A 52,597-nucleotide genomic window follows, 5' to 3' on the forward strand; every position below is an offset into this window, starting at 1 on the left:
CGCACCTCCACAAGAAATAGCAAAATAACTCGGAGACCAAAGATGATCTGAATGGGGAACTAAGTTGAACTCCTTTCTAAGAAGACGGCTAGAAACACCTTTCAGATGATTAACCAACTTGGAAATTGAATACGTTGGAGGGTATTCAATTAACAAGTGAATATGATCTTCTTCTCCATCAATTTCAAGAACAGCAAAATCCATCTTCTTCCCTAACTCTTTCAAGATCTCAGTTATTCGCAGCCTAATCTGTGTTGCAAGAACTTTTCGTCGATATTTTACGACAAAGACCAAGTAAACATGAAGAAGCGTAACGCTATGTCTACCGCGTCTATAGGATTTTTGATTCATGCAGACCCAATATGCTACACTCAATACTGTAGCATAAAAAATCCCTAATGAAAGCTCGATATCGCTACCGAATCTATCCAACTTCTGGACAACAAATCTCATGGTCGAGATTATTGGGTTGCGTCCGAGTGGTCTGGAATGATGCCTTGGGATTTTGTGTCGATCAATATCGCTCTGGAAATCAGAAGCCAAGCAATAGTCAATTACAGAAAAAGTTTATTACTCAAGCCAAAAAAGAGTCTAACCGCCAATGGCTATCCCAAGTTTCTAATATCCCTTTGCAACAATCTTTGAGAGATCTGAATACAGCTTATCAGAATTTCTTCAAGTCGAGCAAAGGTGAGCGGAAAGGAAAACCAGTGCGACCGCCTAGATTCAAGAGAAAAAGGGCTAGACAATCAGCAAGATTCGCTCGACATGGTTTCTCAATCAAAAGGGATAAAGTCTATTTGGCAAAAATCGGACTCCTTAAAGTGGTCTGGTCGCGCCCATTGCCAGCCCAGCCTTCATCAGTCACAGTGATTAAGGATGCGGCGGGTCGCTATTTCCTCAGTTTTGTAGTAGAAATCTTACCAGAGAGCCTGACTGCTAATCAACATTCAGTGGGTATTGATTTAGGGATTTCCACTTTTGCTACGTTATCGACGGGTGAAAAAATTGATGCCCCTAAGCCGCTAAAGAAACGGCTGAAAAGATTGCGGAGAGTGAATAAAAACTTATCTAGAAAACAGAAGGGATGTAAGCGGTATGAAAAAGCTAAAAAGCGCCGAGGCAAGCTGTATGCCAAGATAAAAAACATTCGCCGTGATTTCTTGCACAAACTATCAACAAGGATGATACGTGAAAACCAAACGATTGTCCTGGAAGATCTCAATGTGTCGGGGATGGTGAAAAATCGTCGCCTCTCTAGAGCAATTAGCGATTTAGGTTGGCGGCAATTTCGGACTTTATTGGAAGCAAAAGCCAATAAAGTCCGAAATTTTCGGGTCATCAATCGCTGGGAACCTACGTCTCAAGTCTGTTCAAGCTGTGGGTTTAAGGGAGGTAAACTCGATCTGTCAATCCGAAAGTGGACTTGCTTAAACTGTGGTGCAACCCACGATCGCGATGTTAATGCCGCCATCAATATTTTAGTCGCCGGAGGGCATTCGGAGACAATAAACGGACGTAGAGGAGAGTGTAAGACTTCCGTCAAGGGAGCAGCAACCGTTGAAGCGTCAACTCATCTGGAATTTAAGCAGTTATCGTTATTTGATACTGCTTGAATAGACAGGGAATCCCCGTCCAGAGCGAAGCGGCGGGCGGGGAGGATGTCAATGGGCAATGAAAAACCGCCTCCCCCTAAGGGCAGGCGGCTAGTTCTAGGATGAAGTTATCATACAGCAGGTTGGATGGGTATGTGGTAGATGGCGATCCCCCCCAACCCCTATTCTCGCCTCTGAAATGAATGAACACGGGGATGCACAAAGGGGGTATCCTGACCGCGCCAAGTGCTGTAACCCTAATCTGTAATATCTAACTGGGCAATGGATTCAACCGCAGGGGTGGAAGCTTGCAACAGGGGAGTATTGATCACCGCATCATTCGCTAGAGTAAATAATGGATTGGAGAAAATACCACCTAGGGAAGTGACTAATAGGGAAACAATTAAACCGACTTGCAATGGACGTAATCCGGGAATATTCCATTGAATTTCGGGATAATTTTCTACAGATTCCGACATTTCATGGGGTTCTTTAACCACCATCATTTTGACAACGCGGATATAGTAGTAAATGGAAACAACACTGGTGATTAATCCGAGTAAGACAAGGGTATACAAACCGGCTTGCCAACCTGCCCAGAAGAGGTAAATTTTGCCAAAGAAACCAACTAGAGGTGGAATACCACCGAGGGATAATAGGCACAGGCTTAATCCGAGGGTGAGTAAGGGATCTTTTTGGTATAAACCGGCATATTCACTAATTTGATCGGTTCCGGTGCGCAGAGAGAAGAGAATCACGCAGGTAAAGCCGCCCAGGTTCATGAAGAGGTAAACCAGGAGATAGAAAATCATGCTGGCATATCCGGCTTCAGTTCCGGCAAGGAAACCAATCATCACAAAGCCCGCTTGAGCGATCGAGGAGTAGGCTAACAGCCGTTTCATGCTGGTTTGGGCAAGGGCGACAACGTTTCCTAAGACGAGGCTGAAGATGGCAAGGGCGGTAAAGACAAAGTGCCATTGCTCGGAGACGGAGGGGAAAGCGGTGACGAGCAGGCGAATGGCGAGGGCAAAACCTGCGGCTTTGGAGCCAACGGAGAGAAAGGCAACGACGGGAGTGGGAGAGCCTTCATAAACATCGGGTGTCCATTGGTGGAAGGGGACAGCAGAGATTTTGAAGGCGATACCGGCGATAATGAAGACAAGTGCAATGACTAGACCGATCGCCGGACTGTTGGGATTTTGCGTAAAGCTTTTGGCAATTTCCCCCAGTTGGGTTTCTCCACCGGATAAGCCATAGAGTAAGGAACTGCCATAAAGAAATACCGCCGAACTTGAGGCTCCAATTAACAGATATTTTAAGGCCGCTTCATTGGAGCGGGGGTCACGTTTCATATATCCCGTCAGTAAATAGGAAGCAATACTGAGGGTTTCTAGGGAGACGAAGATCATGACTAATTCATCTGCTCCAGAGAGGAACATCCCCCCGATGGTAGCGGTGAGCAGAATCATCAAGAATTCGCCTAAAGCGGTTCCCGTTTCTTGGACGTAGGTGATGGACATGAGGATGGTGAGCGCCGCAGAGAGGGAGATCGTGCCTCGAAAGACCATACTTAAGGCATCACTGTTAAATCCGCCGAAGAAGGCGACTGGGTTGGTTATGTCCCATTGGAGGAAGAGAGCGCCAACGGAAGCTAATAATCCGGCGATCGCGATATAGGGAGTCCAGTTTGAGGCGTTGCGTCCGCCGATTAGGTCTGTAATCAGCACGACCAGTAAGGTTAGAATAACAATTCCCTCTGGTAATATGGCTCCAGCATTAAGCTGGGCAGCAAGGTTGGTAAAATCCATAGGTTGTTTTGAGTTGAGCTATGCATCTGGCGACGTAACATTTCCGCATTATACAGCGCTTCGTGCTAGGGAAAAGGCAAAGGGAAAGCCTTAGAAATCAATTGTTCTGGATATATCAGTGTGGGTTTGGCTGCCTATTGCTGGCAATAGGGACGGGAAAATTGCCCGTCGTTTTGCCATTGCTCCAGATTGGGCAATCGAAATTTTCGGTCTAGAACTCGGACAAACGGCGATCGCTCTACATCGGTGAAAACGCTTGAAGCCTTGAAGAAAAAAAAGTCCTAAGGATCGTTACCCCCAGGACTCTCAAACCTTTATTCTGAGATCTAGTATAACAGGTCTGTCAATCAATTGGACTTTGACTTGACCCATGTTACTCCTTACTCTTTAATCGATTTCCTCTCGCCAATAAGCCAAGACTTCAGTGGGATTAAATCCACGATATTGTAAATAGCGGTAGACCTTGGTTTGGGTTTGAGGATCGAGGTTAGCCCAATCGGTAATTTTATATTTGCGTTCTACCTTAGCTTGTAAATCTTGGGTTTCGGCTAAGTTGTCTGGGGGTTCAGGTTGTTCCTGCCAAGCTTGTTCAAAGGTTTCTGAGGAAATCCCTTTGCTTAAGCATTTGCGACGAAGGGCAGCTTTACCATATTTTCCTTTGCCGCTTTCAATCAGCGTACTGGCTAATCGACGATCGGATTGATACCCTAAACTCTGTAAGTGGGCGATTGTCTCCGCAATTTCCTCAAGAGAAAAGCCCTTTTCTTGAGCCTTCTTTTCCAGTTCTTTAACGCTATAATCGCGGCGCGAAAGGAGAAGATTGAAATAAGTCTGACAAGTCATAGTGGCACAAAAGTAGAGAAAGAAAGAGTTAAACATTAATCGATCCAGGGTATAAGGCTCAGTTCTTGACGAATCCGACCGATTATTGCTCTAATAACAAGTACGATCCTCGGTAAAAGCTTATGACTTCTTTACCTTATACGCCTCCTCCCCGAAAGCCGGCAAAGCCTTCTGAACCCACGCAGAGCCAAACCGCCAACCCAACGGCTTCTCAGAAGTATTCGCCATCTGTACCGATTTCAGTGTATCGGGATTTAGCCAGTGAGGTGAAAGAAAAGCAAGTCATGCTGGAGAGTCTAAAACAACAGAATCAACAACTGATTCAACAAAATCAACAGTTACGGGGAGAAATTGAGCAGTTGGTGCGATCGGTGGTACGTCTGCAACAGATTGCCCATGCCTATGAGCCAAGTATACCGGTTGCGCCCCCCCTTCCAGATCCTCAAGAAGCCTTTACCCCGGAACCGAAGTTTACGCCAGAGCCGAACGTTGATTTAACTCCTCCACCCCCACCAGAACCCGAAGATCGCGATTCTCCTGTTGATTTACCTCCGCCTCCAGAGGATGTACCGTTGTTTAGTGAGGAGCAGCAACGCCCCTATCCCCATCCTAGCGCTCCAGAACGTTCATCGGATCTCAATGGTGTGGGTTTGGCGATCGCCATCTTTATTATTGCGGCTATGGCAGGAACAGCCAGCTTTCTGATTGTGCGCCCCTTGATTCACCAAGGCAATCCGAAGTAAATTTCGTAAAACAGGTAACAAAATTCTATTGCCAACGGGTGATAGTAAAATGCAGTCCTAGTCCAGTCTATTTGATTAACGAACCCTTAAGGAGTTAAAACGTTGAAAAAAATTCAAGCAATTATCCGTCCATTCAAACTGGATGAAGTTAAAATTGCCTTAGTCAATGCTGGTATCGTGGGGATGACGGTTTCTGAAGTTCGGGGTTTCGGACGGCAGAAGGGTCAAACTGAGCGATATCGGGGTTCTGAATACACGGTTGAGTTTCTGCAAAAACTCTCGTTGGAAGTCGTGGTTGAGGATGCTCAAGTCGATCTTGTCGTTGATCAGATCATCAGCGCTGCTCGTACAGGTGAAATCGGAGACGGAAAAATCTTTATTTCTCCTGTGGAAAGGGTGGTTCGGATCAGAACGGGAGAGTCTAATTTAGAGGCAATCTAAGCTCTAATCTCAGAGAGTAACCGCAGTTGGCTAGTTGGTGAGGATTTTCATGGATCTAGTTACATAATAGGTGATACTAGCCTTATCCTCACCTAGAGGTCTACCACTCAATGGCTTCTAGATAATGTCTCACGAAACTTCTCACCACTAACTCTCAGAAATAGCGCTCAGGGAAAATTGCTCTGGGCGCTTAGCGTTTCGTTTTAGGATTAATGGTTTACTGCCATAGCTGTTGAAATTGGGGTAAAAAGATTTTAAAGGCTTCCCCTCGATGGGAAAGGTGATGTTTCATCTCTGGGGTAAATTCGGCAAAGGTACGTTGATGTTGGGGGAGATAGAAAATCGGATCGTAGCCAAAGCCAGCATTTCCTCTGGGAGCATGGAGAATTGCGCCGGCACAAATGCCTTCGCTACTGAGAATAATGTTTCCAGAGGGTTCAGCAAGGGCGATCGCACAAACAAAGTGAGCGCGGCGATTCTCTTCATTGGCTAATTCCTTCAGAACTCGTTCAATCCGTTCGGTATCCGTATTGCCATAACGAGCGGAATAAATGCCCGGAGCGCCGTTCAGAGCCTCAATGGCGAGTCCAGAGTCATCGGCGATCGCCCATTCTCCGGTTGCTTTAGCCACTTCTGAAGCCTTTAAGCAAGCATTTTCTACAAAGGTATCCCCCGTTTCTTCAACGTCTAATTCTGGGGGTTTGGGCAGAAAGTGGATATCTAACCCTACAAAATAGGCTTTGATTTCTTCTAATTTACCGGGGTTGCCTGTGGCGACGACCAAAGATTTCATGGAACAGTTATAGATAGGGAACCAGAAACACTTGCAAGTGTGGTACTGGCGAGTGTTTCTACTCCATTATTCTAATTCATCGGGATCGATGCCCAGTTCCCGTAAGCGATCGGCTAATTTTTCTGCCCGTTGGCGCTCGCTCAGAGCTTCTTGCTCTAGAGTTTTCAGTTTCTCTTGCTCGGCTTTAATCAAGCCTTCTACTAGGGGAGGATTGAGCAGTTCTTGCACGGATAAAACGAGGTCTTGAAACTGAGGAGATACCACTGTGTCCGTTTCTTTAAAGTCGGTATACTCATATCCTTCTTCATTGGTTGGATTGGTAAACACGCGCACCTGTTTCTTTTTGGGGTCAATAATCCAATATTCCGCAATTTCTGCTAGTTCGTATTCATTGCGTTTAACCACATAATCATCCCGACGATTGGTGCTAACCACTTCCACCACCAAGATTGGTTTTTCCGCAAAGTCTAATACTCCTGCCCCTCCTCGATCTCCCACTTGTTCCCAAAGAGCTTGCTCGCAGACGACAGCATCGGGAATACGAGACGTTTTTTCCTCAGTCCTCACACCGACGATAGTTTTGGCAACGAAAGATAAATTCTGGTTAGCAAAGTAGTGCTGGAGTTGATAGACCAAAAACTCGCAGATTTGACAATGCTTGAGGGTGGGTGTATTCATGGGGATCAGTTTTCCTCGGTATAATTCCTGGAGAATATCCGGTTCTCCTTCATACTCTAGATACTCCTCAAAGGTGAATAGATGCTCTTGAGTTTCTTGGGGCTGGGGAGCGATCGCTTGGGTTTCTGGAATCGTTGCTTGAGTCATCAGGTGAGACCTCGATCGTGCGTTATCAGTAAATTCTAGCCAAAATGCAGTTAACGCTTGACTCAGATAAGGAGCTGAGAGCAACTTGTCTGAGTCAAGCGTTATCAAGATGGGGAATTTAAGTGAAGGTATTCGCCCAATCTTTAATCCAATTTAAGGTGTCATGGACGTTTTCTAGGGTGGCGGCTTCACAATAAAGACGTAAAACAGGTTCGGTTCCGCTAAAGCGAACGAGGAGCCAACTGCCATCGGCTAATCGGAATTTGTAACCATCAATGGTATTGCAGTCGGTAACAGCTTTACCCGCAATTTTGGTGAGGGGATGGGTTTCTAATTCTTGTACAAGACGCGATCGCACTTCCATGCTGGCTAAGGGGAGATCGATACGATCGTACATGGAGGAAAATCCGGTTTTTTCTTGCAGTTGACTATACAGATAGCCAAGATTTTGCCCCGATTGCACCACGGCTTCGAGAACATAGAGGGCGGAAAGCAGGGCATCCCGTTCGGGAATATGGGTGTTATAGCCAACACCACCGGATTCTTCCCCGCCAATGAGAACGGAATTCTCTAACATGCGATCGGCAATATATTTATACCCGATCGCCGTTTCATGGACGGATAAGTTATACAGTTGTGCCACTTTGGGCATTAAATCTGAGCCACTGATGGTTTTAACCACTTCCCCAGTAAATCCGCGTCGGGTAGCTAAATGTTCGATCAGAACAGGAATCAGAATTTGGGTACTCATGTATGTGCCATCTTTATCTATGGCAGCGATGCGATCGCTATCGCCATCAAAGACTAAACCGGTGACTAAGTCTGAACTCTTTCCAGAGGTGGAAAAGTTCTTCATATCTTCTAATAATTGAGGTAAATATTTGGGTAGAGGTTCAGGCGCACCGCCACCAAATAGGGGGTCGCGATCGCTATTTAACTCTCGAATATCGACCCCTAAAATTTGCGCCAATCCTCCTCCGGCTGCTCCATGCATGACATCGGCAAACACGGTTAATTTACCTTGGATAATGGCGGATTGAATGGCTCCAATATCCACTTTAGAACGTAAAATCTCACAATAGGAAGGCCAAGGATCAAACGACTCTAGGGTTCCCGGTTTTGGGGCAGGGGGGAGGGTTTGGCCGAGTTTCGCTTCTATTTTTTGGGTGACTTCTGGGGAGACAGAACCGCCAAAGGCTCCTTTCACTTTTAAGCCAAGATATTTACCGGGGTTATGGGAAGCCGTCATGACAATTGCACCGAGGGCATCTTTTTCTTTAGCTGCCCAACTGAAGGCGGGAGTGGGGGCGTAAGTATTCGTGAGCAGCACATTAAAACCCGCATTTTGAATGGCTTCAGCAGCAACTTGGGCAAATTCTTCTGCTAAAAACCGGCGATCGTGGCCCACAATTACGGTACGGTTAGTTTGATCGCCATAAACTTCTTCTAAAATCTGGGCGGCGATCGGGGCAACTTCAGCCACCCGTTCCATCGTGAAATCTGCCGCAATAACCCCGCGCCAGCCATCTGTACCGAATTTAATGGGGTTTTTAAAAGATGTTACTGCCATAAACGCTGCCTCTTTCCATAAATACTCACTTCTTGAGTTTACCCCCAATTTTCGGCTGGTCTACTGTCTGTAAAAATATCAATATTTGTTACAAATTCTCTCAAAAACAGAATATAGCGCTCTTTCAAAGAACACCAAAGGTATCTTTTCATATTAACTCTAATATCAAGTCATTCAATGATCAAGGATTAATTTTGATTTCTAACGGGTTGTATTCGATTTTTACTCTAGAGCCATATCTGATTTCCGGAATCAACGGTGCAAGGATTTCCAGAAGGGATGGATTGTGAAAGTGGCGGATCTTGGTTTCAGGATGGGGATAATAGATTAAACTGTCATATTTTTGCTCTTGAAATGATACACGACAGCGTGAAAAGGAAAAATCTTCAGGTAGAGTATGCTCTGTCCAATTTACAGATCTAAATGTAAATTCAGGTTCGACTAACTCGAACGTTTTGGGGCTAATGGCAATATTCAATGTTCCTGGGAAGAAGGGAGTTAAATCCAGACCTAATGCTTTGAAGAAAGGAGTCTGCATTTCTATTGTACCCCTAGGATAGGGACTATCTAATGCATTGCCAGAAGCCACCTGATGTCCGGGTTGTATCATTCCATCTACCTTTTGCCAAGAGCGATCGATCATCTGAATTATGTTATTATCACTGATTTTATTATAGAGCAGAGAAAGGGAGAATTAGAACATTTTCTATTACCTATTCCCGGCTCCCCAACCTGAAGCATTTCATCAGAGCCAATTAACCGAACTTGATATCATCTGTATTTAATCCGGTTTTAATCAAATGGCGAATTTCTTTTACTTGAAAATTATCGGCGAACTGTTGGAGTTTCAGCGCAAATGGGACATAGACAGCATTATGATCTTGCAGGGCGATCGCCGCTTTCTCCAGACTATTAAGATTCCCTCTTAGGGCTAAATCGAGTAATTTCTCTAATATCTCCTGTTCTGGAAAAACCATCTGTTCTTCATGTCGATTATTCTCTGAGGAATGAGAGGCTATCTTCTGTTCTTTAACTCCAGAATCAACCAATCCTTGATTTTCATAAATCCACTCTAAATGCAAGTATTTTTGTAAGTAAACCAGCAACAAATCCACTTGTACAGGTTTCGGTAAAAAGGCATTTCCACCGACCCTTAAACTTTCTTCTTGATCGGTAGAAAACACTTTAGCTGAAGACACAATAATCGGGATCTCTTTCCATTCATCAGACTGGCGAACTCTTTTAATTAAATCCAACCCATTCATGATTGGCATCATGATATTAGTAATAATTAAATCTGGTTTATAGTTCTGCACTTGATCCAATCCTTCTTCACCCTGGTTTGCTTGAAGACAAATAAACCCGATTGATTCTAACAAGCTGACGACAATTGCTCGGTTTTCCCACTTATCATCAACAATCAGAATGGTTTTCACTGACCCTTGAAATCCTATAATTTTCTGAGCTTTTTGATCGTAAGATTGATGCGGACATTCAGCCGGGACTTGCAAGGATAAATCGACCCAAAACCGACTGCCTTCACCTAAGCTACTTTCCACCTGAATCTGACTACCCATCAGCGCGACAATTCTTTGACTAATGGTTAAACCCAAGCCAGTTCCTTCTGATTTTTTTTGAGTTTCTCCAACTTGCTCAAAAGGCTTGAAAATTTGTGTCATTTGGTTAGCATTCATGCCAATACCGGTATCTTCTATTTCAAAGTGAATGCTGACGTTTTGATTTTTAAAGATTTGATTAGGACGATCTCCCTCTCCTAAAGACATATTTTTGACCTTGAAAATCACTTGTCCTCGATCGGTGAATTTTATGGCATTTCCCAGCAAGTTAATGAGGACTTGTCGAAGACGTTTTTCATCAGCATAAATACCAACGGGAAGCCAAGGATCGGATTGATATAGAAATTCAATATTTTTTTGTTTTGCTCGTAGGCGAAACATTTCGACAATCCCCATCAGAAATGAGGGTAAATGAAAATAGCTGTTTTCTAGTTCGAGCTTTCTCGCTTCAATTTTCGATAAATCCAAAATGTCATTAATCAACGTCAGTAAGTGTGATCCACATTGATGAATAATATCGATCCCATCAAACTGAGACTTGAGGAGGTTATCTGATCTTTGAAGAATTTGCGTATACCCTAAAATGCCATTCAGGGGAGTGCGGAGTTCATGGCTCATATTGGCTAAAAATTCGCTTTTGGCTTGATTGGCGCTATCGGCTGCAATTTTAGCTTGTTCCAATTCTTGAGTGCGATCGCGGACTTTTTCCTCTAAAGTCTGGGAATAGTCTTGTAATTGCACATTAGCCTGTTGTAATTGTCTTTGATAGCGGCTATTTGTGCCTAGAATGGCGGCAACTGTCAAAGCAGAGAGGGGAGCAATCACCGGAATCCACCATCCGATTAAAAACGCACCATAGCCAAATAAAACTATCCCCCCTCCACTAGCACTGACCGCTATAATCGTGAGACCGGGAAAACTGTGGGTCGCTGAAAGCTTAATTTGAGGCAGGGTATAACTCAACAGGACTCCGATCGCAGACCAAAACAATACCCACAGACCTTTCAAGGGTAAAGATAATACTGAGGTTAAGGGCCGGCCATCTAGAGCAGCACTTAACATCAGGCTGGCAATATTGGCATGAATAAAGACCCCAGGCATCGGCTCAGAGGTCTCTTGATTACGATTGCTGTAGGGAGTATGAAAAAAATCATTCGTGCTGTGAGCCACCGAGCCAATGAGAATGAGGCGATCGCGGATTAATTCGGGATCAAAGTCCCCTTGCAGTAATTTCATCATACTCAGGGACTCAAATTGATCTGGAGTGCCCCGATAATTGAGCACAATTTGATAGCCCCCTAAATCCGCTTGACGATAACTGCCATTTTTGGAGGTTAAGGGACGAAATTCTGCTTGTCCTAACCCGTAAAACCGACGGTCTGAATCAATAGTTTTTAATTCAATTTCTTCCCCATGCAAATAATCTAAACTGGTTCTTACTCCTAAAGTTGGCAATAATTGTCCCTCTTCATCCAAAGATACAATCAGCGCTCGTCGGACTTTAGAGTCAGCATCTACTACTAAATCTGCTAGGGCAACTTGCTGGTTTTCTTCTAGGGCAGAAGGGGGGGCAACTCCTTCTCCTACTGCTTTTTTAATCCCGATTAAATGGGGCGTTTGAGCGATGACTTCCATCCATTTTTCGGTTCCTGGAGCAACCGGTAGATCGCGATATAAATCTAAACCAATCACCCTCGGATGATGTTGATTGAGGATAGAAATGATTTGCGCTAATGTGCCATCACTGAGTGGCCAAGTTCCCAGTTCCTGAATATCGCGATCGTCAATGGTGATGGTGGTAATCCGTTGTTCTGGTTGTTCTAGGGGGCGATGGCGAAAAAACTGGTCTAGAGTGGCCCATTCAAGCAGTTGAAATCCTCCAGCCATTCCGGCAATCATCACCGTAGCGGTGACACTTGGAGCAATGGTAAGCAAGGGGTGCCATTGCTGAACATAGTGCTTGAGACGATGCCACATCAGGAATTGCCAGATATCAGTATGCACAGCTTAAGGTTGGGATTTGAGGATCGGTTGATTGGCGATCGCCTCTAGTCCTACGGATGATAATAGCTCTGTCCAATTTTCGATCAAGGATGGATTATCGGGTTCCTGTTTTTTTAATTGCACCAAAGAAAAAATGGTGTCATACCAAAGTTTGGCTTGGGCGAGATCTTGGACTTTTTTTAAAGAGAGTTCGGAGGAAATAGAATACTCTTCTCGAGGCAAACGACGAACCCACCCAACATATTCTGGACTGTCCGGTTCTAACGCTTCCCCACAAATGAAGGCCATCCTCCATCGATAATTGACGTTTTCTTTTAAGGGAGGTGCATCTTCTGGCAGTTGCACGCCAATAATTCCAGGGGTTTCTGGTAACTTCATTTGGTGCTGAAAATGCTGTTCTCCGGTCTCGGTTTGTAGACTAAAAAATATCTGTTGAGCTGAAATTTGGGGAACATAGATATAAATCGTTGGCCTTTCAGCAACCGTAAAACCGATCTGGGTTTTTGGAAGTAGGGGAGTGATGGGTGATAAACCCTCTTGGACTGAAACGCACTGTTGGGGATTGCGCGCTCCTCCCCCTAATGTGGAGTCGGGAGCTTGATCTTCTGGGGGTTCAAAGATTACAGCTTCCGCTGAAGTTGCCATTAAACTTAGAGTAACTGCTGCAATTAAACCCGGCAGTCTGGATCGAGAAACTGGAAAGGGTTTACTCATAGCGATAGGGTTGATGAGGGTTGACAGGGGTCTTGATTCTATTGTGCTTGCTTTTCCGGCAAAATCCAACCCGTTTAAAAAAATGACAACGGTAGTTAACCGGGTCTCCGTTTCCCCCTATCACCCCATCGGGGGGAAGATTTGCCAGGTTTTAGCCGTCACTTGAAGATTGACTTTTGTGCCGATGGGTAGGGGGTTAATGGTGTTGCTTCTGGCTTTGAGTTCTAGTCCGGAAGGGGTGTGCAAAGTATAACGATGTTCGCGACCGAGAAATTGGCGATCGCCGATTTTGGCGATCGCGTTTTCATCCGGTTTGAGCTGAATATCTTCTTCGCGAATCATTAAATCGCCTTGCTCTAAGTCTTCTGAGTCAGGGACGAAAAATGAGCCGATTTCCGTATCCCATTGGGAACCGTTGCGACGAGCAGGGATAAAATTGGCTTGAGTGACAAATTCCGCAACAAACCGAGTTTGAGGATGACGGTAAATAATTTCTGGCGGCCCAATTTGTTCGAGTTGTCCGTTGTGCATCACGCCTACCCAATCACAGATAGAGAGCGCTTCTTCTTGATCGTGTGTAACAAAAATAGCGGATATGCCACTCGCTTTGAGAATGCGGCGAATCTCGGATCTCAGGCGCACTCGCACTTGAATATCTAGGTTGCTCAGGGGTTCATCTAAAAGGACGATGGTGGGTTCTGGTGCTAGAGCGCGAGCCAGGGCAACTCGTTGTTGTTGTCCTCCAGAGAGTTGGTGAGGATAGCGGTTTTGGAGTCCTTCCAAGCTCACCAGGGAAAGGGCTTCTAAGAGCCGTTTTTCAACCGTTCCTGTGCCCGAGCCTCGACGATGCTTCAAGCCAAAGATAATATTTTCTGCCACGGTTAGATGGGGGAATAAGGCATAATCCTGAAACACAATGCCCACATCTCGCTTTTCAGGAGGCACAGAAAAACGAGCTGTTCCCACCTCTTGCCGCCGTAATTCAATCTTGCCCCCAACCGGTTGCTCAAATCCAGCAATTAACCGGAGTAATGTCGTTTTTCCACATCCTGAAGGCCCTACCAAGCCTAAAATATCGCCTTGCTTTAAGGTGAAACTGACCTGATTGACCACAAATCCTCTCTTTGGGTCAAATTGTTTGCTCACCTCTTCTAGGTTCAACACCACCGTCTCTGACATGCTTTGCCCTGTAACCGTTCAATCGATTAAAACTGCTATTACAGTAGCATAGTTTTTAGGCATCTTTTGAGAAGAGTTCTTAGTCTATTGGGGGACAACTCTGGGCCATCTCCATTCAAAAGAACAGATGACAGAGAAGAAGACCCGTTCCTCTTCTCTGTCGAATCTTTACTCGGAGAACACCAAGAGTTACTATAACTTTGTTGAAAATAATTGTCAATACATTAGAATAAAAAAAGTCGGGAAAGACCTTTCCCGACTGCTTTAGGATCGAATGAGTGATGACGGAGTAAAAGACGCGGAGGCAGTTAACTGAGAGATTCAAGATAATCCCGAACTCGATTACGGCGCTTAGGTTGGCGGAGCTTTTGTAAGGCTTTGGCCTCAATTTGCCGGACGCGCTCGCGAGAGAGTTCTAGGGCGCGGCCAATTTCGGCTAAGGAATAGGGATGACCATCACCGAGGCCAAAACGCATTTGAATGACATCTCGTTCCCGACTGGTTAAGTCCGCCATCAGGTGACGCAGGTCTTGTTGTAAGGATTCGCGCATTAAGGATTCTTCAGGGGAAATGCTATCCGTTTCTAGAAGTTCTCCCAGTTCTGTATCTTTATCTTTACCCACCTTGGTTTCCAGGGATACTGAGCGAGGAACCCGCAACAGCACTTCTCGAATTTGGCCTGGGGTCATGTCTAGTTCTGCCCCTAAATCTTCGATGGTAGGGGTGCGCCCTTTGTCTTGGGCAAGTTTACGTTGGGCTTTTTTGATCTTATTGAGTTTCTCAGTAATGTGGACCGGTAGGCGGATTGTGCGGCTTTGGGTGGCGATCGCCCGGGTAATCCCTTGGCGAATCCACCAGTAGGCATAGGTGCTAAAGCGATACCCTTTAGTGGGGTCAAATTTTTCTACTGCTCGTTCTAGTCCCAAGGTTCCTTCTTGAACCAAATCTAGCAACTCTAAACCCCGATTTTGGTATTTTTTGGCCACTGAGACCACCAGACGCAAGTTAGCCTTAATCATGTGGTCTTTCGATTTCAGGCCAGCCGATTGAATTTCGTCTAACTCAGGCACTGTTAATCCAGCTAACTGTGCCCAATGGCGTTTACCTTCGACCAAAGCTACTTTGAGGTCTGCCACATGGGTTCGACCAACTTCTGCCCAGCGCTCCCAACTCGGCCGATGTCCAAGCTGGGACGTGAGGCGATCGCGAATTTCCATTAATCGCACATACTCTTGAATCGGCCCAGTTTCCGATTGTCCAGCTTGATTGCGTAATTCGATCAGTTGAATATAGCGCTGGACTTGTTGAGCTTCTGCCACTTCCTCATCGCGACCGAGCAAGTGGACTCTGCCAATTTCTTGGAGATACAACCGGACTAAATCCGTTGTGCGACGGTTGATTGAGGTTGGCCGGTTACGGGATTCCGTAGACTCCATTTCCAGTTCAGCCATTGTCTCTGAGGAGGTCAAGTCTTCTTGGGAAGTGAAATCCTCCGACGCTTCTAACTCATAGCTAGAGGTAGAGGATTCATTGTATTCAGGGTTCGGGCCAAAAGCAGTTACTGGCGTAGTCATCGTCTCAGTTGCTCCAAGTCATGAAAGGGAAGCATTTATAGGGTTCCTATCCGATTAGGGAACCCTAATCGGGGGATGAATGACAGAATTTTTAGATTTTTTTAATAAATCTATTCGTCTGTGACTTCATCAACTCGATCGGGTTTTCCAAGTTTTGAGAGAGTGAACTTGAGTCTCAATTGCCTAAGCCAGAATGGGCTCGACCAGAGAGACTCAGTTTCTCTAAGAACTCAGGAGTAAGCTTATCAACTTTTACTTACTGTTGTTTACGGTTAAGCCGGTTTTATGGCGTTTTAGCCTTAAGTTAACCAGTTCTCATATTTTTTTATTAGGAGAATCAATTCAGATGGACTATGAAATCCTGCACCCTGATTGATTGAGCGTTCGACTGGGTATCCTATGTTTTTTTGCAAGTCCACTCTACTATAGATAGAGGTTACCTTAAGGGAAGTGACTTGGGTCAAAGGTTGAATTAATCTTTATCACTAAGTTCCCTCAGATCCAAAGATATTCACAAGTGTGAAACCCATACCCAGATTGGGGTAGCCTGGATTGGACTCCCCTTGTCTTTTTTCTTATTCACACTCTAAAATCAGGATTCAGGCTTAATATCTCTTAACATCAGGGCATGAACCGCCTGATGAGGGCTGATTTTCCCTTGCAGCAGTAAATCAACTTGAGTACAGATAGGCATCGGAATCTGATGACTTTGGGCCAGTTGGACTAAAACTTCTGTCGTATTAATGCCTTCTGCGGTTCCCTCCAGATGGTCGAGAATTTCCCATAGGGGTTTTTCTTTTGCGAGTTGATAGCCGACCTGATAGTTGCGGCTGAGGGGACTATTACAGGTGGCTAATAGGTCGCCTAAACCGGAGAGTCCGTAGAAGGTTTCGGGTTTGGCTCCCCAATGAGTGCCGATGCGGATCATTTCAGTTAGGCCCCGTGTGAGCAAGGCGGCTTTGGCGTTGGTTCCCAGGTGTAGACCATCACAGACTCCAGCGGCGATCGCCAAAACGTTTTTTAAGGTTCCTCCCAGCTCTACCCCTAGGGGGTCGTCATTGGTATAGACGCGAAACCGTGTGGAGGAAAAGACCTGTTGCACCCATTTTGCTGCTTGGGGGTCTCGACTGGCAACGGTGGTGGCAGCAGGAAGGCCTTGATTAATCTCTTTGGAGAGATTTGGCCCAGCTAAAACGACAACGCTATTCTCAGGAAAAGCGGTTTGCCAGAGTTGGGAGGGAGTAATGCGATCGCTCGGATCGAGACCTTTGGTAACTGTGACGATCGCAGCAGAAGGCTCAAGTCCACAGGCTTGCACTTGTTCCACAACTGGTTTTACCCCTTTCATGGAAACAGCGCTGAGAACGAGGGAAGCGCCAGCGAGAGCATCGCAGAGGGGCAGATCGCCGCGACGAGACCAAATTTTGACGTGATGGTGGCGATCGCGGGCCAGTTGAGCGAGGGTTTGCCCCCAAACCCCACCCCCGATCGCGGCGATGGAGAGTGCTGGATCTGAAGAGAAGGATGATGATAGGTCAGAAGTCATGGGTGTCTTAAACTAGGGTTTTCTATTGATTCTGATCTATTACCCTTGCAGCTCTGGTGACCCATGGAAAGGGAGAAGATAGACTAAATGCTATCGGGGTCGATGTTGAGTTCGCGCAGTTTTGCAGCTAGGCGATCGGCCCGTTGAGTTTCGCGATCGGCAATTTCTTCCGGTGTCAAAACCAACTCACCCTCAGCAGTGAAGAAGCGTAATTGGCGATCGCGCCTTCCCAAATATAATCCCAATTCCTCGCTCCACAAGTATCCTGACTCATTGGCAGCGATCTCTGCATAGTCGCCCCCCTTGAATATAAATCCCTGTAACTCTAGCGTTTCTAGGTCAAACCAGAAATATTGTGGCGCTCTAAAAATCTTTTGGTAAAGCTCTTTTTTCAATTGGCGATCGGCTGATGTATTTTTCTGCGAGAAGATTTCCACAATCACATGGGGATATTTACCATCTTCCTTCCAAACCACCCAACTTTTGCGCGGTTTTCTCTCCGTTTTCAGGGCAACAAAGAAATCCGGGCTGCGCCAGTTCCCTGATTCGATTTGTTGGCGACTATAGTAGACCGAGAGATTACCCGCAACGTAGAAATCCTGGCGAGATCTCCAATGTCTTTCTAAAGATTGAATTAAGAGGATAACTTGTCTTAGATGCAGGTCGCTGTCCATGGGAGGTTCATTACTGTAAAGATCGCTAGGGGGGAAGATAATCTCTTCTTCCGATTTGGTATTGGATACTAAGGTTGAGGAATCAGTCATGGCAAAAAATAGAGGAATTATAGCGTATCCGGATCGATGTTCAGTTCTCTAAGTTTAGCCGCTAGGCGAGCTGCTCGTTGAGCTTCTGTTTCAGCTCGTTGAGCTTCCGCATCGGCTCGTTGAGCTTCTGTTTCAGCTCGTTGAGCTTCTCGGTCGGCGATTTCATTGGGTGTCAAAACCAACTCACCATGGGCTGTGAAAAAGCGTAATTGGCGATCGCTCCTTCCTAAATACAATCCGAGTTCTTGACTCCATAAGTATCCCGACGGGTTGGCCGCGATCGCCTGATATTGACCCCCAAGCATAACGAATCCTTCAAACTCTAAAGTATCGGGGTCAAACCAGAAATATTCCGGAGTACTAAAAATATTTTCATAAATCTGTTTTTTTAATCCCCGATCTACCGATGCCGTTTTTTTGGATAAAATTTCCACAATCACATTGGGATACTGACCATTTTCCTGCCAAACCGTCCAACTTTTGCGGGGTTTGCGCTCCGTTCCCAGGACGACAAAGAAATCGGGGCCGCGAAAGTCTTCTGATTTGAGTTGTCGGGGACTATAGTAGATGGTGAGGTTCCCTGCTGCGTAGAAATCTTGGCGAGATCTCCAGAGTCTTTCTAAACATTGAATTAATAGGATAATTTGTCTTAGATGCAGTTCACTTTCCACGGGAAGTTCATCACTGTAAAGGTCACCAGGAGGGAAGAGAATCTCTTCTTCTGTGGGTTGGGTATGGGATAAGGTAAGGGAAGAGGCAGTCATGGCGGTACAAAATAGAGGAATTAGGGCGCGATCGCCATCAGCAGGAGTTTTGCTTCAACTGGATATATTTTAGCTGATGCCAAAAATGACAGATTTTGTAGGGGCGAAAAATCTTTCGCCCCTACCTGCTTGTCGCTATTACCCATTATCAGCGCGTTGGCCGATATAAAAAACGTAACCATAATATTGACTGTAATGGCGATAGAGATCGATTTCTTGTTGTTCGCTCTCTAAAACTTGCAAGGTTTCTGGGTCATTTTGATACTGTATTTTAAGCTGATTGATTTTGTTCTCTACTGGCGTATAGTAATCCGTCCACCAGGCAATTTCTGGCAACACAAACGTATCAACGATCGCGTAACCGGCCGTTTCCATGGCGGCCCGATTCTCCTCTAAGGTTCTCATGGAGGGATAACCTTCTTGCCAAAACTGCTTGACGGGTTCGGGAGGATTGGGTTTTAACCAGGTGATTTCGGTGACGGCGATGTATCCTCCGGGTTTGAGGAGCGATCGCCACTTACTCAAGCCGCGATCGAAACCCATAATATAAATCGCACCTTCCGACCAAATCAGATCGAAAGACTGTGCTGCAAAGGGCAAATCTGCCATATCTGCACGGATAACTTGCAGGCGATTTCCCCATTCCTGAGTCTCAAATCGTTGTTTCAGCTCATCCAGATAGGTTGGATAGAAATCAACCGCAGTAATGGTTCCATTACTTAGGGTCGCTAAATCAACCGTTTGTTGTCCTGGCCCACACCCAACATCTAGAATTTGGGGACAGTCGGGTAAGGATTTCAGGCAAGAAAACGCCTTTTGAGTCGATGCAAAATTGCCAGGGCCTTCCCTGGGAAGGTTGCTGTGAATTTGCCAAAATATGGCATGAAAATCAGACATGGGTCAGTCCTAAAGAGTCTTCTAAGCGTTCAACGACTAAATCCGTAACCATTTGTTCGTAATTATTGACATGCCATGGTTTGCGAGGAGCGAAAGGTTCCATTTTCCCAATATTTGTTACTGACAGAACCGCCACCACAAATGCCATAGTATTGACAAGTTTGTTGGCAAAGCTCAACGCCAGCGGTGATATCGCCATAGATGCGTTGGAACTTTTCGCTATAGCACACGGATTCTAAGCTATCGGTGAGGATATTACCGAGGATAAAATCACCGTATTCTGCGGTTTTAATCGCTAACAATTCCGGATCGAACGTGGAAAAATTGCCCTGATGATCGACGTTGAGAATGACGAAGGGGGTAGTTAAGCCACTGCGAGGGATACGATCGCCACTATAAATCAAACTACAAATCCGCTCAAATTCCCGCAGTTTGAATTCTCCACCGCTTTGAGCCGTCAAATCCCAAAATCGGCGAATAAACGCCTTGTAGCGCCTTCTAGCGTCCGTATTGGCGAGCGATGAGGACTGGTGTACCCCCTCTAATTCCTCGATATTAAAGCCCACATCCGTCATGCCATTATCCATGAAAAAGGCAAACAGTTCATCGGCGCGATCGAGGGAATCTTCGGTAATCACGGTGATAATGTTAAACGGTACATCCTGTTCTTGTAGGTGGCGAATCCCGCGCATGGTGCTGTGATGGGTTCCCAGTCCGGTGCGGGTTTTCCGATGGGCATCATGGATAAAATCAGGGCCGTCAAGACTCACGCCTACTTGCACATTATAGCGCTTAAATAGATCGCACCACTCCGGTGTAATTAAGGTAGCGTTGGTTTGTACCGATTGTGCAATTTCGCACCCGGTTTTATTTAAGGTTTTATCCAGTTCTGCAACCTGAGCGAGGGCAGTTTCATAGAACGAAATCGGCACAGCAAGCGGTTCCCCCGCGTGCCAACAGATGGTAAAGCGATCGCCCACAAACGGACTCTCGAAGATCGCGCGAAACACCGGTTCAATCAGATCCAGGGAAAACTGCTGCTTCAGATGGCGATCGGGTAAATAACAATAGTCACAATCGAGATTACAAAAGGATGTCGTTTGCAGAATCACTAAATCTAAGGGGCCAAAGTTAGAGAAATCCAACATACGAGTTATTCATAAGGGTTTATTGTGACTCCATTCTACAGAATCATCCTATTCCCTATCATTCCCGATTCTGTTGCATAAGCGGTGATCCTCATCACTCAAAGGAGCATGAGGATTAGATAAATAAGGGCGAAGTTTCTGGCAAGTTCTCTGCATTAAAGAGTCAAAGTCCACATCCCACACCTTATTAAGCAATTAAGCGCAACTTCATAGAGAAATGGTATTAGGGAGATACTGATAAGAACCCACCCAAATAATCAGCGCATGACCTGTGGCAAAGAGCATCATCCCAACCTCCCCTTTAAGTATTTGCTTAAGTCTCTTGCTCTATAGTGCCAGACACCGAACGAAATCTAATGTATCAAATTAGATGAAACAGTCCACTACTAGCTACTAGCTGAAACCCGATTTGTAGGGGCGAAAAATTTTTCGTCCCTACAGGTGAGGATTCAATCAATTTTCAAACGTCGTGGCTAAAGGTTTCGGAGACAATTGAGCAACTAAAGAGGCGATCGCCTGGGTATAATGGCGATCGGAAGACGTTGCACGTAAACGGGCATTTCGTACTAAGCGCCGTTGCTCTTGTTGACTCAACTCTATCGTCACATCTGGCGTAATCCCCGTTTTACTGATATCGGTTCCCTTCGGCGTGTAATAATGGGCAACGGTCACCGCTAATCCAGAGCCATCAGAGAGGGAATGAACTGCCTGCACTAAAGCTTTACCAAAAGTTTTCATCCCCACAATTTGAGCGCGATGATTATCTTGCAGAGCGCCAGTGAGAATTTCACTAGAACTAGCCGATTTTTGATCGACTAAAACCGCTAAAGGTCTTTTCGTTAAGGCAGTACGGTTTGCTCGTACAGACTCCCAATTACCATCGCGGTCAATGGTACTAACAATTGCTCCATTGTCAAGCCACATGCGGGCAATTTCAATGCTTGATTCTAATAATCCCCCTGGGTTACCGCGCAAATCCAACACAAACCCATCAACGTTTTGATGTTCTAAATCCTTAATCGAGCGCTCCATTTGTTCTGCGGCATGGGAGCTAAATTCATCTAAGCGAATATAGCCGACTCTCAGGGAACCCTCTTGTTTCACTTCATAATTAACCGCAGGTACTTCCACCGTAGCTCGGACTAATTCTAATTCAAAAGGCCCCCATCCGGGTCGGGTTAGTTTCAGTTTAACCTGACTACCCACATCCCCCCGAATCAGTTGGCTAACGGTTTGTATAGACATGCCTTCCGTAGACTGACCATCAATGGCTAAAATGATATCTCCAGCCAGAATCCCCGCTTTTAAGGCAGGAGAGTTTTCATAGGGTTTAACCACGGTTAATCGGCGGGTTTGGGGATGGATTTCTAAAGAAATACCCACCCCTGATAATTCCCCAGAGGTTTGCTCAGTCAGTCGTTGAAACTGCTTAGGGTCAAGAAAACGGGTATAGGGATCATTGAGCTCTTTGAGAGCGGCTCGAATGGCTCTATAGGCTTGATCCGGACTGGTATATTGGCGATCCAGGAGATCCTGTCGCACATTTAACCAATCGACTTGATTAAAATTGGGGTCAACATACTCGCGGTTCACAATTTGCCAGGTTTCATCCACAATGGATTTGGGACTATCCTGTAGGGCTGCACTTACGGATTGACACCAGGCTGTACCCAGTAAACCTAAGCTTGCTGTGGTAGTTAATGTGCCACTGAGCAAGGCAATCTGAAGCGGTTTTAAGCAGTTTTTATACCAATTCATTGGGATTATTCGCGATGGAGGTTAGAGAGTGAGCCGTCCTATTCGGTCTTCATCTTCATTTTATCGATTAATTGAGTCGATGAGCCGCAATACTGAATTAATCGAAGAAGGTAAAAGGCTCAAGGAAGCCCTTTGAGGCTACTTCAAGGGGAAAATCTCACTTTCCCTATTGTGGGCCACTTTTCCCAGGGTTCGACCAGTGAACATAACATAACTTTACATCGACTCAGCAAAATGGCGATCGCCTATACTCAGAATCGCATGGATGGTCGGTTCGTTGGGAGGTGATGATGAAGATTTGGGCGCGACTCGGCTCTTGGGTGCTGCCTCGTTGGTTGCTGTTTGGCACTTTGGTAGGACTTAGTTTGATTATAGTGATTGGCAGTGGTTGGGCGATCGCCACTTCACAAAAACTTTCTGCTGCTTCCCAATCTCCCCTTGATGCCTATCTAATGCTAGGGGGTAGTATTCGCCGAGAAGTCCATATGACGCAAGTCGCTAAAAATCATCCCAACATTCCTATTTTAATCTCCCAAGGAGCCGATGATCCGTGCATTATTCGCCTATTTGAAGTTAATACTGCTCCCCAAAATCAAGTGTGGTTAGAACGTTGCGCCCATTCCACCTTTGAAAACTTTTACTATACGTTACCCATTCTGAAACAATGGGGAGTTCACCATGTGCAAACGATCACCTCTGCTCGGCATCTCCCTCGTGCCCAATGGTTAGGACAAATTATCCTCGGTAGTCATGGCATTTGGATGGAAACGTATACGGTCGAAGAACAAGGCATTCCTGGCAATACGGAATCGAGTTTAAAAACGGGATTAGATGTGATTCGTAGTCTCATTTGGGCAGGACTTAGCCAATTTTATCAACCCAGTTGCGGGCAGTTTTATCGCCTCGTAGACTCTAATTTACAAGAGTGGATAGCCAAAAAATATCGCTGTGAAAATCAATGGGATTTACGCCATATTTTCAAGGATATGCCTGGAATAGGGAATGGGGAATAGGGCGTTATCTCCGCTCCCTTCGACTCCGCTCCCTTCGACTCCGCTCAGGGAGCGTCTGCGTCCTCCCCATTCCCCATGTTTCCCTAAGAGGCAGAACCAGCAACTTTCAATTCTCCTGCCATGATTCGCTTAAAGACTTGATGGTTGCGAACTGATTCTAAGTCGGCATCATTTTGAGCCACTTCCCGATACATGGGATTAATTTTAATGGCCCGATGGAGACTAATGAGGGAAGATTTTTGATCGCCCATTAAGGCATAACAATAGGCTTTATTGTAATGGGCATTGGCATGATCGGGTTTACATTTTAGGGCTTCATCAAGACTCGATAGAGCTTCTTTATAGCGTTTCAGTTTACTGAGGGTGTATCCCCGGTTATCCCATGCTTCATATTTATCGGGTTGTATGCGAAGGGCTTGTTCGTAGGAGGCAATTGCCTCATCAAAGCGATCTAATTTTTCTAAAGTATTGCCCCGATTATTCCAATAATCGGCTTTATTCTCTTCTAACTCGATCGCCCGATCGTAGGCTTCGAGGGCTTCTTCATACCGGTTTAATTCATACAGAACATAGCCTTTTGCATACCAAACTTCGGGATTATTGGCTTGCAAACTCAGAACCTGGTTATAGGAATCTAAAGCGGGTTCATAGCGCCGGATTTGGGCTAAAGAATTACCGCGTTGTTGCCAAAGTAAGGGATCGTCAGCACGATATTGAATGGCTTTATCATAGGCAGAAACGGCTTCTTCATAGCGCTGAAGTTTCACCAAGACATTGGCTAAATTCATCCAAATTAGGGGGTCAGATTGTTTATACGCAACGGCTTTATTATAGGACTCTAAAGATTCTTCATAGTGTTGTAATTTAGCCAAGGTTCCACCGCGATTATTCCAGGCTTCAGGAAAATTCTCCCGTAATTTTAACGCCCGATCGTAGGATGCGATCGCTTCTGAATGGCGGCCGAGTTTGGCTAATGCACCGCCGCGATTATTCCAGGCTTCAGGAAAATGGGTTTGATGGGCGATCGCCTGATCGTAAAGGGTAATCGCTTCATGATACCGACCTTGCAAAAATTGGGTATCTCCTTGCCTCAGATACTCATTGGCTGCTTTAGAATAGGATGGAGGGGGAGGGGGTTGGGCAGGATTTGCCCCATTTGTACCATTTGCCCCATTTGTGCCATTGATTCCATTGCTTGCTCCATGGCCATTTTGCATAGCATTGGCTGCTTCCGTTAACCGAGGTAAAACTTCTGCTAATTTTTGATAAATTTCATCTTTTGCTTTTTCGGTCTCAGCCGCAATTTCCCTAAGTTCCGATACGGCTTCTGACTTAGCGTGACTGATTTGTTGTTCAGCTAATAATTCTTTTTCAGCGATCGCCTCTAACACGGTTTCGGCAGAACCAATGGTCTGTTTAATCGAGGATACCGCATCCTGTTGAAAGCTAGCCAACTCTTGTTTATGAAACTCCGTTTGCTGCTTTAACCGTTGCAGTTGGAGCCAAAAGCCAATGGTCACCAGGGCAAAAAACAGCGCCAAAAACGCCACAAACAAGGCATTCATGGAGATCATCGTACTAAAAAACGTCGCCTCTACTTCATCGGCGATCGCATCCCGCACGTCAGAATCTAATCTTCCCCCCTGTGCAATAAGCTGTTCTTCCTGTAACTCTTGAGCGGCTGAAGGTTCAACCACTGCCAAATTTGCCAGTCCTCCCGTAGACCATATGAGGGTCGAGAGGATGAATGCCATCTGATTGTTCATTTGAGTGCCCGGTAAAACCTGCCAGATTTCTCCAAATTATCCCATTTTTCGTTAAATTGACGAGTGTATTCTAATTCACTGCTAGACGACACGGTAAATAAAGCTTAATGAACACCAAGCCTTAACCGAAAACGCATAACTATCAGGTTTGATCCATTCTGGAGCAAGTTCGGCCCGACTGGCTTGGTGTAAATCTTCTAAAATCGCTTTAGCTGTAGCTCCAGGGTTTTTGACCGTACCCGATACGCCCTTTGATCCAGTTGAAGATTCAGCTAACTTCAAGACTTTAGCCGTTTGCGTAAAAGGAGCCACACTAAAGAGGATTTGGGTGTGGGCTAATCCTTCCCCACAGCATACCGTCCATTCAACTGGGGCGATCGCCTCTGGCAAAAAAATACTGGCTCCTGGAGGAATGACTAACTGTTGATTTTCTACGGTAACATTCAGCTCTGTCTGGCTTCCAGAAGTTGGGCTGGCGCTTTTGGGGGATAAGGAGACTTTAGAGGGTTGAAATAGCTCTAATGCTCCAGAACGATCCAAGCCGAACAACATCACGTATAAGGGGCGATCTTCCTGGTTATGGAGACGGTAACCGATGCGAGAGCCGATCTCTAGATTAAGCAAGGAGGGGATTTTTGCGGCTGAAGTCCGGGGAAGGGGCGATCTCACGGGTTCCTGCCTAGCGATAATTTCTCGTTCGGGAGTAAGCTTCTCCAAAGTAGCTCGCACCGCCAAACGAGACGATCCAGGATTAACCGTTAACTGTAACAGTTTCATCGCCCACAGGCCATCCAGGGTGGGCATTAACCGCCGAATTGCTGTTTTAACGGCTTCATCGGTTTCTCCCATGGTATGGGGAATTAAGTCTAATCCAGGAGAAAATAAGCCATAGCTGTTGTGGGAATTAATACCCTGGGAGAGATTGGAATTAATTCCCTTACTAAACACACAATTAACCGCTTGGGTTAATTCTCCTAAAACCACGGTAGACACATTGGGAATACCTGAAAAGGCACTGGTGGCATCAACCCGTTCTATACGTTCTAAGTCTTGGCAAATCCCCACGACTAAGTTTAGGGAACGGGAGAGATAACGCACCGATTCTTGAATCAGGTGTCCTTCCTCTATGTCTAGGTCAACGTTATTGCCAGGAACCATTACGGCTTTTGCCTTTAAGCCTTCAATCGAGCGCAGTTGAATCAGGGGGGTTGACGCTGGGGGGGACTCTGGCGTTGGGGTGAGAGTAAATAGGGAAGAGGGCTGATAGTTATTGAGGACTTCTGGAGGCAGTCCACCGAGCCACAGAGTCAAACTTTTACCATCTTCACCAATATCTGCAACCCTCCCTTCGGCTCCTTGGAGATCGAGTGCTTTCCACTGGGTAAGGGTTTGAGTCGCGTCCTGACTTTTGGTACCACTTAAATGGGGTTGTTCGCGATCGCCCGCCAATTTTTGTACCTGATTCGAGACAGTCGCTAAACTCACCGATAAGCGAGTTTCAGGGACAGCTAACCACAGATGTTGCGTCAACTCATAGGTCAACAACCCTGCACTAAAACCATTCCACTGACTCTCAAATGCGTTTTCCCCCAATCCTTGACTGGGGGATTGTTCGATGGGTCGCTGAATCGGCATCGCCGCAGAAATCACGACACCCGGCAGTTGTCCAAACCGACGTTGTATCCGCAATTGTTCGGCATCGGCTTTGAGATTGTCGCGCAGTTGGTCTTGCAGTGCTTGTACTTCTGGAGTCAGCTCCATACTGCGAGTTTTCCAACTCTCTTTTAAATGGGGATAAGAGCGTCCCCGTAGCACTCCCATCTGTTGCCGCTCTAGAGTTCCATAACTGGTATCGAGAATGGTCACCACTTGAGTGGTTTTTAGGGATTTGAGCAACAGTTGTAGAGTCGATTCTAGAAGATCGTTGATTTGCCCCCCAGAGGCTTGTGGGAGAGTGCCATCAATGGGGACTAAGCTGCTTTGTAGTTCGGCTGGAGTCTCTCCGGTTTGAACAGAGCGACCATAGCCACTAAAGTGGAAGACTACCACATCATCGGGTCGCACTTGGGAAATCAGATGATTGATAAAAGCCGATTCAATCTGTTCACGGGTGGCTTGCTCATTGGTGAGGGTTAAGATATCGCGGGAACTGAATCCTAAGCGATCAACCAACAGTTCCCGTTGCAGTTCCACATCGGTTAGGCATCCTTGGAGTTTGAGGCTCTCTTTCAGAGGATATTGATTAATCCCCACCAAAAGGGCTAACTTCCGAGAGGTGGGTTTGGCGATCGCCGCTAAAGCGCGATCGCTCAACTGCCATAAACTCGCTTCACTTATGCCTAACGTCGCTAAGGCTAAACCTGCCTGCTGTAGAAATTCCCGCCGCTTCATAATTTGCCATCAGCTATCCGCTCTCCGCTATCAGCCTATCAGCTTTTTAGCCCTTTGCGTTGGGAATGGGAAGTCGGGAGTGAGCAGTCGGGAGTAAGGTGGGTATGGCCCACCTTACCACCACTGACTTCTGAAACCCGTCTATTGCTGAATCTGCATCGCTTTGGCCAATTCAGCCGCTACTTCTGGGCGAGAAAATTCTGGGGGCGGAAGTTGACCAGACCGTAACATTTCCCTAACTTTAGTGCCTGACAAATGAATCCGATCTTCTTTTTTGCTGGGACTGGTTTTTGCCGTAGCCATACCTCCCGTTAATTTGCAGTAAAATGCATGTTCAAATTTCATCGGCACAATGCCCAATTCTGACGGTTCAAACTCATCAAAAATATATTGAGCATCATAGGTTCCATAATAGTCACCAACCCCGGCATGATCTCGACCGACAATAAAGTGAGTACAGCCATAATTTTTCCGCAGAATGGCATGAAAAATCGCTTCTCTGGGGCCAGCGTAGCGCATAGCAGCAGGATTAATAGCCAACATCACCCGGTCTTGGGGATAATATTTTTCGATAATAATTTCATAGCAGCGCATCCGCACATCTGCCGGAATATCGTCACTCTTGGTGGCTCCCACCAGGGGATGTAGCAAGAGACCATCCACCGTTTCCATGGCACATTTTTGAATATATTCATGGGCGCGATGAACTGGGTTGCGAGTCTGAAACCCGACAATGGTTTTCCAGCCTTTTTCTTTAAATGCAGCCCGTGTATCTGCGGGGTCAATTTGATAGTTAGGGAAGAGGGGATGGGGGTCGCGTTGTAAGAGCCAAATGGGGCCCGCTAAATTCACTTCTCCTTGTTCATAAACGACTTTTACGCCGGGATGTTTTTCGTCGTCTGTACGATAAACATTTTTCACTTCATGGGTTTTGTTATATTGATATTTCTGGGTTAACTCCAAAATGCCCACAAAGCGCCCTTGAGGATCGTCTAAACGTACCCAAGATCCTTCATTTAAAGGCTCTGCTACTTCTGGGGTTACCGATAAGGTGATGGGAATGGCCCAGGGGAGTCCATTTTGGAGATGCATATCCGTGACTACGGTTTCATAGTCTTTTTGCTCCATAAAACCGGTTAACGGGCTAAATCCGCCAATGGCAATTAATACGAGGTCGGAAAAGGCGCGATCGTCGAGTTGAACCCGAGGAAGGGTGTCGGCTTTTTGTAAATATTCTTGCTTTTCTTCTGGGGTAACCACTCGGTTGATCAGTTGACCACCATGGGGAGGAATGCCATCAGGATGAATCGTCATAAGATAGTGCGCTTCGCGCGATAATTGGGTAATTTGTAATGGGTCAGGCGAAGGTATGGCCTGGTCTGCTCACCGGTGCTAGGAAGCGTCTCTGATAACAGCGAAAATTGCTGTAAGGCTGTCCGTGGGGACATAAAACCAGGTTGTGCCGCCTTCATCGTACCAAGTTTTGTTCCCCCATCAGGAAACCCGTTTCAATTCAAAATTAAAAAGTAGAAATTAAAAAAATTCTGGGTATGGGTCGGTTGGGCTGATGATCGCAGATCGATCTGGTACATTAGTTAAGCTAACTACTCATAATTGGGTAAAATGCACCCTTAATCTGATTCACATCAGGTTTGTAAGTATGGCAGGGGAATAAGACATATGGCCTTAATCGTACAAAAATATGGTGGCACTTCCGTGGGTACGGTCGATCGCATTCAAGCTGTTGCCGATCGCGTACAACGAACGGTAAACGCTGGTAATTCTGTGGTAGTGGTCGTTTCAGCCATGGGAAAAACCACGGATGGCTTGGTAAAACTCGCTTCAGAAATTTCCGCCAACCCCTGCCGCCGAGAAATGGATATGTTGCTCTCAACTGGGGAGCAGGTATCTATCGCTCTCCTGAGTATGGCCCTGAAAGAAATCGGACAACCCGCAATCTCCTTGACTGGCGCTCAAGTCGGCATTGTTACGGAAAATAATCAGCACACCCGCGCCCGTATTCTGAGCATTAATCCCCAACGCATTGAGCGCCATTTGGGGGAAGGGCAAGTTGTGATTGTGGCTGGTTTTCAAGGGATTGCCCTTTCTGAGGATGTCGATAGTAAAATTCCAGAGGTAGAAATTACCACATTGGGAAGGGGCGGCTCAGATACCTCAGCCGTGGCTTTAGGCGCGGCACTCAAAGCTGATATTTGTGAAATTTATACGGATGTTCCCGGTATTTTGACGGCTGATCCCCGTTTGATTCCCGATGCCCAATTGATGAGCGAAATTACCAGTGATGAGATGCTGGAATTAGCCAGTTTAGGAGCCAAGGTCTTGCATCCTAGAGCAGTAGAAATTGCCCGCAATTACGGTATTCCTTTAGTGGTTAAGTCCAGTTGGACGGACGATCCGGGGACGAAGGTAACCTCTGCCAAACCTTTCCCCCGTCCCTTGGAAGGACTGGAACTGGTGCGTCCAGTGGATGCAGTGGAATTTGACACCGATCAGGCAAAAGTCTCTCTATTGCGGGTTCCCGATCGCCCAGGGGTAGCGGCTCAGTTGTTTGGTGAAATTGGCGACCAGAATCTGGATGTAGATCTGATTATCCAATCGATTCATGAAGGGCAAACCAATGATATTGCCTTTACGGTGACAACAGATTCCCTCAAACGCGCAGAAGCCGTTTCAACTGCCATCTTACCCGTTCTTGCCCAAGGGTCTAGCCTCGATAATGCTGAGGTGATCGTCAAAGAAAACATCGCCAAAATTAGTATCTCTGGTGCGGGCATGATTGGCCGACCGGGGGTCGCGGCACAAATGTTTACAGCCTTATCTGAAGGGGGGGTCAATATTCAGATGATCTCAACTTCTGAGGTGAAAGTCAGTTGTGTCGTCGAAGCCACAGAGTGCGATCGCGCCGTGGAAATTCTGACCTCAACCTTTGACGTACAAGTTCAGGCGGCTAAAGCGATCGACTCCGGTACTCAACCCCCCGTTCGAGGTGTCGCCTTAGATCTTAAACAAGCTCGGTTAGCCCTGCTCCGTGTGCCCGATCGCCCCGGAACTGCCGCCGAGTTGTTCAAACTGTTAGCCGAACATAACATTAGCGTGGATATGATTATCCAATCCCAACGCTGTCGGGTGATTAATGACCTCTATACCCGCGATATCGCCTTTACCGTCGCGCAAGCTGATGCCCAAGCCGCTCGCACGCTCTTAGAGGAACTGGCTTCAGGATGGGGATCGTCAGAAGTGGTTGTGGATGAAGCGATTTCCAAAGTCAGCGCCGTAGGCACAGGAATGATTAATCATCCCGGTGTAGCGGCAATGATGTTTGCTGCCCTATCTAAGGAAGGGATTAACATTCAGATGATCGCTACCTCTGAAATTAAAATTAGTTGCGTCGTCGATCAAGACTCTGGAGTAAAAGCATTGCAAGCTATCCATGCCGCCTTTGGCCTCGCTGGCAGCCAAAAAATCACTGTCCCCGCGTGATGGGGGAATGGGGGACGCGGGGACATGGAGAGAGCTATGAAGAAACCAAGTTTCTATATCCCTATTCCCTATTCCCTATTCCCTAGCACGAAGCGCTATAGTTCTAAACACCGATCGCATACCGATTCCGCCCTTTATGTTTCGCTTCATACAATGCTCGATCCGCCAAATCTAGGAGTCTGATTAAGTGAGAATATGGAGTGGGTGTTACACAAGCAATCCCTAAGCTAATCGTCACAATAGGTTCCGGTAACTCGGTTGTCATATGGGGAATGTTTAGGTTACCGATCGCCTGTTGCATTTGTTCTGCTACAGTAATGGCTCCTTTGAGAGGAGTATTGGGTAAAATCGCAGCAAACTCTTCCCCGCCATAACGGGCAATTAAATCAGCCGGGCGTTTGAGGGTAGAAGAGAGGGCTTGGGCGACTTGTTCCAGACAGCAATCACCGATGATATGACCATAGGTATCATTGTATTGCTTGAAATAATCAATATCACAAAGAATGAGAGACAACGGCAGGGCTTCCCGTTGCAGTCGTCGCCATTCGTGTTCTAAATGCTGATCGAAATAACGACGATTGGCGACTTGGGTTAAGGCATCCACATTCACCAAACGCCCTAATTCTTGATTGGCTTGTTGCAGTGCATCATACAATTGGGACTGTTTAATGGCGATCGCAATTTGTTCAACAATCCGGACTAAAATCTGGTATTCAGGAGAATGCCAGGCTTTAGAGATGTCATCGCAATCGACAATTAATATACCCCAGAGGTCATTCTGTTGATAGATGGGGACACTCAGGTGCGTTTTCACTTGGTTACGATCTAGACCGACTGGAGCATAGATCTCAAACTGGCGATCCTTCGATTCTGGATTGACAAAGGATTGGATCTTGACGGTTTCACCGATGGATAGCGTCTTTGCCTTGGGAGAATCGGCGATCGCCACAATTTGATATTCTTCCTCAAATACACAACGACAAATCATCACCCGACTCGCACAAAACAACGCCTGGATACTGAAAACTGTGGTCGTTAAAATTTCTTCTAAATTCAGAGAATAATGAATTCCCTGAATAATTTTGAGTACAATCAGCTCTTTTTCGGCTTGGCGCTGACTTCGTTCCCGTAAATGCTTTAACTCTAAATGAGTTTTCACCCGTGCCAAGAGTTCTGGAGGATGAAATGGTTTCGTTAAATAATCAATTGCTCCTTTCTCAAAAGCTTGGAGCAGATGATCCATCTCTTGACTTGCTGTTAAAAAAATTAGGGGAATATCTTTAAAATTGGAGTCCGCTTTCAGCCACTCGCAAACCTGAAAACCATCCATATCTGGCATCATTAAATCCAGTAAAATCAAATCAGGTTTTGCCTTTTTTACTCGGTCTATGGCTTGTCGTCCTCCCATGGCAAATGTCAGCTTGTAACCAATGGGAGATAACACCCCCCGTAAAACCTTCAAATTGTCTGGATTATCATCTACAACCAGCAATAAACAATCTTCTGGTTTCATCAATTGGGCTTCAGAGTTGAGGAATTTGGTCAAGAGCGGCCCACCTCCTCTGCAACGTTCTCTAAAAGAGTTTTGAATTTCAGTACGGTTTGGGGTATCATATCCCAATCAAAGTTATCCAATTGTTTCTCTAAATTTTGAATATAATTGACTAAAGGTAAATAGTGATATTTTATCGTAAGAGTCTGTAAATCTTCAACAAACTGCTCAACTTCTTCAATTTCTAACGTTTCAGATAAGCCAACCCAAGAGTTTTCTTCAAGAATTGTTAGTTTTTCTAATAGTTCAGCTAAATGAACGGGAGTGAGTGACGACTCAAAAGAATTGACTTCTGGATTAACTGGGGCAATATCGTTCGGGCTGGAGGAAGAGTCCAACTCTTGAGAGGGAGGGAGTAGGGACTGAAGGACCCGAATCAAATCACTTATCTTGACCGGTTTGAGCACAAATCCTTGACAGATGGATTTAAGTTGTTGTTCATCTTTAAATTCAGAAGAAGCAGTAACAATGACAATGGGAATATGGTTAGTTTTTTCATTTTCTTTGAGAAAATTGGCGACTTCCCGGCCATTCATCCGTGGCATACGCAAATCTAATAAAATCAGATCTGGGACATACTTAAACGTTACTCGAATAGCTTCTTCTCCATCTTCTGCAAACAATAAGGTATGAGCTGTATCTCTAAAATATCCTCGAATCAGTTCTCGATTAGATACAATATCATCAACGACTAAAATGGTAGAAGGCTGAAACTGATTCAAGTCAGAAATTGGATATTCTTGAACACTTTCCAGGACTCGAGAGTGACTAATAGTAACATCAAGAAAGCGAAAAATAAAGAGACTACCCTGAGCCAATTTGCTCTGTAATTCAATCGTTCCTCCCATCATATCAACTAAACGGCGTGTAATGGCTAGTCCTAACCCTGTACCGCCAAACTTACGGTTACTTTGACCTTGACTTTGAGTAAAGGCATCAAAGATATATGCTTGATCGCTTTCGCTAATTCCAATTCCGGTATCTCTAATCCTAATTTCTAGATTGATTCTATCTTCGTTATTAGAATCCTCTTTGGATTCTAAGCTAATCTGAACCATTCCTGAAGCTGTGAATTTAATGGCATTTCCAACCACATTAAATAAAATTTGACGCAAACGAACTTCATCAAATATGACTAAATCTGGTAAATGGTCATCCAGGTTCATCTGGAGACTCAGACCTTTATCTTGAGCTTTATGTAGAAAAATATTATAGATATCGTTAAAGATATTTTTTAAATAGCTGGGTTCAGGGTCAAGTTCAAGCCGACCGGCTTCGATTTTGGACAGATCGAGGATATCGTTAATTAAAGATAATAAAGTTTTACTACTGGCGGCAATCGCTTGTAAGTATTCTTGGGATAAGGGTTTTTGCAGTAAGGGTTTGAGGAGTTCGGTAAATCCCAAGACGGCATTCATCGGTGTACGAATCTCATGGCTCATATTGGCTAAAAATTCACTTTTGGCTCGATTCGCACTATCGGCCATTGCCTTTGCCTGTTCTAATTCTTGATTTTTTTGGATTAATTCTTCTCGTTGGCTAATTTCTTTTTCCAGTAATGAAGCTTGGGCGATGGCAATACCCAGTTGTCCCGCTAACGTTTCGATCAGTTCAATATCCTCTTTTGTCCAATGACGATAATCATCACATTGGTGTAGACCAATTACTCCATTAATTTGTCCTTGGTAAAATGTCCCTACTGACAGCATGGATTTGAGGTGGATTCGCTCACAGGTGGGTTGCATATTGGCCAGCAATGGATGGGTATGGACATTATCACAGGCGATCGCCTCTTCCTGACTCATGAGTTGTTCTACATGGGGATTCCCTTCTAGAGGAACGGCAAAATCTTGCAATGAAGCATAATTACCCCTCAAATATTCTGCTACAACGGGGATAGAGAGTGTCCATTCCGGGTTATATAAATGAATCAGGCAACGGTTTACCTGGAAGGTTTGGCCAATTTTTTCAGCAGCTACCTGAAAAATAGTGTCAATTTCTAGGCTTTGACGAATGGCGGTGGTTATTTCTTGCAGTAGTAGGGCTTTGTTGAGTTGATAAACTAGAGCAGCTTCTTGCTGTTTGCGGTGGGTAATATCTCGAATAACAGCTAATACACTCTCGTTATCAAAGGGAATCAAACGACATTCTTCACAGTAAACCGTTCCTTGAAGGGGAATTTCATATTCATAGCTCTGAATCGTTTGGGTATTGAGGGTCGTTTGGATATATCCGATTCGTTCTGGAGTCACCAGTTGAGGGAGAGCTTTCATCAGATGCATTCCCGGAAATTGTTTTTCTGGTTCTGGAGCATTAAGGTCGGCAGGATGGACGTTCATTACATCGAGAAATTGACCGGTTCTACTCAATCGAATCATTAAGTCAGGGATGGCATCCATTAAAGCGCGATTGGTCGTTTCGGTTTTCTTGCGTTTCGTAATGTCCATGACTGTACCGAAATAACCGGTGATATCGCCATTATCATTACGAACGGCGATCGCACTTCCCCAAACCCAAACGACTTGACCATCTGGTTTCTGAAAACGGTATTCTAGGTCAAATGGACGGCCTTGTTGGCTCGATACAGTCCATTCCTCAAAAATAACTTCTCGATCCTCTGGATGTAAGGCTTGCTGCCAAGCATCTCCTAAATAGCTTTCGGGTTGATAGCATCCTGTCATCTCAGCCCATTTGGGATTAACATAGAGGCATTGACCTTGGAGATCGGTCTGAAAAATACCCACTGGAGAGTGGGAGACTAGAACTCGAAAGCGTTGTTCACTGTTTTGCAGAGCAACTTGGGCGAGTTGGCGATCGCTAATATCTTGTACTAAATAGGAAAATCGAGGACGCTCTGGATGGACAAATCCGATAAAGCTCACGGTTGCCCACAAGAAATATGACCTGTTTTCTACATAGTATTCATACTCAAATTCAACTGGCTCTTGGGTTTCCATTGCTTCTCGGTAATGGCTAATCCATCTCTGAACATGTTCAGGGGGAGCGCCCATGAGACTCGCTCGCTGATTGGCCATTGCGTCTGGGGTTGTGCCAAAAAAACGAGCGGATGCTTGATTATCAGACAGATGTACAACATCATTTTCGAGCAGTTCTACAATTCCCATCATTATGGGAGAGCTATTATAAAAACTCCGTAGCATTGCCTCTCTTTCTTCTAGTTTTAATTCTGCTTGTTGACGATCCATCATTTCTTGATTGAGTTTCTGATTGATCGTTTGAATAACATTAAGTTTATTTCGCCAACTTTGGAGAATAGAAATCCCAAGAGCAATACTCCAACTGGTTAATAGTCCTCCGGCTAAAAATTGAGAGGGAAAAGGAGAATGAAGTTTCTGAATCCACCATTTTTGAGGATATAATGTGAATTTCAGCATTTGACCATAAAGGTTAACCGTTTTTATGACTTTGCGATCTACATCAATTTCTTGAGAGAGTTCTTTTTGGTAGATGACTTGCTCTCCCTGAATAATGATTAATTGATAATGATGATGACGCAAGGGTTCTAAAAGATAATCGAACAAAGTCTCTAAATTTACAACTGAAACGATATATCCATTAAAAGTACTGTCTTCTGCGTTTGGCTCAAGCTCTAAGAATAGGGGATCAACAATCAAAATACCCCGGTCTCCTCCAGAAAGTAAAAAATTTTCTGTTAGAGTCATTTGTTGGGTGTAGTATGAGCTATCTAGAGTGCGTTTATAATCTGCATTTTGATTTAAGTTGATATGGGCAGTCAGTTGGGGATGTTCAGGACTGACACTCCAACGAATTTGATGGTTCATATCTACCCAGGCTAAAGCTTGCAGTCCGGCAAAATCTTCAACATAGTTGAGAGCGTCTTTTTGCCACAGAATTTCAGGAGTTCCCCCCGCAGCTTCCCAGCGATCTCCCATCCGTTGTAGGGCTAAAATTTGTTCCCTGAACTGTGATTCTAGATGAATTTGCAGTATTTCAGCCTCTTCTAGAATAGACTGTTGCACTAATTCCCGGTCTTGACTTTCTAACTTTGACCAAACCGCTAGGATTCCTAGAGATAGGACACACCCGAAAATCCACGGTAATTTTAATTTGAAATATTGCCCAGCCACACTATCAGAGAATTGAAGTTAAGGGTATATTCAATAGCTTATCCAATACCCCATGTAATGACAACTTTAGAACCTGAGTGTGGTTGGGGACTAAGGAGGATCTGTTTATTGGGATGGGGTGTCTAAATACCCACGAGAGAGAAAGGGCAGATCGATGAGAGTTGCCGATTGGTTGGCAACTTGAACGGTGAGGCCTTTTCCTCCTGTTTTGGTGCGAATATAGGCTAGGGCGATCGCTCCTTCTGAAAGAGCGATACAACTGGTGATGGTTCCGGCTTTCTGTTCTCCGACTTGGATAGGGGTTCCAGGGTCAACAGGTTGAGAAAGTTGGAGACCCCAAAGTTGCTGTTTCACCCCTTGATATGTGTTTAAGCGAGCGATGGTTTCTTGACCAATATAACAACCTTTCTCAAAGGAAATCGTTTGCCATAATCCGGCTTCTAGGGGATTATAATCTTCGGTTAATTCACGATCGGGTGCAGGACGACCTTGTTGAATTCGTAGTTTTTCCCAATCTAGATCGGTGATTTCTTTTGCGCCTTGTGCTATCAGTTTTTCGGCTAAAATCCTTCGGTGTTGAGCCTCAAAAATAAGGGTATAGCCAGCCGTTGCTAACCCACTGCCTACTGCTATTCTGAGGGGAATTTCCCCTAGGGTAATTTGCTGGTGGGTTCCTTGAGGAGCGTGGGTTAAGGGGTCGATTTCAAGGGTCTCTAAGAGGCGATCGCTGTCCGTTCCAATTAAACTTATACAAGCAGTATTTTCAGTAATATCTGACAGCTCGACTCGATCCATTGGGAAGATATACCGATCCATCCACTTGAATAGCTGTTCCTGTCTATTGGGAGAAACCAGTAAAATCACGCTCTCTTCGGTCAGATAAGCTGTGACCAGATCCAGGGTACGAGCGGTGGAGGTAACGAAGACGGTATCACAGCCTTGTCCGGGTTGCAGGCGCTCGAAATTATTGGTACTCTGGTTGTGTAGAAAGCGGATGCGATCGCTTCCTTTGACTTCAATTCTGCCCCAATGGGTGCGATCGTAGAGTAAAGTTTCTGTTTCTTCAGGCATAATCATTACGGATGCGTCTTAAAAGGTCACTTTTAATCCTAATCAACTTATCCTAAGTTGATTAAAGTTTTTTCCTTCTTTCCCTATCCCCCCATTTTGGGTAAATTCTCAAAAACCTCCCCAATCACTTGCTTGGTTTTCTCTTCCAGTTGTATCCAATCAACATCTCCCGTATCATCAATTAAGCTCGTATCAATCTCGACATTCTGTGCGTCATAGGGGGAATGGGTCATTGGGTATTCTAGAAAACAAATGCGGAAACATAGCTCCCACAGATTCACGCGCATTTCCTCTCCCTGATAGGTTAAGCACAACACATAACCCGGATAGGGGTCTTGTACCTCTTCATAGGTTCCTTTCCAGGGTGAGGTTTCCAAAACTTGACGCAGATTATCCACGACCCTCAAGAGGGAAGGTTGCATCAGTAGTTCGGCTTGTTGCCATGCGATTGTGTCCTTAAACTTAGGTCTCATGAAGTCAGCTAAAGGCTTTTAATTATTGTTGAAGACTTAGGGTTCAGTTGTCAATCATTCTGGTGCTATCGTTCTTAAAAATTCATCTGCTGTGATGACCAAAATACCCCGAAATGGGTGCAATACCAGCAAATCTCTGTCACCAGTAATGATATAACTTACTTCTCCATTTAATGCCAATTCCAAAATCTTATCATCTTTGCGATCTCGACACTCTTCTACCTGTTCAACTATCTCTACTAGAACAGATCTTGCCACCAAAGTTCCTAAAAATTGTTCCCGTTCTTCACGGGTGATATAACGATTAAATTTTTCGCGCCCGAATATCTCACTTAACTCTTCAAGAAGTTCAAGGGATAGCAAGACTTCACCATTGGCTAAAGCATATCGAAGCACTCGATCTGGCTTGCTATACTCAAATAAAAGCGCACTGACAATAATATTAGTATCAAAAACGTAGCGCATTTCATTTATCAGACAAAATTGAATCTAAAATTTCTGGAGTCAAGCCTCGTGCTTGAGCATTCCGAATAATCTCGCTCATGACTTCTTCTAACGGTCTTTTCTGTCGAGTGACATCACTAAGTTTGATGCTAAGTAATGCTTCAAACTTACGCCTCTCTTGTTCAGAATCTGCCTCAAATATACGGGCAACCTCAGCATTGACGCGAATCACAATCGGTTGAGTTTGCATGATAGTTAGGAAATGTTTATCTGAAGAATATTCTCTTGGTATATGAACCAGGGTAACATAGAGTTTTATTAGAAGGGTAATCAGTTAATTTGATGAAATAGAGCCGGAGATTCCTGTTCAATAGCAGGTTCACTAATCTATGGAAATCTCATCAAAAGCTAGCCTCACTTATCAAGGTGGATTGAGTGTAGGGGGTGATGATCGGTGTAAGGTACAAGTAAAAGTTCAACAGCTTAAGAAAATTAAAAATCTGTGTCTGCACTATCTACCTGACCCCCTAGGCCAAATTTTTCTCTTAGTTTGCCCAAATTATGTTAAAATTTAGCACAAGCTAGGGGTGCCTGATGGCGATCGGGCTGAGAGTAAACCCTTAGAACCTGAGTCCGGCTAGTACCGGCGGAGGGAAGCTGTCACTTCGAGGACTAAACATATGCGAACTGAATGGGTTGCTAAACGGCGGGGACAAGCCAATGTCACGCAGATGAATTATGCTCGTCAAGGCCTGATTACGGAAGAGATGCACTATGTGGCGCAACGGGAAAATCTCACCCCTGAATTGATTCGGGATGAGGTTGCGCGGGGAAGGATGATTATTCCAGCGAATGTTAATCACCCAAATTTAGAACCAATGGCGATCGGGATTGCTTCTAAGTGTAAGGTGAATGCTAACCTGGGTGCTTCTCCCAATTCTTCTAATTTGCAAGAAGAAGTCGATAAGCTGAATCTGGCTGTTAAATATGGTGCAGATACGGTGATGGACTTGTCTACGGGAGGCGGAAACTTAGACGAGATTCGTACAGCGATTATTAAAGCATCCCCGGTTCCGATTGGTACGGTTCCCATCTACCAAGCGCTAGAAAGTGTGAATGGTAGAATTGAGAAACTTACACCAGATGACTTTCTGCATATTATCGATAAACATGCCCAGCAAGGGGTGGATTATATGACCATCCATGCAGGGATTTTGATTGAACATTTGCCGTTGGTGAGAAGTCGGATTACGGGGATTGTTTCCCGTGGTGGCGGTATTATTGCTCGGTGGATGTTACACCATCATAAGCAAAATCCTCTGTATACCCATTTCAACGATATTATCGAAATCTTTAAGAAACATGATGTTTCGTTTAGTTTAGGGGATTCTCTGCGTCCGGGTTGTACCCATGATGCTTCGGATGAGGCACAATTGGCGGAGTTGAAGACGTTGGGTCAACTCACCCGCAAAGCTTGGGAACATAATGTGCAGGTGATGGTTGAAGGGCCGGGCCATGTACCGATGGATCAAATTGAGTTTAATGTGAAGAAGCAGATGGAGGAGTGTTCAGAAGCTCCGTTCTATGTGCTGGGGCCGTTGGTGACGGATATTGCGCCAGGCTACGATCATATTACCTCTGCCATTGGAGCGGCGATCGCCGGTTGGCATGGAACCGCTATGCTCTGTTACGTTACCCCCAAAGAACATTTAGGACTTCCGAACGCCGAAGATGTACGCAATGGCTTAATTGCCTACAAAATTGCTGCTCACGCTGCGGACATTGCCCGACACCGCCTAGGAGCCAGAGACCGAGACGACGAACTCTCTGCCGCTCGGTATAACTTCGACTGGAATCGCCAGTTTGAACTCTCCCTCGACCCCGACCGCGCGCGGGAATATCACGACGAAACCCTCCCCGCAGACATCTACAAAACGGCTGAATTCTGCTCCATGTGCGGGCCTAAATTCTGCCCCATGCAAACCAAGGTAGATGCAGACGCGCTCACCGAGTTAGAGAAATACTTAGCTCAGGAAGCCCAAAAGAAAGAAGTCGCTCAAGTTTAAGCTTAAGTTTAAGTTTCACCCCCATACCCCCAGTTGCTACAATCTGGGGGTTTTTTATATCAATTACAATCTGAAATCTTGAGTTAAATTATTCGATAATCCATGAGGAAGTAGGGATATTGCAGCTAAGATCATACGGTCAATGTATTTACTTACTTTATAAACTCCCTTCCATGCCGGTTGATTGGCATATTCTTTCAAGACTTTCAGGGTCTCGCCCACTTGTTCGCGCATCGATTGTCATCTGAGTTGGTTAGCCAGTTGCCAATCGACAGAATCGCTCTTTTTTTGTCTTTAGGTGAAGTGAAGGGACGTTTTTAGATTCGGATTTGCCCACCTGCCATAGTGGTTTCTGGGCGATCGCCCAACGACTTTAACTCTTTGCTTACTCTATCGAAAGCGATACTCAGATGTCAATAAGGATGCTAGAGCTAGGGCGCTCAAATTGAGATTTTAACTAATGTTCCAGTTCTCACCAAATCAGCTAGGAAAAGGCTAATATAACCTTGCTGGCTTAATATACCTGCACACATTATGAGAATCCTTGTAACGGGGGGAGCTGGCTTTGTTGGCTCTCACCTCATTGACCGTTTGATGGAAGCGGGTCATGAAGTCATCTGTTTAGATAACTTCTACACAGGCAACAAACGAAATATTCTTCAGTGGCTCGATAATCCTTATTTTGAGCTGATCCGACATGATGTTACCGAACCCATCCGGTTAGAGGTCGATCAGATCTATCACTTGGCTTGTCCAGCATCACCCATTCACTACCAATACAATCCCATCAAGACTACCAAAACCAGCGTCTTGGGAACCATTAATATGCTAGGACTAGCCAAGCGAGTAAAGGCACGCATATTACTAGCATCTACTTCAGAAATCTATGGTGACCCTGATGTTCACCCCCAGACGGAAGAGTATCGGGGAAACGTAAACACCATCGGCATTCGCTCCTGTTATGACGAAGGAAAACGAATTGCTGAAACCCTATGTTTTGACTACTATCGAGAGCATGGTCTAGAAATTCGCGTCGCTCGGATTTTTAATACTTATGGCCCTCGAATGCTGGAAAATGATGGTCGAGTGGTGAGTAATTTTGTAGTACAAGCCCTCAAGAGAAGTCCGCTCACTGTTTATGGTGATGGTTCTCAAACCCGCAGTTTCTGCTATGTTTCTGATTTGGTAGAAGGGTTAATTCGGTTGATGAATCGCGATAATCGTGAAGAAGAAGGGCCGGTCAATTTGGGAAATCCTGATGAGTATACAATTCTGGAATTAGCCCAAAAAATTCAACAAAAGGTTAATCCAGATGCCCAAATTCAGTATCAGCCTCTTCCTGCGGATGACCCCCGAAAACGGAAACCGGATATTACTCGTGCTAAAGAATGGCTAGGATGGAAACCGACGATTCCCTTGAATGAAGGATTAGACAAAACGATCACCGATTTTGGCGATCGCCTATCTCCCTCTGAATAATCCCTTTCGGTATTGAAGAGATCCAATAAGGCAAGCATCTACCCTCTGTAAATCTAAAATTAAGTCTCTTGAGGTATACCCATGAAAGTTTGTGTAATTGGTACAGGTTACGTTGGTTTGGTGACCGGTGTCTGTCTAGCGGAATGCGGCCACCACGTTATCTGTATTGATAACAATGAAGAGAAAGTCAAACTGATGAAGTCCGGACAATCCCCGATTTATGAACCAGGATTGTCTGAATTAATGCAAAAATCTGCCCAGGCAGGGAACTTGGAATTTAGCTCCGATTTAAAGGCTGGAGTGGCTCATGGGGATATCTTATTTATTGCTGTAGGAACACCAGCTCTACCCTCTGGAGATAGCGATACCCGATATGTGGAAGCCGTGGCTCGTGGCATTGGGTCTCATCTACGAGATGGTTATAAAGTGATTGTGAATAAATCGACCGTTCCCATTGGATCAGGAGATTGGGTACGGATGATTGTCCTTGATGGTATGGCTGAACGCAAGAAAGAAGAAGGCTTGAGCGAGCAAGAGATTAAAGCGGAATTTGATGTGGTCAGTAACCCTGAATTTCTGCGGGAAGGATCGGCTGTCTATGATACTTTTAACCCCGATCGCATCGTCTTAGGCAGCAATAACGAAAAGGCGATCGCTCTGATGCAAGAACTCTATACCCCCATCGTAGAACGCAAAGTCGGCACAGATGCGTCCTTACCTCCGGTTCCCGTTGTGGTTACCGATCTCAGTTCTGCGGAGATGATTAAATACGCTGCGAACGCTTTCCTCGCCACTAAAATTAGCTTTATCAACGAAGTGGCAAATATTTGCGATAAAGTCGGTGCAGATGTTACCCAAGTGGCTAAAGGCATTGGACTCGATTCTCGAATTGGCAAGAAGTTTCTACAAGCTGGAATTGGTTGGGGTGGCTCCTGTTTCCCCAAAGATGTTTCTGCCTTAATTCATACTGCCGATGACTATAATTATGAAGCCGAACTGCTCAAAGCAGCCGTCACTGTCAATCAACGCCAACGGCTCATGGCAGTAGAAAAACTACAACAGGAACTGAAAATCCTCAAAGGTAAAACCATTGGATTCCTTGGACTTACATTCAAACCCGATACCGATGATATGCGGGATGCTCCAGCTCTAAACTTGATCGAACAACTCAGTCGCTTAGGAGCGAAACTCAAAGCCTACGATCCCATTATCTCTCAGTCGGGAATGCGTCATGGTCTCTCGGATGTGATTGTAGAAACTGATCCAGAAATGCTGGCTGATGGGTGTGATGCTTTGGTATTAGTCACCGATTGGCAGCAATTCTTGAACTTGGATTATGGCAAAATGGCCCAGAAAATGGCCCATCCTGTCATGATTGATGGTCGGAATTTCCTCGATCGCAAAACCCTAGAGGCTGCTGGCTTCCGTTATGTGGGAATTGGCCACTAATTTTTCTCGAGCAATACTTAGCTTAACTTTAGCCTGTCATTGCGATCGCTAAAAGGGGGTTCAGTCCCCCTTATTTTTTCGTCTCTGTTACTCAGTCAAATTAATCCCATCCAACCTTAAAATAACCTATAGCAGAGAAGGAATAGGTTAGGACAGTGGTTATATGGTTTGAGGCAAGAGGCAACAGGCAAGAGGCAATAGAGACTCTAGCCATAGAAAATCTCCTAACTTAACGAGTTCTTTGCTACAGCACCATAATCTCTTGGCTTTTGCCTAATACAGCGCTTTGCTTGCGTTATGAGTGACAGTGTTGAATCCTCAAAGCTATGTACCAAAAGCCTATTCCCCATTCCCTAGCGCAAAGTGCTATATCTCCTATGACCACACTCAGCAACCAACTCCAAACCCCCCAAGAATGGGATCTGTCTGACCTCTACCAACGACTAGACGACCCCAAAATTCAACAAGACCTGGAGCATCTACAACAGCAAGCCACCACCTTTCGCCAGACCTATCGCAGCAAAATTGCCCAACTCTCCCCAGAGGAAATCCTCGACTGCTTACAACAGCTCGAAACCCTCTTTCAATCCTGTGGCTACCTGTGGGCCTATCCGAGCTTAGTCTTTTCCGCCGATACCCGTAACAGCCTCGCCAAACAACTGCTTGATCAAATCATGGAAGCAGTAACCACCCTAGAAAATGAGGTTCTCTTTTTTGATTTAGAACTCAAAAAATTACCCATATCTCAACTCGAAAAACTGCAACAATCACCCCTCTTAGCCTCCTATTACCATTACCTAAAACAAATTGCCAAATTTCGCCCCTACGCCCTTTCCGAAGAAGTTGAACAAACCCGAAATCAGGATAACTTAACCGGTCGTAGCGCCTTTATTCAACTCCGTTCTCTGCACCTAGGCGAACAAAACTATACCCCAGTCACCACCCCAGAAGGAAAAAACGCCGAAACCGAAGCCGATCTTTCTGCCTTACGTTTGCATCCTTCCCCAGAAATTCGCTACCAGTCCTATATTTCCCTCCGGGAAGTCATGCAGCAGCATAACTTGCTCTATGCCAATATTCTCAACAATATTGCCCAAGATCATAAGCTCGAAAATAAAATGCGAGGCTATGACTCTACCCTCAGCAAACAACTTTTAGAAGACCAAGTTTCTGAACCGGTCTTCCAAGCCATTATGACGGGAATGGCTGACCGCTACGATCTTTTTCAACGCTATTACCATCTCAAAGCTAAAACCCTAGGGGAACCCATCCGTAGTTGTGATATTTATGCCCCTTGGACGCAAGATCCTAGCCCTTCGTTACCCTATAATTTAGGAGTAGAAACTCTGTTAAAAGCCTTAGAGCAATTTGATATTAATTATGCTCGCCGCGCTGAGGAATTTTTCCTCAAAAATTGGGTCGATGCCAAAGTTAGACCTGGCAAACGGGGCGGTGCATTTTGTGCCTATAACCATGGCAAACATAGTTATTTATTGCTCTCCTATACCGAGGATTATAACTCCCTATTCACCTTAGCCCACGAAATGGGTCATGGTTTACATTTTGCCTGGATTGATGACCATCAAAGCTATTTTAACAGCAATCCCCCCATGGTGATCGCTGAAGTGGCTTCCACGTTTAATGAATTGTTGTTATTAGATTTTCTCCTGGAATCCTCCGATCCAGCCTTAAAGCTCTCCATTTTGACCGGACAACTCGAAGATCAATTAAGCTTACTCTTCCGCCAGAGTACCATCAGTCGCTTAGAATTACTTATCCATGAACGAGCTAACCAAGGCAGTTTCGATCGTCATTTTGTTAATCAGGAATGGATGAAGTTGTATGAACAGCTTTGTGGAGATGCGATTACCCTCTTGCCTGAACATCAATATGATTGGGCGAGAATTGGTCATATTTTCTTTAAGCCGTTCTATTGCTATCAATACACCGCTTCTCATATTGTCAGCTTGGCTTGTTATCAACAATATCGACAACGGAGTAAAGAGTTTGTGCCTGGATATCTAGAATTGTTATCGACAGGAGGAAGTGTGGATCAGGTGGAAGCACTCAAACAGTATGTAGGTGTTAATTTAACCGATCCAGCGACGATTGGTCATGCGCTGGAATATGTTCAAGGGTTGATCGATCAATTGGAGGAAACGTTAACCCTTAAAAGTGAATAATGAATAATCATTCAGTGTCTTGCAGAAAATCATCCAAAAGTGGACTAGGGTAAGAGAAGAACAAAGTTAACGTCAGTTTTGGTTAAGGGCATTTTGCGGCTGATGCGATGAAGGAATGGAGATTACAGCCAACGATAGCGTTTTGGCTTACCCAAAACTGACGTTTATTTGACAATGTTATAACAGCCTCAAGTGACAGAATTTAAGTCGATTAGCGAGACTGGCGGCGCTTGAGCGCAGCGAAACCAGCAATGAACGCTAACCCAAGAACAGCGCTCGGTTCAGGAACTTTTTCCACAGTAAATAGCCAGTCAGAAGCATATAGATGAGTTGCATCTTCACGAAGAGTCCCCTCATCAGCATGATTGAGCCAACCCCATCCTGAATAACCCTCTTCACCTCGATGATCTGTATCAATTTTGAAAGAGTAGTCATGCACTCCTTTATAATCAAAGAGGTCATAGGAACCGACAGTAGAAGAAATATTCCCTTGCCCCTGTCCATCACCCCAGACGACTAGCCCGTCACCATTTGTTGTTACATTGTTATAAGTAAAATCGAGATCCCAAACGACAGGATTATCATAACTTGAACCTACATCAAGTCCTCCAAACACTTTCCCAGAAATAGTAACGCTCGATCCATCATATTCTAGGAAGACCTCAGATTGAGAATCTTCACAGTTGAAAGTGTAGATGTCGCTAGAGTTACCAGAGACTAAGCCATCCAGCCGAAGACAGTATGCTGGTGGAGCTGCATTGCCATCTGGATGATTATTCACACGATATTTGCCAATAGAAAAGGCATGAGCTGGATTAACAGCAAGCGTAGAAATACTAGCAGTAAAAATACTTATGGAGATTCCACGGAGGATATGGGTAAAGGGGTTATGGTTAATCATGATATCTATTCTGATTAGAGATAAAAGGGATAGTTTGAAAGATCAATTCAGAGCATATTGATCTGCTCTTGAGAATCTGTGATAGCTTTTAGCTTTTAACTTAGGTTAGTGTTTTTCAGTAAAAATCGTGAACCCCTAGACCCTATTCTTCATAAGAACTTCATAAAAATGATAGGTTTTATGAAGTTTTCATGAAGCATCTCCGAAAAAACGCATGTAGAGGCCCAATTCTAGAATTTAATTGGGGATTATGGGACGTAGAAATACTTACTTTAACATCAGTTTTAGTCATCCCTTTTCTGTCACTCTCCGGATTGAAGGAATAGGAAATCTGCTTAAGGGATGACAAAGAGGCTAAAGAGTAGACTGTATAAGGGATAGAACCTTTAATCCCTTCTGGAAAAATAAGCGCTTATGAGGCTTGGAATCCATCAATTCTTGAGCCAAAACTGACGTAAGTTAGAACACGGTTGAATCCTAAAACCGAGCTACCATCCTCTCTTCCCTAGCGTTTCGCGCTATATTAATCCTCTCCCACTTGATAGCCAAATTGAGAAAGACGAGTGCGAGATTGTCGCCATTTGGGTCTGACTTTAACAAATAATTCCAGATAAACTTGACCTAAAATCAGTTTTTGCATTTGTTCTCGTGCAGCCATACCAATACTTTTTAACATGGCTCCCTTTTTACCAATCAGAATAGCTTTTTGGGAGTCTCGTTCCACATTAATAGCCGCAAAAACGCGGGTGATTTTTGGGGTTTCTTCGACTCGTTCAATCTCTACGGCTACCGAATGAGGAACTTCTTGGCGCGTAAGGAGTAAGATTTGTTCCCGGATTAATTCGCCCATGATAAAGCGTTCCGGTTGGTCAGTGACCAAATCGGGAGGATAATAGTAGGGGCCGGGTTCTAGATTGTCTGCCAGCAGATTTTGTAGAGAGTCTAATCCCTCACCCGTAAGGGCAGAAAATTTTAGGATTGGCCAGTGGTGAGCTTGGGCGAGTTGTTCGTAGGTTTGGTCGATCGCTTCAGAATCATCGGGTTGTTGATCCGCTTTATTGAGACCAAGAATAATCGGCAGTTTCACACTAGAGAGTAGCTCAACAATGTAGCGATCGCCCCCTCCCGCAGGAACAGAACTATCGACCACAAATAACACCACATCCACCGATTTAATCGCCAACTTTGCATTTTCCACCAAAACCTTCCCTAACTCATGGTGGGGTTTATGAATTCCAGGGGTATCCACAAAAATAAATTGGGCGGCTGAAGTCGTTAGAATGCCCCGTAAGCGGTTGCGCGTCGTTTGGGCTACGGGCGAAGTAATGGCAATTTTCTGTCCCACCAACTGATTCATAATAGTGGATTTACCGACATTGGGGCGGCCGATAATCCCCACAAACCCAGACTTAAAGCCAGGAGGGGGTTCAGGAATCAAATTAAAGGATGCAGGAGAAATATCGTCCAAGGCTTCAGATTGGGGATCGTGAGAATGAGTCATGGGGGATCGTAAGTCAGGAAAGAACAAAGATTAAGTCAAGTTGAGGTTATCGAACTTTGAGAGAATTTGAGTTTAATTTACTCCTGTAAGGGCCACTTAGCCCTTTGTCTTCATTCAACTTAAAGGCTACCGGAGGACATAAGGTTATGGGAAAACGCATTGGTATTTTGACCAGTGGCGGAGACTGTGCAGGTCTTAATGCTGCGATTCGGGCTGTGGTCTATCATGCCATAGGAACCTACGGTTATGAAGTCTTTGGAATTCATCAAGCCACATTAGGCTTATTGGAGCGTCCTCCAAAAGTGAAAGAATTAACTCGTACAAACATTCGTGGATTATTGCTTACTGGGGGAACCATATTAGGAACCACCAACAAGGGTGACCCTTTCGCTTATCCCATGCCCGATGGAACATTACTCGATCGCTCCCAAGAAATGATCGAAGGATATCACCAATTAGGGCTTGATGCCCTATTAGTGATTGGTGGAGATGGATCTCTAGCTATTCTGCGTAAACTGGCCCAACAAGGCAATATGAACATTATCGGTATCCCCAAAACCATTGATAATGACATTGGCATTACCGAACGCTCCATTGGCTTCCAAACGGCGGTTAATATTGCCACAGAAGCCTTAGACCGCCTCCAATTTACCGCCGCCAGCCATAGCCGAGTCTTAATTCTAGAAGTGATGGGCCGAGATGCGGGTCATATCGCCATCAGTGCTGGAATTGCTGGCGGTGCGGATGTGATCCTAATTCCCGAAATTCCCTACGATATTCAGAAGGTTTGTAAGCACATTGTTAACCGTCGAGAGCTGGGTAAAAGCTATTCTTTGGTGATTGTCTCTGAAGCGGTGAAAAGTGTTGAAGGTGGATCGATGACCAATGTAGTTGGTCTCGGAGAGAGTCGCTATGGAGGGATTGGCCAGGAGATTGCTAAAGGGATTACCTCGGAAATCGGCGCAGAAACACGGGTAACGGTGTTAGGCCATACCCAACGGGGAGGGATTCCCGCACCCATTGACCGCCTGGTGGCTTCGGCGTTTGGAGTAGCAGCCGTCGATTTAGTGGCTCAGGAGATGTACGATCACGTGGTAACTTGGCAACATCGGCAAGTTGTGAGTGTGCCCATTGAAAAGGCGATCGAACATTACCAAACCGTCAATCCAGAAGGCACGTTGGTGAAAACAGCCAGAGGTCTGGGAATTTGTTTGGGCGATTAGTTCTCCCCGGTTTCAACAAGGGGCCCCTAGCCCCTTGTCCGATCTCGAACCGGATCGAGACATTAGGCCATCACCATGCCACCATCAACGTTAAAGACTTGACCTGTAATATAGGCGGCGGCAGGATCGGCCGCTAAGAAACGCACCATTCCCGCGACTTCCTCGGGTTGACCATAGCGACCCAGGGGAATCAGTTTCAGGATTTCATCTGCTGCTAGATCTTTGGTCATGTCGGTAGCGATAAAACCGGGAGCAACCGCATTAGCGGTTACGCCACGACTGGCGATTTCTTTGGCAACTGTTTTGGTAAATCCAATTACTCCAGCTTTGGCGGCACTATAATTGGCTTGACCTGGATTTCCCATTTGTCCAGAAACCGAGGCAATGTTGATAATTCGGCCTCGACGTTTTTTGATCATGATTTTACTGATGGCACGGGTACAGAGAAATACGCCGGTCAGGTTGAGGTTAATGACGGCTTGCCAGTCTTCCGGTTTCATCCGTAGGAGTAAGCCATCTCTGGTAATCCCGGCGTTATTGACCAGGACATCAATCTGTCCCCATTCATCCATAACGGCTTTAACCAGGGTATCGACGGCTTCTGCTTGGGAAACATCTGCCCCAAGGGCGATCGCCTCTCCTCCTTGGTCTTTGATTTGACTGACGACTTCTTCGGCTGCACCGCTAGAGCTGGCATAGTTAACCGCTACTTTCGCTCCTTCTGCGGCTAAGGAAAGGGCGATCGCCCGACCAATTCCCCTAGACGCTCCGGTTACTAAGGCCACTTGATTTTGTAATTGGTTCCCCATAAACCACTTCTCCTGCTATTTCTTAAAGTTAGGCTGAGGGCATTTTGCCTTAGAATGGGGGGAGTTGCCTAACTTTTGCCGAATTTAATATCAAATCCTTCAATGTTTGCTACGATCGAATGGAAGTAAAATGGGTGAAGGTCGTCCTGTAGAGCCTGTATTAGCCTTGCTAGAGGCAACTCTTCTTTAACCCATACCCAATTTTTAATTGATCTAATATGGCGATTAAAAAACAATTTAAGAGTTTTGCTGACCTCCTGGCCCAATCGGATGTCCCAGTTTTGGTCGATTTCTACGCCACTTGGTGCGGCCCCTGCAAAATAATGGTGCCAATTTTGGAGCAAGTGCAAACTCAGATGGGCCAAGCTCTCCAAGTCGTGAAGATTGATTCAGATAAATATCCCCAACTGGCTTCTGAGTACCAGGTGGAAGCGTTACCGACCCTGATCCTCTTTAAACAGGGGAAACCCGTCGATAAAATTGAAGGCGTGATTAAGGTAGAACCCCTGATGGCTCGCCTCCAAACCCTGATTTAACGAACTTGAAGAAAATTTCCCCAAAGTCTGGCTTTTTCCTAAAACTTGTGTTATCTTAGTAAAAGTGGGTAATAAACGGTTGAGTCCGTTAGTTTGCCCGACTTGCGGGTATAGTTTAGTGGTAAAACCATAGCCTTCCAAGCTATTGATGGGGGTTCGATTCCCCCTACCCGCTTGATCATATAAGTCTTATAGGTAAAGGGACTCTCATCCCCATCGATAGCTTGGAAGGCTATAGTTCTACCTAAAATCTACCTAAAACCACTCTACCACTCCAGAAAAGAGTATGAGGTAAATAGGTCATGTAAACAAAGGAAATCTATCCACAAAAGCATTGTCATAGACTTCCATCAATACATCAATCACATGACCATCACATAAGTATAATTTACAGAAACTATAAGACAGTCTTATGCAATTGACCTTGCTATGATACGTCACTTGAATCCTTAATCAACTAACTCACTCATCCAATACGAACATGAGCCTACTTGCTATTAAATTAAATAGGCGGCGCTTACGAAAGAATCAGCATTAGAGGGTGACCCAAATAATCAAGTTTTATTCTTGAAATCCCCATCTGGTAATGCTTTGAGGGTGACCCAAATCTTAGCGGCTCCCTTTCCTATAGCGCTGCTATTGAAAATTTAATCAACTCACTCACACCGTCAACCCTTCCCTACGGCTCTCTTTGTTCGGGGTTGACAGTCTTCGTTGAGGTTGATTTTGATTTTCCTGCAAGCGCTATAGGGGGCAATCGTATGCAGGAGACACTTTATCTGACCACACCTATTTCCTCGTAGGGGTGTTGTGAGCAGTTTTAGCCTAAATTTTAGGCTTAATTTTAGGCTAAATTCCTACGATATACCCCTATGAAGGTAGATAGTCTGGATGTATGGGAATTCTATCCTTAATCCTCATAGTCCTTAAATAGGTCGCAATACTCATCGAAGGTGATATCAAGGATTCTGCAAAGCGTCTGAATTTGCCCAGAGCTTAAGGGCGGCTCTTTATCTTTTGCCATCCATCCCCGGTACGTGCTTTCTGCTGCACCAAGGATTGACGCGACTTCCTTCTGCTTCAAAGTCGTTCGCTCCTTGCGAAGTCGCTCCAATGGATGACAATCGTCCCACTCAGAGGAGGCATACAATAAATTTCTAAAACTCGATTGTTGACTCATAATTCAATAGATAATCTATGATAAATGGTTTTCATAGATAGCTATGCATTGCGCTGAAATTTCAGCGGTGCTACAATAAGGACATCGGAGCCAAGCACTCCTGGTCTAGAGCCTCTAAGCACTACTATCGCTTAACTGAAGGCAATCACCAAGTGTTGGTAACCGGTATTTACTTTTCAGAGTGCCACCTTTTCATAGTCATTTACGTACAACTTTCTCTGTGTATGTACAGAGGGATCGTGTATGACGACTGAAAAAGGACATCTTCCATTGTACCTTGACAATTTGGTTCACCTGTTGACCCTTCTTTCACTTACTCAATCTGAAGAAAGGAGTCAACAAATGGTTAAACAACAACGCATTCCTGAAGTAGCAGGAGGGTTTAACGTTTTGGGTGTGGTGTTTCA

The 52,597-nt window shown here is 45.2% G+C and carries 41 protein-coding genes, 1 tRNA gene, 1 pseudogene and 1 riboswitch; of the genes and pseudogenes, 13 read left to right on the plus strand and 30 right to left on the minus strand.

Going from position 1 to position 52,597, the window contains the following annotated elements; all coding sequences use genetic code 11:
* A partial coding sequence (gene tnpA, locus PN466_RS07720; protein WP_271938350.1) for an IS200/IS605 family transposase occupies window positions 1–351 on the minus strand: 351 nt, incomplete at its 3' end.
* Window positions 352–398: 47 nt separating this feature from the next.
* Between tnpA and PN466_RS07725 the strand changes: the two genes are divergently transcribed.
* On the plus strand, window positions 399–1,616 hold the full coding sequence (locus PN466_RS07725) for an RNA-guided endonuclease InsQ/TnpB family protein (RefSeq protein WP_271938351.1): 1,218 nt from the start codon (window positions 399–401) through the stop codon (window positions 1,614–1,616).
* Window positions 1,617–1,852: 236 nt separating this feature from the next.
* Here PN466_RS07725 and PN466_RS07730 read toward each other — a convergent pair whose 3' ends face one another.
* Entirely contained in the window at window positions 1,853–3,403 is a 1,551-nt protein-coding gene (locus PN466_RS07730; protein ID WP_271938353.1) for an NAD(P)H-quinone oxidoreductase subunit N, read from the minus strand.
* A gap of 118 nt (window positions 3,404–3,521) precedes the next feature.
* Here PN466_RS07730 and PN466_RS07735 point away from each other — a divergent pair, with 118 nt between their 5' ends.
* A complete protein-coding gene (locus PN466_RS07735; protein ID WP_271938354.1) occupies window positions 3,522–3,653 on the plus strand; it encodes a hypothetical protein in 132 nt (43 codons plus the stop codon).
* Window positions 3,654–3,790: 137 nt separating this feature from the next.
* Here the strand turns inward: PN466_RS07735 and PN466_RS07740 are convergent, their stop codons facing one another.
* A complete protein-coding gene (locus PN466_RS07740) occupies window positions 3,791–4,282 on the minus strand; it encodes a regulatory protein RecX (protein WP_271938356.1) in 492 nt (163 codons plus the stop codon).
* Window positions 4,283–4,368: 86 nt separating this feature from the next.
* Between PN466_RS07740 and PN466_RS07745 the strand changes: the two genes are divergently transcribed.
* Entirely contained in the window at window positions 4,369–4,989 is a 621-nt protein-coding gene (locus tag PN466_RS07745) for a hypothetical protein (protein WP_271938358.1), read from the plus strand.
* 102 nt (window positions 4,990–5,091) lie between these two features.
* Window positions 5,092–5,430, plus strand: a complete 339-nt coding sequence (locus PN466_RS07750; RefSeq protein WP_271938359.1) for a P-II family nitrogen regulator — start codon at window positions 5,092–5,094, stop codon at window positions 5,428–5,430.
* A 217-nt stretch (window positions 5,431–5,647) separates the two neighbouring features.
* Here PN466_RS07750 and rdgB read toward each other — a convergent pair whose 3' ends face one another.
* The 14 genes and pseudogenes from rdgB to ctpB form a co-directional block, all read right to left on the minus strand.
* Window positions 5,648–6,223 (minus strand): RdgB/HAM1 family non-canonical purine NTP pyrophosphatase, encoded by a 576-nt coding sequence (gene rdgB / locus PN466_RS07755; protein WP_271938361.1) that lies wholly within the window; start codon window positions 6,221–6,223, stop codon window positions 5,648–5,650.
* A 66-nt stretch (window positions 6,224–6,289) separates the two neighbouring features.
* Window positions 6,290–7,048, minus strand: coding sequence for a Uma2 family endonuclease (locus PN466_RS07760; RefSeq protein WP_271938364.1), 759 nt, complete (start codon window positions 7,046–7,048; stop codon window positions 6,290–6,292).
* Between the two features lie 118 nt (window positions 7,049–7,166).
* Complete coding sequence (locus PN466_RS07765; protein ID WP_271938366.1) at window positions 7,167–8,618, minus strand: phosphoglucomutase/phosphomannomutase family protein; 1,452 nt, start codon at window positions 8,616–8,618, stop codon at window positions 7,167–7,169.
* A gap of 181 nt (window positions 8,619–8,799) precedes the next feature.
* A complete protein-coding gene (locus PN466_RS07770; protein ID WP_271938367.1) occupies window positions 8,800–9,261 on the minus strand; it encodes a hypothetical protein in 462 nt (153 codons plus the stop codon).
* Between the two features lie 112 nt (window positions 9,262–9,373).
* Entirely contained in the window at window positions 9,374–12,172 is a 2,799-nt protein-coding gene (locus tag PN466_RS07775) for a CHASE2 domain-containing protein (RefSeq protein ID WP_271938368.1), read from the minus strand.
* Between the two features lie 30 nt (window positions 12,173–12,202).
* Window positions 12,203–12,913, minus strand: coding sequence for a DUF928 domain-containing protein (locus tag PN466_RS07780; RefSeq protein WP_271938370.1), 711 nt, complete (start codon window positions 12,911–12,913; stop codon window positions 12,203–12,205).
* Window positions 12,914–13,033: 120 nt separating this feature from the next.
* Window positions 13,034–14,092, minus strand: a complete 1,059-nt coding sequence (locus PN466_RS07785; protein ID WP_271938371.1) for an ABC transporter ATP-binding protein — start codon at window positions 14,090–14,092, stop codon at window positions 13,034–13,036.
* Between the two features lie 308 nt (window positions 14,093–14,400).
* Window positions 14,401–15,666: an RNA polymerase sigma factor SigC gene (sigC, locus tag PN466_RS07790; protein WP_271938373.1), complete on the minus strand. Its 1,266-nt coding sequence runs from the start codon at window positions 15,664–15,666 to the stop codon at window positions 14,401–14,403.
* Between the two features lie 592 nt (window positions 15,667–16,258).
* Window positions 16,259–17,212: an NAD(P)H-dependent glycerol-3-phosphate dehydrogenase gene (locus tag PN466_RS07795; protein ID WP_271938375.1), complete on the minus strand. Its 954-nt coding sequence runs from the start codon at window positions 17,210–17,212 to the stop codon at window positions 16,259–16,261.
* A gap of 83 nt (window positions 17,213–17,295) precedes the next feature.
* Complete coding sequence (locus PN466_RS07800) at window positions 17,296–17,976, minus strand: Uma2 family endonuclease (RefSeq protein ID WP_271938376.1); 681 nt, start codon at window positions 17,974–17,976, stop codon at window positions 17,296–17,298.
* A gap of 17 nt (window positions 17,977–17,993) precedes the next feature.
* Complete coding sequence (locus PN466_RS07805) at window positions 17,994–18,740, minus strand: Uma2 family endonuclease (protein WP_271938378.1); 747 nt, start codon at window positions 18,738–18,740, stop codon at window positions 17,994–17,996.
* Window positions 18,741–18,878: 138 nt separating this feature from the next.
* The gene (locus tag PN466_RS07810) at window positions 18,879–19,637 is read right to left on the minus strand and encodes a class I SAM-dependent methyltransferase (protein WP_271938380.1); all 759 of its coding nucleotides are present in this window, start codon (window positions 19,635–19,637) and stop codon (window positions 18,879–18,881) included.
* Window positions 19,630–20,785 (minus strand): annotated as a pseudogene (gene grrM / locus PN466_RS07815) (cyclophane-forming radical SAM/SPASM peptide maturase GrrM/OscB). The gene PN466_RS07810 and the pseudogene grrM overlap by 8 nt, the downstream one beginning before the upstream one ends.
* A gap of 453 nt (window positions 20,786–21,238) precedes the next feature.
* Window positions 21,239–22,543 (minus strand): carboxyl-terminal processing protease CtpB, encoded by a 1,305-nt coding sequence (gene ctpB / locus PN466_RS07820; protein ID WP_271938383.1) that lies wholly within the window; start codon window positions 22,541–22,543, stop codon window positions 21,239–21,241.
* Window positions 22,544–22,830: 287 nt separating this feature from the next.
* On the opposite strand from ctpB, the gene PN466_RS07825 reads away from it, so the two are divergent.
* Window positions 22,831–23,556, plus strand: a complete 726-nt coding sequence (locus PN466_RS07825) for a YdcF family protein (RefSeq protein WP_271938385.1) — start codon at window positions 22,831–22,833, stop codon at window positions 23,554–23,556.
* Window positions 23,557–23,639: 83 nt separating this feature from the next.
* Here PN466_RS07825 and PN466_RS07830 read toward each other — a convergent pair whose 3' ends face one another.
* The 3 genes from PN466_RS07830 to sat all read right to left on the minus strand — a co-directional run bounded on the left by PN466_RS07830 (window position 23,640) and on the right by sat (window position 29,027).
* On the minus strand, window positions 23,640–25,310 hold the full coding sequence (locus PN466_RS07830) for a tetratricopeptide repeat protein (protein ID WP_271938387.1): 1,671 nt from the start codon (window positions 25,308–25,310) through the stop codon (window positions 23,640–23,642).
* Window positions 25,311–25,403: 93 nt separating this feature from the next.
* Window positions 25,404–27,713: a caspase family protein gene (locus tag PN466_RS07835; protein WP_271938389.1), complete on the minus strand. Its 2,310-nt coding sequence runs from the start codon at window positions 27,711–27,713 to the stop codon at window positions 25,404–25,406.
* Window positions 27,714–27,854: 141 nt separating this feature from the next.
* Window positions 27,855–29,027: a sulfate adenylyltransferase gene (gene sat / locus PN466_RS07840; RefSeq protein WP_271938391.1), complete on the minus strand. Its 1,173-nt coding sequence runs from the start codon at window positions 29,025–29,027 to the stop codon at window positions 27,855–27,857.
* Window positions 29,028–29,393: 366 nt separating this feature from the next.
* Here sat and PN466_RS07845 point away from each other — a divergent pair, with 366 nt between their 5' ends.
* The gene (locus PN466_RS07845) at window positions 29,394–31,214 is read left to right on the plus strand and encodes an aspartate kinase (RefSeq protein WP_271938393.1); all 1,821 of its coding nucleotides are present in this window, start codon (window positions 29,394–29,396) and stop codon (window positions 31,212–31,214) included.
* Between the two features lie 103 nt (window positions 31,215–31,317).
* On the opposite strand, the gene PN466_RS07850 is transcribed toward PN466_RS07845, so the two are convergent.
* The 6 genes from PN466_RS07850 to PN466_RS07875 all read right to left on the minus strand — a co-directional run bounded on the left by PN466_RS07850 (window position 31,318) and on the right by PN466_RS07875 (window position 39,113).
* Window positions 31,318–32,760 carry a diguanylate cyclase domain-containing protein gene (locus tag PN466_RS07850; protein WP_271938394.1) on the minus strand — a complete coding sequence of 481 codons (1,443 nt, stop codon included), beginning with the start codon at window positions 32,758–32,760 and terminating at the stop codon, window positions 31,318–31,320.
* A complete protein-coding gene (locus PN466_RS07855; protein WP_271938396.1) occupies window positions 32,757–36,875 on the minus strand; it encodes a PAS domain S-box protein in 4,119 nt (1,372 codons plus the stop codon). The genes PN466_RS07850 and PN466_RS07855 overlap by 4 nt, the downstream gene beginning before the upstream one ends.
* Before the next feature lie 105 nt (window positions 36,876–36,980).
* Complete coding sequence (ygfZ, locus tag PN466_RS07860; protein WP_271938399.1) at window positions 36,981–37,946, minus strand: CAF17-like 4Fe-4S cluster assembly/insertion protein YgfZ; 966 nt, start codon at window positions 37,944–37,946, stop codon at window positions 36,981–36,983.
* Between the two features lie 83 nt (window positions 37,947–38,029).
* On the minus strand, window positions 38,030–38,419 hold the full coding sequence (locus PN466_RS07865) for a hypothetical protein (RefSeq protein WP_271938401.1): 390 nt from the start codon (window positions 38,417–38,419) through the stop codon (window positions 38,030–38,032).
* Between the two features lie 54 nt (window positions 38,420–38,473).
* Window positions 38,474–38,884: a putative toxin-antitoxin system toxin component, PIN family gene (locus PN466_RS07870; RefSeq protein WP_271938403.1), complete on the minus strand. Its 411-nt coding sequence runs from the start codon at window positions 38,882–38,884 to the stop codon at window positions 38,474–38,476.
* A 1-nt stretch (window position 38,885) separates the two neighbouring features.
* A complete protein-coding gene (locus PN466_RS07875) occupies window positions 38,886–39,113 on the minus strand; it encodes a hypothetical protein (protein WP_271938405.1) in 228 nt (75 codons plus the stop codon).
* Between the two features lie 323 nt (window positions 39,114–39,436).
* Window positions 39,437–39,535, plus strand: a riboswitch (TPP riboswitch).
* An 8-nt stretch (window positions 39,536–39,543) separates the two neighbouring features.
* On the opposite strand from PN466_RS07875, the gene thiC reads away from it, so the two are divergent.
* From thiC to PN466_RS07895, 4 genes are all read left to right on the plus strand, one after another.
* Window positions 39,544–40,929: a phosphomethylpyrimidine synthase gene (gene thiC / locus PN466_RS07880; RefSeq protein WP_271938407.1), complete on the plus strand. Its 1,386-nt coding sequence runs from the start codon at window positions 39,544–39,546 to the stop codon at window positions 40,927–40,929.
* Window positions 40,930–41,463: 534 nt separating this feature from the next.
* Window positions 41,464–42,408 (plus strand): UDP-glucuronic acid decarboxylase family protein, encoded by a 945-nt coding sequence (locus PN466_RS07885; RefSeq protein WP_271938409.1) that lies wholly within the window; start codon window positions 41,464–41,466, stop codon window positions 42,406–42,408.
* An 81-nt stretch (window positions 42,409–42,489) separates the two neighbouring features.
* The gene (locus PN466_RS07890) at window positions 42,490–43,857 is read left to right on the plus strand and encodes a UDP-glucose dehydrogenase family protein (RefSeq protein ID WP_271938412.1); all 1,368 of its coding nucleotides are present in this window, start codon (window positions 42,490–42,492) and stop codon (window positions 43,855–43,857) included.
* A gap of 377 nt (window positions 43,858–44,234) precedes the next feature.
* Window positions 44,235–46,040: a M3 family oligoendopeptidase gene (locus PN466_RS07895; protein WP_271938415.1), complete on the plus strand. Its 1,806-nt coding sequence runs from the start codon at window positions 44,235–44,237 to the stop codon at window positions 46,038–46,040.
* A 211-nt stretch (window positions 46,041–46,251) separates the two neighbouring features.
* Here the strand turns inward: PN466_RS07895 and PN466_RS07900 are convergent, their stop codons facing one another.
* Window positions 46,252–46,941, minus strand: a complete 690-nt coding sequence (locus PN466_RS07900) for a PEP-CTERM sorting domain-containing protein (protein ID WP_271938416.1) — start codon at window positions 46,939–46,941, stop codon at window positions 46,252–46,254.
* Window positions 46,942–47,464: 523 nt separating this feature from the next.
* The gene (gene era / locus PN466_RS07905; RefSeq protein ID WP_271938418.1) at window positions 47,465–48,442 is read right to left on the minus strand and encodes a GTPase Era; all 978 of its coding nucleotides are present in this window, start codon (window positions 48,440–48,442) and stop codon (window positions 47,465–47,467) included.
* Window positions 48,443–48,588: 146 nt separating this feature from the next.
* Between era and PN466_RS07910 the strand changes: the two genes are divergently transcribed.
* Window positions 48,589–49,665 carry an ATP-dependent 6-phosphofructokinase gene (locus tag PN466_RS07910; RefSeq protein WP_271938420.1) on the plus strand — a complete coding sequence of 359 codons (1,077 nt, stop codon included), beginning with the start codon at window positions 48,589–48,591 and terminating at the stop codon, window positions 49,663–49,665.
* Window positions 49,666–49,727: 62 nt separating this feature from the next.
* Here PN466_RS07910 and fabG read toward each other — a convergent pair whose 3' ends face one another.
* On the minus strand, window positions 49,728–50,474 hold the full coding sequence (fabG, locus tag PN466_RS07915; protein WP_271938422.1) for a 3-oxoacyl-[acyl-carrier-protein] reductase: 747 nt from the start codon (window positions 50,472–50,474) through the stop codon (window positions 49,728–49,730).
* Window positions 50,475–50,692: 218 nt separating this feature from the next.
* Between fabG and trxA the strand changes: the two genes are divergently transcribed.
* Entirely contained in the window at window positions 50,693–51,010 is a 318-nt protein-coding gene (gene trxA / locus PN466_RS07920) for a thioredoxin (RefSeq protein ID WP_271938424.1), read from the plus strand.
* A 104-nt stretch (window positions 51,011–51,114) separates the two neighbouring features.
* Window positions 51,115–51,185 (plus strand) — tRNA-Gly (locus PN466_RS07925).
* A gap of 735 nt (window positions 51,186–51,920) precedes the next feature.
* On the opposite strand, the gene PN466_RS07930 is transcribed toward PN466_RS07925, so the two are convergent.
* Window positions 51,921–52,190, minus strand: coding sequence for a helix-turn-helix domain-containing protein (locus PN466_RS07930; RefSeq protein ID WP_271938426.1), 270 nt, complete (start codon window positions 52,188–52,190; stop codon window positions 51,921–51,923).
* Window positions 52,191–52,597 lie beyond the last annotated feature (407 nt).

The organism is Roseofilum reptotaenium CS-1145, from assembly GCF_028330985.1.
Taxonomy (GTDB): Bacteria; Cyanobacteriota; Cyanobacteriia; order Cyanobacteriales; family Desertifilaceae; genus Roseofilum; species Roseofilum reptotaenium.

Bases quoted from the DNA above. Each gene is read 5' to 3' on its own strand.
- PN466_RS07900 (WP_271938416.1), bottom strand. From the start codon at position 46,941: ATGATTAACCATAACCCCTTTACCCATATCCTCCGTGGAATCTCCATA.
- PN466_RS07745 (WP_271938358.1), top strand. From the start codon at position 4,369: ATGACTTCTTTACCTTATACGCCTCCTCCCCGAAAGCCGGCAAAGCCT.
- PN466_RS07805 (WP_271938378.1), bottom strand. From the start codon at position 18,740: ATGACTGCCTCTTCCCTTACCTTATCCCATACCCAACCCACAGAAGAA.
- PN466_RS07895 (WP_271938415.1), top strand. From the start codon at position 44,235: ATGACCACACTCAGCAACCAACTCCAAACCCCCCAAGAATGGGATCTG.
- PN466_RS07740 (WP_271938356.1), bottom strand. From the start codon at position 4,282: ATGTTTAACTCTTTCTTTCTCTACTTTTGTGCCACTATGACTTGTCAG.
- thiC (WP_271938407.1), top strand. From the start codon at position 39,544: ATGCGAACTGAATGGGTTGCTAAACGGCGGGGACAAGCCAATGTCACG.
- PN466_RS07830 (WP_271938387.1), bottom strand. From the start codon at position 25,310: ATGGCATTCATCCTCTCGACCCTCATATGGTCTACGGGAGGACTGGCA.
- PN466_RS07910 (WP_271938420.1), top strand. From the start codon at position 48,589: ATGGGAAAACGCATTGGTATTTTGACCAGTGGCGGAGACTGTGCAGGT.
- ygfZ (WP_271938399.1), bottom strand. From the start codon at position 37,946: ATGCCTGAAGAAACAGAAACTTTACTCTACGATCGCACCCATTGGGGC.
- PN466_RS07760 (WP_271938364.1), bottom strand. From the start codon at position 7,048: ATGACTCAAGCAACGATTCCAGAAACCCAAGCGATCGCTCCCCAGCCC.
- PN466_RS07875 (WP_271938405.1), bottom strand. From the start codon at position 39,113: ATGCAAACTCAACCGATTGTGATTCGCGTCAATGCTGAGGTTGCCCGT.
- era (WP_271938418.1), bottom strand. From the start codon at position 48,442: ATGACTCATTCTCACGATCCCCAATCTGAAGCCTTGGACGATATTTCT.
- sigC (WP_271938373.1), bottom strand. From the start codon at position 15,666: ATGACTACGCCAGTAACTGCTTTTGGCCCGAACCCTGAATACAATGAA.
- PN466_RS07890 (WP_271938412.1), top strand. From the start codon at position 42,490: ATGAAAGTTTGTGTAATTGGTACAGGTTACGTTGGTTTGGTGACCGGT.
- PN466_RS07775 (WP_271938368.1), bottom strand. From the start codon at position 12,172: ATGTGGCATCGTCTCAAGCACTATGTTCAGCAATGGCACCCCTTGCTT.
- PN466_RS07870 (WP_271938403.1), bottom strand. From the start codon at position 38,884: ATGCGCTACGTTTTTGATACTAATATTATTGTCAGTGCGCTTTTATTT.
- PN466_RS07730 (WP_271938353.1), bottom strand. From the start codon at position 3,403: ATGGATTTTACCAACCTTGCTGCCCAGCTTAATGCTGGAGCCATATTA.
- PN466_RS07825 (WP_271938385.1), top strand. From the start codon at position 22,831: ATGATGAAGATTTGGGCGCGACTCGGCTCTTGGGTGCTGCCTCGTTGG.
- fabG (WP_271938422.1), bottom strand. From the start codon at position 50,474: ATGGGGAACCAATTACAAAATCAAGTGGCCTTAGTAACCGGAGCGTCT.
- PN466_RS07785 (WP_271938371.1), bottom strand. From the start codon at position 14,092: ATGTCAGAGACGGTGGTGTTGAACCTAGAAGAGGTGAGCAAACAATTT.
- PN466_RS07845 (WP_271938393.1), top strand. From the start codon at position 29,394: ATGGCCTTAATCGTACAAAAATATGGTGGCACTTCCGTGGGTACGGTC.
- ctpB (WP_271938383.1), bottom strand. From the start codon at position 22,543: ATGAATTGGTATAAAAACTGCTTAAAACCGCTTCAGATTGCCTTGCTC.
- rdgB (WP_271938361.1), bottom strand. From the start codon at position 6,223: ATGAAATCTTTGGTCGTCGCCACAGGCAACCCCGGTAAATTAGAAGAA.
- PN466_RS07810 (WP_271938380.1), bottom strand. From the start codon at position 19,637: ATGTCTGATTTTCATGCCATATTTTGGCAAATTCACAGCAACCTTCCC.
- PN466_RS07795 (WP_271938375.1), bottom strand. From the start codon at position 17,212: ATGACTTCTGACCTATCATCATCCTTCTCTTCAGATCCAGCACTCTCC.
- PN466_RS07725 (WP_271938351.1), top strand. From the start codon at position 399: ATGAAAGCTCGATATCGCTACCGAATCTATCCAACTTCTGGACAACAA.
- PN466_RS07885 (WP_271938409.1), top strand. From the start codon at position 41,464: ATGAGAATCCTTGTAACGGGGGGAGCTGGCTTTGTTGGCTCTCACCTC.
- sat (WP_271938391.1), bottom strand. From the start codon at position 29,027: ATGACGATTCATCCTGATGGCATTCCTCCCCATGGTGGTCAACTGATC.
- PN466_RS07765 (WP_271938366.1), bottom strand. From the start codon at position 8,618: ATGGCAGTAACATCTTTTAAAAACCCCATTAAATTCGGTACAGATGGC.
- PN466_RS07930 (WP_271938426.1), bottom strand. From the start codon at position 52,190: ATGAGTCAACAATCGAGTTTTAGAAATTTATTGTATGCCTCCTCTGAG.
- trxA (WP_271938424.1), top strand. From the start codon at position 50,693: ATGGCGATTAAAAAACAATTTAAGAGTTTTGCTGACCTCCTGGCCCAA.
- PN466_RS07780 (WP_271938370.1), bottom strand. From the start codon at position 12,913: ATGAGTAAACCCTTTCCAGTTTCTCGATCCAGACTGCCGGGTTTAATT.
- PN466_RS07770 (WP_271938367.1), bottom strand. From the start codon at position 9,261: ATGATCGATCGCTCTTGGCAAAAGGTAGATGGAATGATACAACCCGGA.
- PN466_RS07865 (WP_271938401.1), bottom strand. From the start codon at position 38,419: ATGAGACCTAAGTTTAAGGACACAATCGCATGGCAACAAGCCGAACTA.
- PN466_RS07835 (WP_271938389.1), bottom strand. From the start codon at position 27,713: ATGAAGCGGCGGGAATTTCTACAGCAGGCAGGTTTAGCCTTAGCGACG.
- PN466_RS07800 (WP_271938376.1), bottom strand. From the start codon at position 17,976: ATGACTGATTCCTCAACCTTAGTATCCAATACCAAATCGGAAGAAGAG.